42 protein-coding genes, 1 other RNA gene and 1 pseudogene (2 of these 44 running past the window's edge) are annotated in these 57671 nt (G+C 71.8%); 25 read left to right on the plus strand and 19 right to left on the minus strand.

The annotated features are described in order from the left end of the window. From AB0I69_RS27965 to AB0I69_RS27995, 7 genes are all read right to left on the minus strand, one after another. Nucleotides 1–2293 carry the 5' portion of an amino acid adenylation domain-containing protein gene (locus tag AB0I69_RS27965; RefSeq protein WP_363098458.1) on the minus strand. 926 nt of this gene lie to the left of the window's left edge, so 2293 of the gene's 3219 nt are visible here — the first part of the coding sequence; its start codon is at nucleotides 2291–2293; its stop codon lies beyond the left edge, outside the window. A gap of 120 nt (nucleotides 2294–2413) precedes the next feature. Then, nucleotides 2414–3682, minus strand: a complete 1269-nt coding sequence (locus tag AB0I69_RS27970; RefSeq protein ID WP_363098459.1) for an MFS transporter — start codon at nucleotides 3680–3682, stop codon at nucleotides 2414–2416. A 23-nt stretch (nucleotides 3683–3705) separates the two neighbouring features. Then, on the minus strand, nucleotides 3706–5592 hold the full coding sequence (locus tag AB0I69_RS27975; RefSeq protein ID WP_363098460.1) for an amino acid adenylation domain-containing protein: 1887 nt from the start codon (nucleotides 5590–5592) through the stop codon (nucleotides 3706–3708). Further along, the gene (locus AB0I69_RS27980; RefSeq protein ID WP_363098461.1) at nucleotides 5589–6371 is read right to left on the minus strand and encodes an alpha/beta fold hydrolase; all 783 of its coding nucleotides are present in this window, start codon (nucleotides 6369–6371) and stop codon (nucleotides 5589–5591) included. The genes AB0I69_RS27975 and AB0I69_RS27980 overlap by 4 nt, the downstream gene beginning before the upstream one ends. Beyond that, nucleotides 6368–6589, minus strand: a complete 222-nt coding sequence (locus tag AB0I69_RS27985; protein WP_363098462.1) for an MbtH family protein — start codon at nucleotides 6587–6589, stop codon at nucleotides 6368–6370. The genes AB0I69_RS27980 and AB0I69_RS27985 overlap by 4 nt, the downstream gene beginning before the upstream one ends. A gap of 275 nt (nucleotides 6590–6864) precedes the next feature. Continuing rightward, the gene (locus AB0I69_RS27990) at nucleotides 6865–9201 is read right to left on the minus strand and encodes an acyl-CoA dehydrogenase family protein (protein ID WP_363098463.1); all 2337 of its coding nucleotides are present in this window, start codon (nucleotides 9199–9201) and stop codon (nucleotides 6865–6867) included. Then, complete coding sequence (locus tag AB0I69_RS27995) at nucleotides 9198–12521, minus strand: amino acid adenylation domain-containing protein (RefSeq protein ID WP_363098464.1); 3324 nt, start codon at nucleotides 12519–12521, stop codon at nucleotides 9198–9200. Before AB0I69_RS27995 ends, AB0I69_RS27990 begins: the two co-directional genes overlap by 4 nt. Nucleotides 12522–12834: 313 nt before the next feature. Here AB0I69_RS27995 and AB0I69_RS28000 point away from each other — a divergent pair, with 313 nt between their 5' ends. The 5 genes from AB0I69_RS28000 (at nucleotide 12835) to AB0I69_RS28020 (ending at nucleotide 18144) form a co-directional block, all read left to right on the plus strand. Next, nucleotides 12835–13584, plus strand: a complete 750-nt coding sequence (locus AB0I69_RS28000) for a sulfotransferase family protein (protein ID WP_363098465.1) — start codon at nucleotides 12835–12837, stop codon at nucleotides 13582–13584. After that, nucleotides 13581–14483 (plus strand): alpha/beta fold hydrolase, encoded by a 903-nt coding sequence (locus AB0I69_RS28005; RefSeq protein WP_363098466.1) that lies wholly within the window; start codon nucleotides 13581–13583, stop codon nucleotides 14481–14483. The genes AB0I69_RS28000 and AB0I69_RS28005 overlap by 4 nt, the downstream gene beginning before the upstream one ends. A gap of 40 nt (nucleotides 14484–14523) precedes the next feature. Next, on the plus strand, nucleotides 14524–15390 hold the full coding sequence (locus AB0I69_RS28010; RefSeq protein ID WP_363098467.1) for a class I SAM-dependent methyltransferase: 867 nt from the start codon (nucleotides 14524–14526) through the stop codon (nucleotides 15388–15390). 46 nt (nucleotides 15391–15436) lie between these two features. Next, the gene (locus tag AB0I69_RS28015; RefSeq protein ID WP_363098468.1) at nucleotides 15437–17041 is read left to right on the plus strand and encodes a condensation domain-containing protein; all 1605 of its coding nucleotides are present in this window, start codon (nucleotides 15437–15439) and stop codon (nucleotides 17039–17041) included. 119 nt (nucleotides 17042–17160) lie between these two features. Then, nucleotides 17161–18144, plus strand: a complete 984-nt coding sequence (locus AB0I69_RS28020) for an aldo/keto reductase (RefSeq protein ID WP_363098469.1) — start codon at nucleotides 17161–17163, stop codon at nucleotides 18142–18144. A 70-nt stretch (nucleotides 18145–18214) separates the two neighbouring features. Here the strand turns inward: AB0I69_RS28020 and AB0I69_RS28025 are convergent, their stop codons facing one another. After that, complete coding sequence (locus tag AB0I69_RS28025; RefSeq protein ID WP_363098470.1) at nucleotides 18215–19387, minus strand: argininosuccinate synthase domain-containing protein; 1173 nt, start codon at nucleotides 19385–19387, stop codon at nucleotides 18215–18217. A 235-nt stretch (nucleotides 19388–19622) separates the two neighbouring features. On the opposite strand from AB0I69_RS28025, the gene AB0I69_RS28030 reads away from it, so the two are divergent. From AB0I69_RS28030 to AB0I69_RS28050, 5 genes are all read left to right on the plus strand, one after another. Further along, nucleotides 19623–22736 carry a non-ribosomal peptide synthetase gene (locus AB0I69_RS28030; protein ID WP_363098471.1) on the plus strand — a complete coding sequence of 1038 codons (3114 nt, stop codon included), beginning with the start codon at nucleotides 19623–19625 and terminating at the stop codon, nucleotides 22734–22736. Between the two features lie 62 nt (nucleotides 22737–22798). Continuing rightward, nucleotides 22799–23365, plus strand: coding sequence for an adenylyl-sulfate kinase (cysC, locus tag AB0I69_RS28035; protein WP_363098472.1), 567 nt, complete (start codon nucleotides 22799–22801; stop codon nucleotides 23363–23365). Beyond that, on the plus strand, nucleotides 23362–24309 hold the full coding sequence (gene cysD / locus AB0I69_RS28040; RefSeq protein ID WP_363098473.1) for a sulfate adenylyltransferase subunit CysD: 948 nt from the start codon (nucleotides 23362–23364) through the stop codon (nucleotides 24307–24309). The genes cysC and cysD overlap by 4 nt, the downstream gene beginning before the upstream one ends. A 2-nt stretch (nucleotides 24310–24311) precedes the next feature. Beyond that, nucleotides 24312–25640, plus strand: coding sequence for a GTP-binding protein (locus tag AB0I69_RS28045; protein ID WP_363098474.1), 1329 nt, complete (start codon nucleotides 24312–24314; stop codon nucleotides 25638–25640). A gap of 104 nt (nucleotides 25641–25744) precedes the next feature. Further along, nucleotides 25745–26284, plus strand: coding sequence for a hypothetical protein (locus AB0I69_RS28050; RefSeq protein WP_363098475.1), 540 nt, complete (start codon nucleotides 25745–25747; stop codon nucleotides 26282–26284). Here AB0I69_RS28050 and AB0I69_RS28055 read toward each other — a convergent pair. Continuing rightward, entirely contained in the window at nucleotides 26268–26930 is a 663-nt protein-coding gene (locus AB0I69_RS28055) for a response regulator transcription factor (RefSeq protein ID WP_363098476.1), read from the minus strand. The genes AB0I69_RS28050 and AB0I69_RS28055 overlap by 17 nt on opposite strands. A 173-nt stretch (nucleotides 26931–27103) precedes the next feature. Here AB0I69_RS28055 and AB0I69_RS28060 point away from each other — a divergent pair, with 173 nt between their 5' ends. Together AB0I69_RS28060 and AB0I69_RS28065 are read left to right on the plus strand one after the other, a co-directional pair. After that, nucleotides 27104–27478 carry a hypothetical protein gene (locus AB0I69_RS28060; RefSeq protein WP_363098477.1) on the plus strand — a complete coding sequence of 125 codons (375 nt, stop codon included), beginning with the start codon at nucleotides 27104–27106 and terminating at the stop codon, nucleotides 27476–27478. A gap of 242 nt (nucleotides 27479–27720) precedes the next feature. Continuing rightward, nucleotides 27721–30738, plus strand: a complete 3018-nt coding sequence (locus AB0I69_RS28065; protein ID WP_363098478.1) for a BTAD domain-containing putative transcriptional regulator — start codon at nucleotides 27721–27723, stop codon at nucleotides 30736–30738. Nucleotides 30739–30854: 116 nt separating this feature from the next. On the opposite strand, the gene AB0I69_RS28070 is transcribed toward AB0I69_RS28065, so the two are convergent. Beyond that, nucleotides 30855–31007, minus strand: coding sequence for a hypothetical protein (locus AB0I69_RS28070; RefSeq protein WP_363098479.1), 153 nt, complete (start codon nucleotides 31005–31007; stop codon nucleotides 30855–30857). 155 nt (nucleotides 31008–31162) lie between these two features. Between AB0I69_RS28070 and AB0I69_RS28075 the strand changes: the two genes are divergently transcribed. Further along, complete coding sequence (locus AB0I69_RS28075) at nucleotides 31163–32653, plus strand: FAD/NAD(P)-binding protein (RefSeq protein WP_363098480.1); 1491 nt, start codon at nucleotides 31163–31165, stop codon at nucleotides 32651–32653. A 79-nt stretch (nucleotides 32654–32732) separates the two neighbouring features. Here the strand turns inward: AB0I69_RS28075 and AB0I69_RS28080 are convergent, their stop codons facing one another. Then, nucleotides 32733–32930 (minus strand): hypothetical protein, encoded by a 198-nt coding sequence (locus tag AB0I69_RS28080; protein WP_363098481.1) that lies wholly within the window; start codon nucleotides 32928–32930, stop codon nucleotides 32733–32735. Nucleotides 32931–33071: 141 nt separating this feature from the next. Between AB0I69_RS28080 and AB0I69_RS28085 the strand changes: the two genes are divergently transcribed. After that, nucleotides 33072–33260 carry a hypothetical protein gene (locus AB0I69_RS28085; protein WP_363098482.1) on the plus strand — a complete coding sequence of 63 codons (189 nt, stop codon included), beginning with the start codon at nucleotides 33072–33074 and terminating at the stop codon, nucleotides 33258–33260. 222 nt (nucleotides 33261–33482) lie between these two features. Here AB0I69_RS28085 and AB0I69_RS28090 read toward each other — a convergent pair whose 3' ends face one another. Further along, nucleotides 33483–34022: a hypothetical protein gene (locus AB0I69_RS28090; protein ID WP_363098483.1), complete on the minus strand. Its 540-nt coding sequence runs from the start codon at nucleotides 34020–34022 to the stop codon at nucleotides 33483–33485. A 94-nt stretch (nucleotides 34023–34116) separates the two neighbouring features. Beyond that, the gene (locus tag AB0I69_RS28095) at nucleotides 34117–34932 is read right to left on the minus strand and encodes an SAM-dependent methyltransferase (RefSeq protein ID WP_363098484.1); all 816 of its coding nucleotides are present in this window, start codon (nucleotides 34930–34932) and stop codon (nucleotides 34117–34119) included. A gap of 335 nt (nucleotides 34933–35267) precedes the next feature. Here AB0I69_RS28095 and AB0I69_RS28100 point away from each other — a divergent pair, with 335 nt between their 5' ends. The 8 genes from AB0I69_RS28100 (at nucleotide 35268) to AB0I69_RS28135 (ending at nucleotide 47237) form a co-directional block, all read left to right on the plus strand. Then, nucleotides 35268–35540, plus strand: coding sequence for a type II toxin-antitoxin system prevent-host-death family antitoxin (locus tag AB0I69_RS28100; protein ID WP_362985638.1), 273 nt, complete (start codon nucleotides 35268–35270; stop codon nucleotides 35538–35540). Further along, nucleotides 35537–35800, plus strand: a complete 264-nt coding sequence (locus AB0I69_RS28105) for a Txe/YoeB family addiction module toxin (RefSeq protein WP_359613855.1) — start codon at nucleotides 35537–35539, stop codon at nucleotides 35798–35800. The genes AB0I69_RS28100 and AB0I69_RS28105 overlap by 4 nt, the downstream gene beginning before the upstream one ends. A 302-nt stretch (nucleotides 35801–36102) precedes the next feature. After that, nucleotides 36103–37698 (plus strand): TIGR02677 family protein, encoded by a 1596-nt coding sequence (locus tag AB0I69_RS28110; protein WP_363098485.1) that lies wholly within the window; start codon nucleotides 36103–36105, stop codon nucleotides 37696–37698. Then, complete coding sequence (locus AB0I69_RS28115; protein WP_363098486.1) at nucleotides 37695–38924, plus strand: TIGR02678 family protein; 1230 nt, start codon at nucleotides 37695–37697, stop codon at nucleotides 38922–38924. The genes AB0I69_RS28110 and AB0I69_RS28115 overlap by 4 nt, the downstream gene beginning before the upstream one ends. Beyond that, nucleotides 38921–43084: a TIGR02680 family protein gene (locus tag AB0I69_RS28120; protein ID WP_363098487.1), complete on the plus strand. Its 4164-nt coding sequence runs from the start codon at nucleotides 38921–38923 to the stop codon at nucleotides 43082–43084. The genes AB0I69_RS28115 and AB0I69_RS28120 overlap by 4 nt, the downstream gene beginning before the upstream one ends. Nucleotides 43085–43199: 115 nt before the next feature. Then, a complete protein-coding gene (locus tag AB0I69_RS28125) occupies nucleotides 43200–44456 on the plus strand; it encodes a TIGR02679 family protein (protein WP_363098488.1) in 1257 nt (418 codons plus the stop codon). 580 nt (nucleotides 44457–45036) lie between these two features. Beyond that, the gene (locus AB0I69_RS28130) at nucleotides 45037–45924 is read left to right on the plus strand and encodes a replication-relaxation family protein (protein WP_363098489.1); all 888 of its coding nucleotides are present in this window, start codon (nucleotides 45037–45039) and stop codon (nucleotides 45922–45924) included. 1184 nt (nucleotides 45925–47108) lie between these two features. After that, entirely contained in the window at nucleotides 47109–47237 is a 129-nt protein-coding gene (locus AB0I69_RS28135; RefSeq protein WP_363098490.1) for a DUF6408 family protein, read from the plus strand. A 52-nt stretch (nucleotides 47238–47289) separates the two neighbouring features. Here AB0I69_RS28135 and AB0I69_RS28140 read toward each other — a convergent pair whose 3' ends face one another. The 6 genes and pseudogenes from AB0I69_RS28140 to AB0I69_RS28165 form a co-directional block, all read right to left on the minus strand. After that, entirely contained in the window at nucleotides 47290–49296 is a 2007-nt protein-coding gene (locus AB0I69_RS28140) for a DUF2075 domain-containing protein (RefSeq protein ID WP_363098491.1), read from the minus strand. Nucleotides 49297–49585: 289 nt separating this feature from the next. After that, nucleotides 49586–51496 carry a DUF2075 domain-containing protein gene (locus AB0I69_RS28145; RefSeq protein ID WP_363098492.1) on the minus strand — a complete coding sequence of 637 codons (1911 nt, stop codon included), beginning with the start codon at nucleotides 51494–51496 and terminating at the stop codon, nucleotides 49586–49588. A 713-nt stretch (nucleotides 51497–52209) separates the two neighbouring features. Continuing rightward, nucleotides 52210–52620: RNase P RNA component class A (rnpB, locus tag AB0I69_RS28150), an RNA gene on the minus strand. A gap of 196 nt (nucleotides 52621–52816) precedes the next feature. Beyond that, nucleotides 52817–53599, minus strand: a pseudogene (locus AB0I69_RS28155) (DMT family transporter); the annotation flags it as partial. Nucleotides 53600–53621: 22 nt separating this feature from the next. Continuing rightward, nucleotides 53622–54452, minus strand: a complete 831-nt coding sequence (locus tag AB0I69_RS28160; RefSeq protein WP_363098493.1) for an AraC family transcriptional regulator — start codon at nucleotides 54450–54452, stop codon at nucleotides 53622–53624. 49 nt (nucleotides 54453–54501) lie between these two features. After that, nucleotides 54502–55137 (minus strand): TetR/AcrR family transcriptional regulator, encoded by a 636-nt coding sequence (locus tag AB0I69_RS28165; protein WP_363098494.1) that lies wholly within the window; start codon nucleotides 55135–55137, stop codon nucleotides 54502–54504. A 46-nt stretch (nucleotides 55138–55183) separates the two neighbouring features. Between AB0I69_RS28165 and AB0I69_RS28170 the strand changes: the two genes are divergently transcribed. The 3 genes in view from AB0I69_RS28170 to AB0I69_RS28180 are tightly spaced (at most 33 nt apart) and all read left to right on the plus strand, a layout consistent with a single transcriptional unit that may run on beyond the window. Further along, a complete protein-coding gene (locus AB0I69_RS28170) occupies nucleotides 55184–56788 on the plus strand; it encodes an FAD-dependent monooxygenase (RefSeq protein ID WP_363098495.1) in 1605 nt (534 codons plus the stop codon). Nucleotides 56789–56821: 33 nt separating this feature from the next. Continuing rightward, on the plus strand, nucleotides 56822–57622 hold the full coding sequence (locus tag AB0I69_RS28175; RefSeq protein ID WP_363098496.1) for a MerR family transcriptional regulator: 801 nt from the start codon (nucleotides 56822–56824) through the stop codon (nucleotides 57620–57622). Next, nucleotides 57619–57671, plus strand: partial view of a hypothetical protein gene (locus AB0I69_RS28180; RefSeq protein WP_363098497.1) — the 5' end (the start) only. It continues 586 nt past the right edge of the window; the window shows 53 of its 639 coding nt (coding positions 1–53); it begins with the start codon at nucleotides 57619–57621; its stop codon lies beyond the right edge, outside the window. Before AB0I69_RS28175 ends, AB0I69_RS28180 begins: the two co-directional genes overlap by 4 nt.

The following is a 57671-nucleotide window of genomic DNA, read 5'->3' on the forward strand; positions in this document are numbered from 1 at the left end:
GGTGGTCCTCGGCCACCGTGATCAGCAGGCAGCGGGTGAGGGGGCCGCCGGTCAGGTCGATGCCCGTACGGGACTCGCGCAGGACGAACGCGTCGACCGCCGACGCCGTATCGACCGCTCCGGTGTCGGCCGCCCGCACCGCGCCCCCCACTTCGGCGGCGGACACCCGCCGCACCCCGATCCGGTGAACACCGAGCTGCTGCACCGGCAGCGAACCGTCCGCGAGCACCGTCGAGCCGAACACGGGGTGAGCGGCGAAGGTCGCCTCCAGAGCGGTCGCCAGGCCTTCGGCGTCCAGCGGTCCCCGCAGCTCGAAGCACGCGTTCTCGATGTACAGCTCCGGATTGTCGGTGACCGTCTCGTGCATCCACATGGCGAGCTGCGTGGGGCTCAGCGGCCCCCGTACCGCACCCTTCGCGGCGGCGGGCGCCGCCGGTGCCTCGGCGAACGGCGCCTGTTCGATACGTGCGGCGAGCCCGCCGGCGTCGGCGGTGGTGAGGACGTCCGCCGCGCTGACCCGGCGGCCGGTCAGCTCCCGCAGCCGGGACGCCACGCGGACGGCGCTGAGGGAGGTGCCGCCGATATCGACGAACCCGTCCCCGGCCGCGACCGGAACGGCGCCGAGCACGGCCTGCCAGCTGCCGATCACGAGGTCCAGGACGGTGGCACCGCCACCCAGCGGCGAGGACCCCGCGACGGAACCGGACGGCGGAAGCCCGCCCAGCGGCGAAGACCCCGCAGCCGAACCAGGCAACGGAAGCGCGCCCAACGCCGCGTGATCCGTCTTCCCGTTCTTCGTCAACGGCACCGCCTCCACCAGCACGAACGCCGCCGGCACGGCATACGCGGGCAGCCGTTCGCGCAGCGCGGCCCGTGCCGCCCGCTCGTCCGGAACCTCTCCCGGCCGCGGCCGGAGGTACGCGACGACCGCCGGACCGTGCCCCGGCAGATCCCGCGCGCCCACCACGACCTCCTGCACGTTCATCACCGCGTGGACGGCGGCCTCGACCTCCCCCGGCTCGATGCGGTAGCCGCGGACCTTGAGCTGGCGGTCGGCGCGACCGCCGAAGACGATGTTGCCGTCCGGGAGGGTGCTGACCAGGTCGCCGGTGCGGTAGGCCCGTTCGCCGTCCGGCCAGGTGAAGAACCGTGCCGCGGCCTCGCCGCTCGCGCCGAGGTAGCCGCGGGCCACGCACCCGCCGATCGCGACGAGTTCGCCGTGCCCGTCGGCCGAGGGCGCGCCCGTCCCGTCGATCACGGCGAGCCGGCTGCCTTTGACGGCGGTGCCGATGGGCGTACGGGCCAGCGGGTCCCCGCCGGTCCTCGGCACCGTGAACACCGCGCAGATCACGGTGGTCTCGGCGGTGCCGTAGGCGTTCACGACCGTGAGTCCCGGGCGGTGGCGCATGAGGTCCTGCAGGAGGCCGAGCGGGATCGGTTCGACGCCGACCATGAGGCGGGTCAGTTCGCGGCAGAACACGGGGTCGGCGGCCGTCCGGGCGAGCAGGTCGGGCAGGAAGGACGGCGGGACGTACGCGGTGTGGATCGCGTGCCGGTCGAGGAAGGCGAGGTAGTCGGCCGCGTCCAGCCGGTCCTCCTCCGGTACGACGACGACCGTGCCGCCGTGGGTCAGCACCGGCCAGACCTCCCAGATGGAGGCGTCGAAGTCGGGGCTGGACCAGGCGGCGCCGCGATGGACCGCGGGTACGGGGGCCCGGTCCGCGAAGTCGTCGATCAGTTCCAGCACGCCGTGGTGCTCGACCTGCACGCCCTTCGGGTTCCCGGTGGAGCCGGAGGTGTGGATGACGTACGCGACGTCGGCCGGGCGGGTCGGGAAGTCCGGCAACGGCGAGACATCCGCGAGGTCCAGCGGCGTCGTCGTGTCGTCCGCCCAGCCCCCGGCGAGCTGCTCCGGCGCCACGGTCGGGCGGCCGTCGACGTCCGCACCCGCGACGGACAGGCACAGCGCGGGGCGGCACCCCTGAAGCATCCGGCCGATCCGCCGCGCGGGCTGCGCCGGGTCGATCGGCGCGTAGGCGGCGCCCGCCATGAACGCGGCCAGCGCGGCGGCGATCGCGTCCCGCCCCGGCGGCAGGAGCAGGGCGACCAGGTCCCCCGGGCGCACCCCCCGGGCCCGGAAGTCCTCGGACCACTGCCGGGCGCGGGCCATCAGGTGGGCGTACGTGGTCGTGCCCGCGCGGTCGATCACCGCGGGCCGTCCCGGGTGCCGGCGTGCGGCGTCGGCGACCGTGTTGAGCAGGTCCTGCTGTCCGGTGCTCCGAATGCTGTTCATCTGTGCCAACTCATCTCTCTGGGGTGGGCGATCGGCTTCGGCGGGTGGTGCGGACAGGGCCGGGGGGAAAGCGGACAGCGAAGGCCGACAGCGGCAGCCGATGAAGACCGGCGCGGGAACTCAGCCGACAGCGGCGGCCCGGGCATCCGGTGCGTCCGGCACGCTCTCGCTCACCGCCCTCAGATCCCGCGCCGAACGCACCGCGTACAGCAGCACCGGCGTACAGAACATCCACACGGCACCGACGATCAGCATCGTCGTGGGCGAAGTGACCAGCGCGGCCGGCCCGATCAGCGCCTGCCCGACCGGCAGCAGCCCGATGCTGCCCAGCCACTCGTAGGAGCTGACCCGGCTCATCGCCGCGACCGGCACGTTCTGCTGCATCGCCGTCACCATGAAGACGTTGAACATGGACAGGCCGATGTTGCTGACCAGGGCGGCGGCGCCGATGAGCGGGACGGGGGCGGCGACGGCCAGCGCGAGCAGCTGGAGGCCGTAGAGGCCGAGCGGGATGAACGAGCTTCGCAGGATGTACTGGGGGCGCATGCGCAGCGCGATGATGCCGCCGAGGATCGAGCCGAGGCCCGCGCAGGTGGTGATGACCGCCCAGGCGGGGGCGCCGCCCAGTTCGGCCTTGGAGACCGAGGGGCCGAAGACCTGCCAGGCGGGCAGGACGAGGAGGTGGAATCCGCCGCACCAGGCGACGAGGGTCCACAGCCAGGTGCGGGACCTGAACTCCTGCCATCCCTCGCGCAGTTCGTGGATCATCGAGGGGGCGGGCCCGTCCGCGCCGCGCGGCTTCACCGGGAGGCGCAGGAGGTACAGGGCGACACCGCTGATCCCGTACGTCAGCCCGTCGGCCATCAGGGCCGCTGCGGGAGAGACGAACGAGACGAGGATGCCGCCGATGGCGGGGCCGAGGGTCCAGGCCATGTTCTCGCTGAGGCCCATCATGCCGTTGGCGCGCTGGAGGTCGCCGGGTGCGACGACTTCGGCGAGCAGTCCGGTGGCGGCCGGCTGGAAGAACGCGGCGGCGGTGCCCGCGACCAGCTGGAGCACGATCATGGTGGTGATCGAGGCGTGGCCGGTGAGCAGCAGGGTGCCCAGCAGGAGCTGGGAGCAGAACCTGGTGACGTCGCAGACCAGCATCAGGCTCCGGCGGCCGACCCGGTCGGCGATCACCCCGCCCACCAGCAGGAGGGCGACGGTGGGCACGATGCGCGCGGCGAGCACGATGCCCAGCACCGACGCCGAGCCGGTGAGGTCGAGCACGGCGAAAGCGAGGGCGATGGGCACGATGGCGTCGCCGATGACGGAGGAGGTCTGGCCCACGTACAGCAGGCGGAAGGGGTGCTGCCGCAGCAACGTTGGTTCTCGCGCGGTGGTCACGGTGTCCTTCTGGGAGGGGTTCGTCAGGCCTGTACGGCTGGCGCGTCGGTGCGCTGGGCGGGGTCGCCGGGGTCGAGATCTCGCTTCTCCTCGGCGGCCAGCAACTCGCCCAGGCTCTCCTCGTCCATCCCGGCCACGAGCGCCTCGACGACGGCCTGGGCGAGGCCGGCGACGGTGGGGGCGTCGAGCAGGGCCCGGATCGAGAGGTCCACGGCGAAGGCGCGCCGCAGCCGGGCCATCAGGCGCACGGCCAGCAGGGAGTCGCCGCCGAGGTCGAAGAAGCCGCGGTGCCGTGCGACCGGGCCGCACGCCAGTACCTCGTCGAAGAGTGCGGCGACGGACGTCTCGATCTCGCCCCGCGGCCCGTCCTCGGGCTCGGCCGTCGCCCGGGCGAGGTCGGGTGCGGGCAGCTGCGCGCGGTCGAGCTTGCCGTTGGGGGTGAGCGGGAGTGCCGCGAGGACTGTCGAGGTGGCGGGGACCATGTGCGGGGGCAGGTGCCGGGCGAGGTGGTCGCTCAGGTCCTGCTCGGTGGCGTCCCGGTCGGCGCCGGGGGCGAGGACGAGGTAGGCGGCGAGCCGGGGGTGTCCGGGGTCGGTCTCGTCCAGTACGACGGCCGCGGCGGCGACCTGGGGGTGGTTCGTGAGCGTCCGTTCGATCTCGCCGAGTTCGATCCGGAACCCCCGGAGTTTGACCTGGTGGTCGCGGCGCCCCCGGTACTCCAGCTCGCCGTCGGGCCTGCGGACCGCGAGGTCTCCGGTGCGGTAGAGCCGTCCGCCGCCGCCCGCGGGGTCGGGCAGGAAGCGCTGCGCCGTCAGCTCCGGCCGGTTGAGGTAGCCGTCCGCGACGCCCGCGCCGCCCACGAACAGCTCGCCGGTCTCGCCGTCCGGCACCGGTTCGAGCCGGTCGTCCAGCAGGTGCAGGGTGAGGTCGGCCAGGGGGGCGCCGATGGGGCTGCCGGGGCGGTCGAGGTCGGCGGGGGTGACCGGGCGGTGGGTGACGTGGACGGTGGTCTCGGTGATGCCGTACATGTTGATCAGGCTCGGCGCGTCGGTGCCGTACCGGTCGATCCACGGGCGGAGCGTCGCGATGTGCAGGGCCTCGCCGCCGAACACCACCGTCCGCAGGGACGTCGCGGGGAACCCGGCGGACCCGGCGGCGGCGATGAGGTGGGTGAAGGCGGTCGGGGTCTGGCTGAGGACGGTGACCTGCTCGGTGCGCAGCAGTTCCCACATGGCGTCGGGGTCGCGGGTGACGGCGTACGGGACGACGATCAGCCGGCCGCCGTGCAGCAGCGCGCCCCAGATCTCCCACACGGAGAAGTCGAAGGCCGCCGAGTGGAACATCGTCCACACGTCGTCGGGGCCGAAGGCGAACTTCTCCTCGGTGACGGAGAACAGGCGCAGGACGTTGGCGTGGGTGACCCGTACGCCCTTGGGGCGGCCGGTCGAGCCCGAGGTGTAGATGACGTAGGCGGCGTCCGTCGCGCACACCGGCTCGGGTGCCGCGGCCGGTTCGTGCCCGGCGGCGGGCGGCTCGACCGTGAGGAACGGTATGCCGTGGACGCCGAGCCGTTCGTCGAGTCCCGGGTCGCCGAGGAGGATGCCGCAGCCGGCGTCGCTCAGGGTCAGCCGCAGGCGTTCGTCGGGGTAGCCGGGGTCCATCGGGACGTAGGCGGCGCCGGTGCGCAGGACCGCCAGCATGGCGGCGATCAGGCCGACGCCGCGGTCCGCGCACAGCCCCACGAGCGTGCCCCGGCCGGCGCCGGCCGAGCGCAGTCTGCCGGCCAACTCCGCTGCCGCCAGGTCCAGTTCGGCGTAGGTCAGGGAGCGGGTGCCGTCCGACACCGCCGTGCGCTCCGGCCACCGACTCGCGACCCTCGCGAAGGCCCCGTACACACCTGAAACAGTCATGACGTCAATTCCTTGTGCTCGGTGGGAAGTCGGTACGAGTCCTCGATGGTGCGGCGTACGGTGGCGACGACGTCCCGGGCCGCTTCCTCGTGCAGGTAGAAGTGGCCGCCGGGGAAGATCCGCTGGCGGAAGGCCGCGCGGGTCGTCTTCTGCCAGGCCCGGTTCTCGGCCGTGGTGACGGAGGGGTCCTGGGCGCCGGTCAGCGCGGTGACCGGACAGCTCACGCCGGTCCCGGTCCACGGCCGGTACGTCTCGCCGACCCGCAGGTCCGCCCGGAGCACCGGCAGCAGGAACGCCATCAGCTCCCGGTCCCGCGCGACCGCCTCGTCACAGCCGCCCATCTCTTCGAGCCACGCGATGAGCTGCTCGTCGGTGAGCCGGTACGACGCCGTCGCGCGCGCCGCCATCCCCGGTCCCGGCGATCCCGAGACGAACAGGTGCGCGGGGCTGATCCCGTACCGCTGTTCCAGGCGCCGGGCGACCTCGAAGGCGACGAGGGAGCCCATGCTGTGGCCGAAGAGGACCAGCGGGAGGTCGGGGCGGGCGGTGAGGCGGGGGGCCACCTCGTCCGCCAGTTCCGCGCAGGTGTCCAGCAGGGGTTCCGTGAAGCGGCCGGTGTGGCCGGGGTGGGTCACACCGAGCACCGCGACGCGCGGCCCCAGCTCCCGCTGCCACCCCCGGTAGACCGCCCCCGAACCACCCGCGTGCGGGAATGCCACGACCACGGCCTCCGTCCCGTCCGGCAGCTCCGCGACATCCGGGCACGGGCTCCCGGTCACCGGGCGGTACCCGCGAAGGTACGGGCGCTCAGCGGGCGGGTGTCCGTCCAGATCCGGGCGATGCGGTCGAGACACTCGGCCTCGGTACCGGCCCGGCCGTCCGCCCGCCAGCCGTCGGGGACGGGGCGCCGCGCAGGCCAGATCGAGTACTGGCCCTCGGAGTTGACGACCACCAGATAGGGGGCATCGGGGGCGGGGACGGGGAGGGAAGGGGGCATGGCGGGGCTCCTGAGAGGGGTCGGGGAGGCGGGATCAGCGGGTGCGCGGGGCGAGAGGTGAAGCACGGGTCGGGTCAACTGGCGTACGGGCAGGGGCGGTGGGGTCGGCCGGAGGGGCCAGGTCGGGTCGGGCGGTGTGCGGGCCGGGCGGTGAAGCGCGGGTCGGGCAGCAGGTCCGGGTCGGGCAGGGCGGGTCGGCCCGGGGTCGGGCCGCAGGCCGGGGTCGGGCCGCAGGCCGGGGAGGCGCCGCACGATCTTGATGGGTCGCCCCCGGCTCAGCCCGTGTGCGGGCCCCGCGCGGTGAAGTTCAGGTCCGTCAGCAGGTCCAGGTCGGCAGCCGCGTGTGTCAGCCGCAGCCGGGCCGCCTCGCGCCACAGCCGTTGCGGCGGGCCCATGCGGACCGCCTCCACGCGGGCCAGCCGGTAGTGGCGCTGGACGCCGAGTTCCGCGGTGAGGCCGTGGACCCCACAGACGTGGACGGCGGTCCGGGTGGTGTCCAGGGCGAGTTCGGCGGTGAGGGCGAGCGCGTCGACCGCCGCGCGGGCGCCGGTGCGGCCCTGGTCCGCCAGCGCCGCGGCCCGCCGGACCACCAGGCCGGCCGCGATCAGCCTGGCCTTCAGGTCGGCGAGGGCGAAGGCGACGGCCTGATGGTCGCTGAGCGGCACACCGAACTGCCGCCGCCGCGCGGCATAGGCGCTCGCCTCCGCGTGGGCTCCCGTCGCGACGCCGAGCAGGTAGGCCGCCTGACGGATCCTCCGCCGCGCGAGCAGGCCGTCCGGGACGGGTACGGCGTCCTCCCGCCGTACGGCCACACGGTCGAGACGCAGCCGGGCCGTGCCGTCCGCCGTCCTCTCGAACCGCAGTCCGGGCCGGTCCCGGGGCAGCAGTACGACGGTCTCGGCGGCGCCGGTGAGCAGCGGCTCGCGGGAGCCCGGCGTCGTACCCGCACCCGTACCCGCACCCGCGGGCAACGTCAGCAACAGCACGTCGGCATCCGCGTCATCGACCGCCCAAGTGCCGGAGATCTCCCAGCCGTTGCCGTTCGGCGCCATGGCAGGAGCGTGCCCGGGGTCGGGGGCGCCGGCCGCGGCGGTGATGGTGCCCCCGGCCAGACCGGCCGGCCACTTCTGGAACCCCGGGGCGGCGATACGCAGCAGGTCGGCGGCCAGGGCCACGTCTCGGTAGGGGCCGCCCAACGCATGCCGCCCGAGTTCCTCGCACACCATCGCCGAAGCCCCCAGCCCGAGATCGAACCCGCCCGCCTCCGTCGGCGCGTCGAAGCCGGGGACCCCGAGTTCGACCAGCGCGGGCCAGCCGGGACACCTGGCGCCGGGCAGAGCGGCAGGGCCGTGCACCGCCCGCGCCGTGTCCTGGTCGCGGCCCAGCACCGCCGCCCCGAGCCGGTCACGGACGGCCGCGCGCAGCCGGCGCAGCAGCGGATCGGCGCCGGGCCGGTCGGCCTGGACACCTTGTGCCTCTTGGGCACCCGCCGACGCGATGATCTGGAGCATCACCTCGGAGGTGCCCGCCGACAGAGTCAGGCCCGGCGCCTCCCGGTAAGCCGCTTCGAGAACCGCCGACCGGACGGTGGGCGGTCCACCGGTCAGCCCGTTCGCCCAGCAGGCCACCCGCTGGGCCGTCTCGCTGGTCAGATACTTCGCGGTGGCCGTCGCGACGTCGTCGGGGGTACCGGTGCTCGCGGCGATCCCGTCGATCACGTCCCAGGACAGGAGCCGCCCCGCCTCGACCTCGGCGCCGTACCGGCCGATCTCCGCCAGGTTCTCCTCGGCGGCGGCGCTGTCGCGCAGTTCGGCGAGGGCGCCGGCGTACCAGCGTTCGGCCTTGAGGGAGTAGTCCAGGCCCGTGCGTTCGACGGCGAGCGCTTTGGTGAGCAGCGGCCAGCCGCCGCCGACGGGACCGATCACGTCGGCGGCCGGGACCCGGACGGCGTCCAGTGTGATCCGGTGGAACTGTTCGTCGGCGATGCCGTGGACGACCTCGCGGCGGACGCCCGGCGCGTGCAGGTCGACGAGGAAGAGGGTGATTCCCCGGTAGCGGCCCCCGGGCTCGCCGGTGCGGGCCGCGCACAGCGCGATGTCGGTGATGTCGCTCTTGAGGCTGAACGACTTGGTGCCGGTCAGCTCGAACCCGCCGTCGTACGCGGTCGCGACGGTCTCCAGGGCGGCCAGGTCGGAGCCCGTTCCCGGCTCGGTGTAGAGGACGCTGGCGAAGGCGGTGCCGTCGGCCAGCGCGGGGAGGTGGCGGGATTTCTGCTCGGGGGTGCCGGCCATGAGCAGGAACAGGCCGACGATCTGGACGGAGTTGACGTGCAGGGTGTCGGGGACTCCGGCGCGGACGAGTTCTTCGGCCACCGCCGCGGCGTCGGCGAGGCCCAGGCCGCGGCCGCCGTATTCCTCGGGCCAGTTGACGGCCAGCAGGCCGCGCCGGCCGAGGGCGCGGTACAGCGGGCGCACGTCGGGCTCGCGCACGCCGGGGGCGGCGAGGCGGTCGAGGAGTTCCCGGACCTCGGGTTCGGCGAGGGCCGTCCGGACCTGGGCGCGCGGCGAGGTGCGGTCCGGCGCCGCCGTGCAGGGGAGTTCGTCGACGGTCATCGTGCCGCTCCGCTCTCCGCCTGGAGCAGTCGGGCCGCCTCGGCCTCGGACATCTGCTCGATCCGTGCCATCAGGTCGTCCTCGGCCCCGGCCGAGGCGCGCGAGCCGTCGACGAGCGCGGCGAGTCCCACGACGGTGGGCGCCTGGAAGAACTCCGAGAGCGACACGGCCGCCTGGAACAGCGCGGTGATCCGGGACATCAGCGCGACGGCCTGGAGGCTGTTGCCGCCGAGTTCGAAGAAGTCCTCGTCGACGCCGACGCGTTCACGCCGCAGGAGTCCGGCGAACACCTCGGCGAGGGTGCGTTCGGTGTCGTTCCCGGGTTCCGTGTGCGCGGCCTCGCCGGCCCGGTCCGGCTCCGGTTCGGGCAGGGCCCGGTGGTCGACCTTCCCGCTGATCGTCAGGGGCAGCGCGGGCAGGGTCACGTAGTACGAGGGGGTCATGTAGCGGGGCAGCCGCTGCCCCACTTCGGTGCGCAGCCCGGGGACGTCGACAGTGTCGGGCGCGACGTACGCCACGAGGTGGCGGTCCCCGCGCGGGTCGGTCCAGGGGACGACGGTGACCTGGTCCACGCCGGTGCCGGCAGCCAGCGCGGCCTCGACGTCGCCGAGTTCTATGCGCAGTCCGCGGATCTTGACCTGCTTGTCGATGCGGCCGAGGAAGACCAGGCCGCCGTCGCGGCGGCGGCGGACCAGGTCGCCGGTGCGGTAGAGCCGGCCGTCCGGGGTGGACCCGAACGGGTCGGGTACGAACTTCTCCTCCGTGAGTCCGGGGGCACCGAGGTAGCCGCGGGCCAACCCCTCGCCGCCGATGAGGAGTTCCCCGGCCACGCCGTACGGGACGGGTTCGAGGTGGCGGTCGACGACGTGGGCGACGTGGCCGGCGATGGGCAGGCCGATCGGCGGGGACGACGTCCAGTGACCCTCGCACTCGTGCACGACCATGGTGACGGTGCACTCGGTCGGGCCGTAGCCGTTGAAGAAGCGCCGGCCGGGGTTCCACCGGTTGACGAGTTCGCCGGGGAACGCCTCGCCGCCGACGAACACGATCCGCAGGGCGGGGAAGCGTTCCGGGTTCAGCAGCGCCATGACGGTCGGAGGCAGGTCGGTCACGGTGATGCCGGCGCTCTCGATCAGGTGCTGGAGCGCGTCGACGTCGAGCCGTTGTGCGTCGGTGGCGAGGTGGAGGCGGGCGCCGGTCAGGAGCGCGTTGAACATCTCCCCGACGGACACGTCGAAGTTCGCGGCGGCGTATCCGAGCACCCGGTCCGCCGGGGTGAGTTCGAACAGTTCGCGCGCCGCCTCGACGAAGCCGACCACCGAGTGGTGTTCGACGAGGACGCCCTTGGGGACGCCGGTGGTGCCGGAGGTGTACAGGACGTAGGCGAGGTCGGCCGGGGCCGGGCCCTGAGCCGGGGCGTCGGCAGGCAGGCTCGCGAGGAGGTCCGCCGACCGGTCGAGGAGCAGCGTCCCGGTGCTGTCCGCCGGCAGCCGGTGCGCGAGATCCCCGTGGGTGACGACCAGGTCCGGTCCGGCGTCGTCGAGGATCGCCGTCATCCGGGCGGCCGGGTACGCCGGGTCGACGGGGACGTACGCGGCCCCGGCCTTCAGCACGGCGAGGACGGCGGTGACGAGGTCCGCGGTACGCGGCAGACACAGCACCACCCGGCCGCCCGCGGTCACCCCGCGCTCCCGCAGCAGATGGGCCAGCCGGTTGGCGCGGGCGTCGAGTTCGCCGTACGTCAGTTGCTCGTCCCCGGTGACCAGGGCGGTCGCGTCCGGGGTGGCGCGGGCGTGGCGTTCGAAGGCGGCCGGGATCGAGAGGGGCGGGACGGCGAGGGCGGGGCCGTTCCAGCGGGTGAGGTGTTCGTCGCGGTCTTCGGCGGACATGAGGGGGGCGTGGGAGGCGCGGCACCCGGGGTCGCGGGTGACCGCGGCGAGCAGTTCCCGGTAGGCCGACTGGAACTGGCCGATCGTCTCGGGGTCGAAGAGGTCGGTGCTGAACTCGACGGCGACCTCGACGTTGCCGTCCGCCGCTGTCACCACGCTCCAGCTCAGGTCGAAGCGCGAGGTGCCCGGGTCGATGAGGCGCTCGTCGACGTCGAGGCCCGGCAGGGTGAGCGGGGAGCCGGCGTTCTGGAAGGCGAAGACCACCTGGAAGACCGGGGAGCGGGACGGGTCGCGGCGCGGGCGTACCGCCTCCACCAGTGCGTCGAAGGGGAGTTCGGCGTGGCTGAGCGCGTCCCGGGTGAGGGCGGCGACCCGGTCCAGCAGTTCCCGGAAGGTGGGGTCGCCGGAGAGGTCGGCCCGCAGGGGGAGCATGTTGACGAAGAAGCCGATGAGGTTCTCGGCCTCGACGGTGTCGCGGCCGGCGACCGGGGTCCCGATCACCAGGTCGTCCTGGGCGGTGTACCGGTGCAGCAGCAGGAGGAAGGCCGACAGGTGGACCGCGTACGGCGTGGTCCCGGCCGACCTCGCCAGCTCGTCGACGGCCTCGGCCGTATCCGATGGCAGCGCGGCCGTGCGGCAGGCGCCGCGGTAGGAGATCTCGGCCGGCCGGGCCCGGTCGGCGGGCAGTTCCAGGGTGGGCGCGCCCGCGAGGGTGTCCCGCCAGAAGCCGGTGAGCTGCCGGTGGCGGTCGCCGGTGAGGCGGTCGCGCTGCCATTGCGCGTGGTCGCCGTACTGGACGGGCAACGGCTCGATCCGGTCGGCGGCGGCGGTGTCGCCGGTGCCGACCGCGTAGTAGGCGGCGAGTTCCCGCGCGAACACCCCGCCGGACCAGCCGTCGAAGACGGCGTGGTGGACGACGAGGAGCAGGATCTGCTCGTCGTCGGCCAGCCGCAGCAGTTCGGCCCGCCACAAGGGGGCCTGCGCCAGATCGAACGGAGCCCGCGCCAGCGCCAGCGCGATCCGCTCGGCCTCGGCCTCCGGCTCGTCCGTTCCCCGCAGGTCCCGCACGGGGAGCGCCGCCACGAGGTCGGGGACGACGAACTGGCGTGCCTCGCCCGCCTCTTCACGGAATCCGGTCCTGAGCACCTCGTGCCGCGCGACGACGGAGGCCAGCGCCCGGTGCAGCGCGGGGATGTCGAGCCGGCCGCCGATCCGGTACGCGGTGCCCACGTTGTAGGTGGCCCGGCCGGGCGCCAGTCGGTCGAGGAACCAGAGGGTCTGCTGGCCGTGGGAGAGCGGCGCCGGTCCGGCCGTCCGGCGCGGCACCGGCCGCGCCGCCGAGGTCTGCCGGGCGCCCGCCCGCAGCCGGGTCAGCAGCTCGGCCCTTCGGTCTTCCGGAAGGCGCGCCAGCCTTTCGATCAACTCACTCACCGTGGATCTCCTTAAGCCTGCTGCCCGACGGGCCCCAATTGTTTTCCAGAGTAGTTTCCAGGGTTCCCCCGCACCTTCATCTGCGTGTTGAATCCCCAGTACGCAGAAGGATGAGGAAAGCCCAGTCCGAGGATGTTTTCTCAGCATGAGGATTACCCCCGGGGTAATCATGACGCCTACCCGGAAAGGAGGGCCGCGTAAGTATTTCTGCGGTGTTCCTTTCGGCGTTCCGTCCGTCTAGCATGATCCCGGCGCGGCGAACAGTGGAGGCCGCGCGTCACGGCTATCGGACTTCCGGGGAAGCGGGTCGGAAATGACTGATGACAGCGAAAGTGTCCGGGAGCAACCGCGGATCATCGCTCTGTGGAGTGCCCCGAGATCCCGGTCCACCGCTTTCCTGCGGATGATGATGGAGCGCGACGACCTCGTCGTCCTGCATGAGCCGTTCTCCGTTCTGGCGGGTTTCGGCGAGTTCGAGATAGCCGGGCGCACGGTGCGTACGGAGTTCGAACTCATCGGCGCCATACGGGAGTTGGGCGCGGAGCGGCCGGTATTCTTCAAGGACACCACGGACTTCCACTATCCGGGGGTGCTGGCCGACGAGGAATTCCTGCGCGAGAGCGCGCACACCTTCATCATCCGCGATCCGGCGGAGGTGATCGCGTCCCATTACGCCCTCAATCCCGACCTCGACCGCGCCGACATCGGATTCTCCCGGCTGCACGAGCTGTACACGGCCGTGGAGAAAGCGCAGGGTGAGGCCCCGGTCGTCGTCGATTCCGACAATCTGCTGGATCACCCGGAGGCGACGGTCCGTTCTTATTGCGAGCGCATCGGCCTGCATTTCCGCGCCGACGCGCTGACGTGGCGGTCCGGCGTGCCGTCGGAATGGCGCAAGACGGAACGCTGGCACGTGGACGCGAGCGAGAGCACCGGATTCGTGCGGCGCGAGAAGAACTACGCGGACACGGTGGAGAGCAACGCCTATCTGGCCGAGATCCACGCCGAGCAGTTTCCGTTCTACGCGTACCTTTTCGAGCGCCGGATCGCGGTGGGGGCGTGAGCGGCGCCCGTACCGCACCGCCGGCCGGGGCCGAGGAGCTGTCGCCGACGAAGCGGGCGCTGCTGGAGCTGATGCGCAGCCGCCGGGCCGCCGGCGGGGGTGTGGTCGTGCTCAGGGACGGTGCGCCCGGCGCGGGAGATCCGCTGGTCCTCGTCCACCCCATCGGCGGCGGTGTCTTCTGCTACGCCGAGCTGGGCAGGCGGCTGCCGCCGGGGCGGGCGGTCTGGGCGCTCGCCGCGGACGGTCTGCTCGACGGCGCGGGCCCCGAGCCCACCCTCGCCGAACTGGCCCGGCACTACCGGGAGTTGCTGGCCGCCGAAGGGCTGCGTACGCCCGCGGCCGTGGCGGGCTGGTCGTTCGGCGGGGTCGTCGCCCACGAGATGGCGCGGCAGTGGTCCGCCGGTACGGACCGGCCGGCGCCGCCCGTCGTCCTGATCGACTCGGCGCCATGGCCGGAGGAGGCCGGGGCCTGGACGCCGGCCGAGACTCTGCGGGCCTTCGTGGAGGACCTGCTGGGCTGGAGCGGTACGGAAGGGCACGAGGCGCTGACCCCGGCCACCTGGGAGCTCCCGGCGACGGAGGCGCTGGCCTCGGCCATGCTCCAACTCAGGCTGAACGGACAGGACTTGGGGCTGTCCGCCGCCGATCTGCACATCAAGTACCGGGTGTTCGCACGCGCCACCCGGGTCATGCGGGCCCACCGCCCGGCGCGGCACACCGGCCCGGTCACGATGATCCGCGCCGCGGACTCGCCGGCCCGCCCCGAACCGTGGGCCGCCCTGTGCGACGGGCCCGACCTCGACGTCGTCACCGTGCCCGGCGACCACTTCGGCGTCCTGCGGGACCCGGTGGTGCGGCGGGTCGCCGAGGTCGTCGCCGCGACCCTCGCCTCGATCTGACATCCGAGCCACAGCAACCCGACAACCTGGAGTGAACGCCGTGAGCGTATTGACGACCGATCAGAACACCGCCGCCGAAGCCGCCGAAGCCGCCGAAGCCCTGGGAGCGTCATTCGCCGAAGGCGAGCCCGTCGAGGACGAGTACCGCCACGAAGCCGAGCTGTACGACACCCTGTGGGCCGACCTCAACACCCTCGACCTGCCGTTCCAGCTGGCCCGCACCGAGGAGTTCGGCGGTCCGCTGCTCGAACTGGCCTGCGGCACCGGCCGGGTGCTGCTGCCCTGCGCGGCGCTGGTCGAGCGTGCCGTGGGCGTCGACATCTCGCCGTCCATGCTGGAGCAGGGCCGCGCGAACCTGGCGGCGGCCGGGGTTCCGGAGGGCCGCGTCGAGCTGGTGGAGGGGGACTTCCGCACCTTCCGGCTCGGCGAGAGGTTCGCCCTGGTGCTCGCCGCCGGCCAGCCGATGTACCACCTGGAGACCACCGAGGACTGGCTCAGCGCCCTCACCTCGATACGCGAACACCTGCTGCCCGGCGGCAGGTTCGCCACCGGCGTGCCGATCTTCAGCGACGAGGTGATCGCCGAGTACGACCGGCGCCAGCTGTTCGCCGGCGAGATCCGCCACCCCCGTACCGGACAGCGCATCGCCATGTGGGACTTCAACACCTTCGACACCGGGGCGCAGAAGATCACCCGGCGCCGGGTGAGCGAGGTCCTCGACGAGGAAGGCCTGGTCCTGGAGAGCCGGCACAGCCTGCGGACCAACTTCTACCGCTCCCCGGAGCAGATCCGCGAACTGCTCGGACAGGCCGGCTTCCGGATCGAGCGGGAGCACGGCGGCTTCGACGAGTCCCCCTTCGGGCCCGGCTCCGAGTACTACGTGTGGGTCGCCTCCGCCGCCGAGTGAGCCGCCCGTACCACCCCCTCCACCAGCGCACACAAGGAGACCAGCCATGTCCACGGTGATCGAGAACCGCACGCGGGACCGGATCGAGCAGATCATGCGTACCGCCTGGGCCCAGGTGCTGGGCACCGACGCCTTCGGGCCCGACGACAGCTTCTTCACCCTGGGCGGCGACTCGATCACGGCGATACGGCTGGTGGGCGTCTGCCGCGCGGGCGGCGTCGAGATGAAGGTGGCGCAGGTCTTCCTGCACCCCGTCTTCCGCGACCTGGTCGGTTTCCTCGGCGGCGCGGAGTCCGCCGAGCCCGCGCCGGTCCCGGACCGGCTGTCCACGACGCTCGCCGACCTCGACCCCGCGCTGGTCCCCGCCGGGGTGGTGGACGCCTACCCGCTGTCCGCCGTGCAGTTGGGCATGCTCTACCACTGCGAACTCGACGGGGACTCGGGCCTCTACCACGATCTGACCAGCTGTGAGATCCGGGGCCGCTGGGACCGGGCCGCGCTGGAGGAGTCCCTGGCCGCCCTGTGCGACCGGCACGACGTCCTGCGCACCTCCTTCGACCTCGCCGACTTCCGGGAACCGCTCCAACTGGTGCGGGCGCGGGCCGTCGTACCCGTCGAGGTCGAGGACCTGAGCGCGCTGGACCGGGCCGGGCAGGAGGAGGCGCTGGCCGACTGGTGGGCGCGGGAGACCGGCGTGCCGTTCGACCTGTCGACGGCGCCGCTCCTGCGGGTGCACATCGGCCTGCGCTCACCGGAGTCCTTCCAGCTCTCGCTCTCGGTGCACCACATCCTGGTGGACGGCTGGAGCTACGCCCGGCTCGTCACCGAACTCCTTACCGAGTACGCACGCCGTACGGCCACGGGGCCCGTGCTGCCCGCCCTCTCCGGCGTCAGGTACCGCGACTTCATCACGCACGAACAGCGTGCCGTCGCCTCGGCGGACTCCCGGGACTTCTGGTCCGGGCTGCTCACCGGCGCCGCTCCGCTGCCGCTGCCGGCGCCCGACGGCGCGGCGCGCGGCGAGGCGGAGACGCTGACCGTGCGGGCGATACCGGCGGACCTGACCGCCGGTGTGCGCCGGGTCGCGGACGAGCTGAGGGTGCCGGTGAAGAGCGTCCATCTCGCCGCGTATCTGCACGCGTTGAGCGTGCTGTCGGGGTCGGACGACGTGGTCGGCGGGATGTGCGGGAGCAGCCGTCCCGAGCGGGAGGGTGCCGAGCTGGTCCTCGGGGTGTTCATCAACGTCCTGCCGGTGCGGCTCGCCGTGCGCGGCGGGACCTGGGCCGAGCTGGTCACGGCGGCCTTCGACGCCGAGCGCGCGCATCTGCCGCACCGCGCGTACCCGCTCGCCCGGATCCAGCGGGACCTGGGGCGGGCGCCGTTCGAGACGATGTTCAACTTCACGGATCTGCACGCGTTCGACGCCATCGGTGCGCTGCCGGGCATCGAGGCGGACGGCTGGCGCTTCGCCGACCGCACCAACTTCCCCGTCGTGCTGGAGGTGAACCGGCGCCCGCTCCAGGACGAGGTGTTCGACCTCCAGGTCAGGGTCGCCCCGGAGGCGACGGCGGCTACGACGGGACGGCGGCTGGCGGAGCTGTTCCTGAACGCGCTGGCGCTGCTGACGGCGGATCACACGGCGGCGTACTGACGGCGTATCGCACGGCGGCGTACTGACGGCGTATCGCACGGCGGCGTACTGACGACGTATCGCACGGCGGCGGTCCGGCCGGGCCGCCGCCCCTTTCCTTTTCATGAGATGGAGTGGTCATGGAGTACCGACGGTTCGGGCGGCTCGGCTGGCAGGTCGGCGAGGTCGGCTACGGCATGTGGGGCATCGCCGGCGGCGAGGGCGGATGGACCGGCGCCGACGACACGGTGGGTGACGCGGCGCTGCGGGAGAGCGTCCGGCTCGGCTGCAACTTCTTCGACACGGCCTGGATCTACGGCCGCGGGCACAGTGAGGAGCTGCTGGGCAGGCTGGTGGCCGACGTGCCGGGGACCCGCCTCCACACGGCGACGAAAATCCCCCCGAAGAACCGCGTGTGGCCGTCGAACCGGGAATCGAGACTTGAGGACGTATTTCCCGCCGACCACATCATGGAATACGCGCACAAGAGCCTCGAAGGGCTGGGAAGGGAAAAGATCGATCTGCTTCAGCTGCACGTCTGGGAGGATTCCTGGGCTGACGACGAACGCTGGCAGGAACCCGTTCGTGCGCTCAAGGACCAGGGGCTGGTGGAGGGTTTCGGGATCAGCGTAAACCGCTGGGAGCCGGAGAATGTGGTCAAGGCGATGGAGACCGGCCTCGTCGATTCCGTGCAGGTGATCTACAACATTTTCGACCAGGCGCCCGAGGATGAACTCTTCGACGCCTGCCTGGAAAAAGACATCGCGGTTGTCGCCCGCGTCCCGTTCGACGAGGGCACGCTCACGGGGACGCTGACCGAGGACACGACCTGGCCGGACGGCGACTGGCGCGCCTCGTACTTCGTCCCGGAGAACCTGAAGGCGAGTGTGGCGCGCGCCGAGGCACTGAAGGAGGTGCTGCCGCCGGGGGTCACGCTCCCCGAGCTGGCACTGCGCTTCATCCTGCGGCACCCGGCGGTGAGCACCGTCATCCCCGGGATGCGCAACGTCGGACACGTACGGTCCAACCTCGGGGTGAGTGGCCGAGAGCCCCTGTCCGACGCGCTGATGGCAACCTTGCGCGGGCACCGCTGGGACCGGGTGCCGACCGCCTGGTCCCAGTGAGCGGTGGACCGATCGTGGTGTGCGGGGGTGGAGAGAAGGTGGCCCTTCTCTCCACCCCCGCACGGCACGATCAGCTCGCGGCCTCCAGCTGCCAGTGGTGACCGCCCTGGGTGAAGCGGGTCTGCCGGGCGGTGCCCCGGTTGCCGGGGAGGCCGGTCAGCGTGTGGACGGTCACCGTGCCGCGGTACAGCTCGGCCTCCACCGTGCCGCTGACTTCGGCGGCGAGCACGTCCGCGGCCTCGGCGGCGGCGCGGCCCGCGGCTTCGTAATAGCGGCCCTCGTACACGGCGGTCGCGAGCGCGCCGGACAGCTCGCGCATCAGCAGGGTGCCGGGCTTGTCCAGGCACGCCTGCCGCAGCGCCGCGAGGCAGTGGCCGAGCACGTCGAGGCCGGGCGCCTCGTAGACGCCGCGGCACTTGGTGCCGTTGACCCGGTTCTCCACGGTGCTGCGCAGGGAGATGCCGTGCCGTCCGCCGCTCGCGTTCGCCCGCAACACGGCCTCCAGTGCCGTGACCGGCACGCCGTCGATCTCCACCGGCCTGCCGCGCTCGAAGCGGATCCGGACCGTCTCCGGTTTGTCGGCGGCCTCCGCGGGCCAGACCGTCATCAGCGGCGACACGGCGGTCGGCGGGGTGGCCAGCGACTCCAGCAGGTCGCTCTCGTGCGAGAAGCCGGCCAGATTGCCCTCGACGGAGTACGTCGCCCAGCCGGCCAGCTGCTCGGGGAAGCCGACCGAGGCCAGGTACGCGGCCATGCTCCCGCGGTCGGGGAAGCGCTCGCGCATCCAGGGCGCCGTCCAGGGCGTGAAGACCTCCAGGCCGGGTGCCAGGGCCGCGGTGTAGCGGGCGAACCGAGCCTGGTCGTTGCCGCCGCCGACGCAGCCGTGCGCGAGGATCTCGCATCCGTCCTCGCGCAGCACCCCGGCGAGCCCGGCGACCAGCACGGCGCGCGAGGCCCCCGTGGTGTTCCAGTAGCCGCCGTCGTACGACGCCTCGTGCGCCACGAGCCGCAGCGCCGTCTCCGCCATCTCCGCCCGCAGGTCGACGGTCCGGACGGTGAGCCCGAGCCGGCCGAGCGCCTCGTACAGCGCGGCGCCCGGGGCCGGGCCCGTCTGGCCGATGTCGGCGACGTAGGCGATCGTCTCCACGCCCTTCGCGGCCAGCCAGGCCGCGACGGCCACACTGGACAGCCCGCCGGAGACGAGCATTCCGACTTTCCGGTCCCGCAGTTCCTCGATATCCATCGTCCATCCCTCTGCATCGATACCGGACACACGAAATTCAGCGCGACAGTACTGCCGTTTCTTTCCGGCTGTCAATTGCCGGGGAAGAACCCGTCGGATTCCGTCCGGGTAATCCTTTCCCGTACACCGGAGTAATCACCTGAATATGCGTGACGGGAATTGACGCGCCCTATGCTCGCCTCGGTGGGACTGCCCCGCCGGCCACTTCCGGCAGTAGGACGTTCAGGGAGCGTGCATGCAGTCAAGAGCGGTGAATAAACAGTTGGCGGGTGAATTCGCGGGCCGGTACGTCCGGTATCCGAAGGACCGGAATGTGCTCCAGCTCTTCGAGTCCTGGGTCGAGGCGGCCCCGGAGGCCACCGCGGTCACCTTCGGTACGGACACGCTCAGCTACCGCGGTCTCGACCGGCGCGCCGCCGCCCTCGCCGCGCGGCTGCGCGAACTCGGCGTCACCCGGGGCGACTTCGTACCGCTCGCGGTCGAGGGCGGTCTTGAGCTGCCCGTCGCCATGATCGCCGCGATGAAGCTGGGCGCGCCCTTCGTCCCCGTCGACGACCAGGCGCCCGCCGACCGGCTGCGCGGGATGCTCGCCACGCTCGACGCGAAGCTGGTGGTCTGCTCGCCCGGCCTCGCGGACCGCCCGTTCGGGGTCCCGGTCCTCCCGGTGGACGCCCTCGCCCTGCCGGAGGACGTCCCGGCGCCGGACACGGACCCCTCGGACCTCGACGACCCGGTCTACGGCTTCTACACCTCGGGCTCGACCGGTCTGCCCAAGTGCGCCGTCAACATCCACCGGGGGCTGCTGAACCGCTTCCAGCACATGACCGCGCACCTCAGCGACCGGTCCGACGAGGTCGTCCTCCAGAACAGCCGCCACCAGTTCGACTCCTCCCTGTGGCAGCTGCTCTGGCCGCTCACGACCGGCAGCCAGGTGGTCATCCCGAAGCGGTCGGGCATCCTCGACCTCACCGCGACGATCGACGTCGTCCACCGGCACGGCGTGACGATGACGGACTTCGTCCCCTCGGTCTTCGCCACCCTGGTCGAACTGCTCACGTCCGAACCCGGCCAGGCGGCGCGGCTGCGCAGTCTGCGCACGGTGCTCATCGGTGGCGAGGAGATGACCGCGGCGGCCGTGCACACCTTCCGGGCACTGGTCCCGGGGGTGACCGTGGTGAACACCTACGGCCCGACCGAGGCCTCGATCGGCTCGGTCTTCCACGAGGTGTCCGACGCCGACCGCGACCCGATGCCCATCGGCCGGCCCATCGACAACACGTACGCCGTGGTCCTGGACGAGGAGCTGCGGCCCGTCACGCCCGGCGAGATCGGCGAGATCTGCGTCGGCGGTGAATGCCTGGGCCTCGGCTACCTCAAGGACCCCGAGCGCACGGACGCCGCGTTCATCACGAACCCCTTCCCCGAGATCCCCGGCACCCGCCTCTACCGGACCGGTGACCTGGGCTTCCACCGGCCCGACGGGGTGCTCCAGTTCAGCGGCCGGCGCGACCACCAGGTCAAGATCGGCGGAGTCCGCATCGAACTCACCGAGGTCGAGGCCGCCGTCCTGACCCATCCGCTGGTGAGGGACGCCAAGGCGGTGGTGGACGAGAACCAGGGGAATCCGCTGCTGACGGCGTTCGTGGTGCTGCGGGAGGCGGGGGCGGGGGACGACGGCCTCCGGGAGCACGTCGGGCGCGCCCTGCCGCCCGCCCTGGTCCCGCGCCGCTTCGTGGTGCTCGACCACATGCCGCTGACGCCCAACGGCAAGACCGACCGGCGGCAGCTGGCGGCACTGCTCGCACCGGCGCGGCGCGCGGCCGTACCGGAGGCCGGAGGTGAGGTCGCGGACGAGACCGGCGAGTCGGTGCGCGCGGCGTGGCTGCGGCTGCTGCCCCGCTCCGAAATACGGCCCGACGACGACTTCTTCGCCTGCGGCGGCGACTCCCTCAGCGCGCAGCGGCTGGCCGTCCGGCTGACGGAGATCACCGGTACGAAGTGGTCGGCCCGCGACGTGTTCCTCCACCCGACGCTGGGGGCCCAGCTCGCCCGGATCGCCGGACGGGGGATGCCGACCACTGCTCCGGCGCCGGCGCTGGAGGCCGCGTCGTTCATCGAACGGGCCGGTAAGGACACGGAGTTGCCGGCCGGGATCAGCGCCGACCTGGAGCGGCTGGGGGCGGCGAAGGCGGCGGCACAAGCGAAGCCGAACGCGGCGCCACCCCAGCACATCCTGCTCACCGGCGCGACCGGCTTCATCGGCGCCCAGCTCCTGCACAACCTCCTGTCCTCCACCCCGGCGACAGTCCACTGTCTCGTCCGCGCCAAGGACGCCCCGTCCGCGCGCCGGCGGCTCACCGCCCAGCTCGCCGGGTACCGGCTGTGGGACGAAGCCTGGCCGGAGCGGATCGTCGCGGTGCCCGGCGATCTCGGCGAGCCCCGACTCGGGCTCGGCGCGGCGGAGTTCGACCGGCTGGCCGAGGTGACCGACACCGTCGTACATTGCGGCGCGACGGTGAACTTCACCCGGGACTACGCGGCGCACCGGAACGTCAACGTCGGCGGCACCCTGGAGCTGATCCGGCTCGCGGCGCGCTCCCGGCTCAAGCCGTTCCACTTCCTGTCCACCCTGAGCGTCCTGCCCCAGGGGCGGCCTCTGGAAGAGCCCGCAGCGGCGGACCTGCCGCCGGCCGACGGCTACAGCCGCTCGAAGTGGGTGGGCGAACTCCTGCTCCAGCGGGCGGCCGAGCGCGGACTGCCGCTGACCGTCCACCGGTTCGGCGACGTGATGCCGCACTCCCGGCACGGCGTCCCCAGCCCCTGGGGCCTGCCCGACCTCCTGGTCCGGGCCTGCGCGCGGACCGGCCTGAGGTTCCGCAGCCCGGCGGTCATGGACTATCTCCCCGTCGACTACGCCGGCGCCCTCGTGACGGCCGCCGTCCTGCGCCACGCGTACGGCTACTTCCACCCCATGCGCCCGCAGCCGACCCGGCTGGACGAACTGCTCCTGGCCTTCCGCCACGAACTGGGTCTCACCGAGGTGTCGTACGAGACGTTCTGGAACGCGGTCGAGAAGTCGGCGGCCGTCGACGGCGACCGTGACGCCGCCGCCCTGCTGGCCCTGCTCCCCGAACCGTCCGGCGACGCGGCCCACGACGGGAAACGGATCGCCGCACTCCTGCGGTACGAGCCGCTCCCGGCCACCCGCCGCAACGCGGACCGCCTCGCCGCCACCGCGGGCCTCGGCCGCCCCCCGGTCGGCCCCGAGACCTTCGCCCGCTACGCCGGCCACTACCGCACCACCCGGCAGGACGGCGCGGCCCTGCCGGTCATTGAACTGGTGGGCTGAACTCCCTGAACCCACGGTCGCCCCGAACGGCCCGCCCCACACCCGAAACGGAGAACCAGCGCATGCCGAAAACAGCCCCCCGCCCACCGACCACGCCCCGGCAGGAAGGAGCCACCGTCTGGCTGACCGGCCTCCCCAGCTCGGGCAAGACCACCGTCGCCACCGCACTGGAGAAACACCTCGCCGGCCGCCGCGTCCAGATCCTGGACGGTGACGAACTGCGCCCGGTCCTCTCCCCCGGCCTCGGCTTCTCCCGGCAGGACCGCCACGCCAACGTGCAGCGCGTCGGCCTGGTCGCCGACCTGCTCTCCCGGCACGGCGTCCTCACCCTGGTCCCGGTCATCGCGCCGTACGCGGACGCCCGGACGGCGGTGCGTGAGCGCCATGAGCGCAGCGGCACCCCCTATGTGGAGGTCCATGTCGCCGCGCCGGTGGAGGTCTGCGCCGGACGGGACGTCAAGGGCCTGTACGCCGGGCAGCGCGCCGGCGAGGTACGCGGCCTTACGGGGGTCGACGACCCGTACGAGGTGCCCGAGGCGCCCGACCTCGTGCTGGACACCCACCGGCAGAGCGTCGACGAGTCCGTCGCCGCGCTGTGCGGCCTGCTCACGGAGAGGGGTCTGATATGACGACGACCGTCGCGGCGCGGCAGCGGGCCGGGGAGGCCGACGCGGTGGAGCCGCTGTCCCATCTGGACGTCCTGGAGGCGGAGTCGGCGCACATCCTGCGCGAGGTGGCCGGGGAGTTCCGGCGGCCGGTGCTGCTGTTCTCCGGCGGCAAGGACTCCATCGTCATGCTGCACCTGGCCCGCAAGGCGTTCTGGCCCGCCCGGCCGCCGCTCACGCTGCTGCACGTGGACACCGGCCACAACTTCCCCGAGGTGCTGGAGTACCGGGACCGTGCGGTGGCCGCGTCGGGTCTCGGACTGGTCGTCGCGTCGGTGGAGGAGTACCTGGCGTCAGGGCGGCTGCGCGAGCGCGCGGACGGCGTCCGCAACCAGCTCCAGACCGTGCCCCTGCTGGACGCCATCGCCGCGGGCGGGTTCGACGCCGTGTTCGGCGGGGCCCGCCGCGACGAGGAGAAGGCCCGCGCCAAGGAGCGGGTGTTCAGCCTGCGGGACGAGTTCGGCCAGTGGGACCCGCGCCGGCAGCGCCCGGAGCTGTGGCAGCTGTACAACGGCCGGCAGGCACCGGGCGAGCACCACCGGGTGTTCCCGCTGTCGAACTGGACCGAGTTGGACATCTGGCAGTACATCGAGCGGGAGGGCGTGGAGCTGCCGGGCATCTACTTCGCCCATGAGCGGGAGGTGTTCCGCCGGGACGGGATGTGGCTGACGGCGGGCGCGTGGGGCGGCGACCCGGCACCGGGCGAGCGGGCCGAACGGCGGCTGGTGCGCTACCGGACGGTGGGCGACATGTCGTGCACCGGCGCGGTGGAGTCGGCCGCCCGGACGGTCGCCGAGGTGGTCGCCGAGGTGGCGCTCAGCCGGATCACCGAACGAGGAGCGACCCGCGCCGACGACCGTGCGTCCGAGGCTGCCATGGAAGACCGCAAACGCGAGGGGTATTTCTAGCCATGACCGTGCCCCAGATCATGACCGTGAACCAGACCCTGCCCGTCCAGCCGGCCGAGCTGCTCCGCTTCGCCACCGCAGGTTCCGTGGACGACGGCAAGTCCACCCTGGTGGGGCGGCTGCTCCACGACTCGAAGTCGGTCTTCACCGACCAGCTGGAGGCCGTCGAGCGCGCCTCCCGGCAGTCCGGACGGCCGCTCACCGACCTCGCGCTGCTGACCGACGGCCTGCGGGCCGAACGGGAACAGGGCATCACCATCGACGTGGCCCACCGCTACTTCGCCACCCCGAAGCGGCGCTTCATCCTCGCCGACACCCCCGGGCATGTGCAGTACACCCGGAACATGGTCACCGGCGCGTCGACGGCGGACCTCGCCGTGGTCCTCGTGGACGGCCGCCACGGAGTGGTGGAGCAGACCCGCCGCCACACCGCCATCGCCGCGCTGCTGCGGGTGCCGCACATCGTGCTGGCCGTCAACAAGATGGACCTGGTGGGCTGTTCGGAGGAGGTCTTCGCCTCCGTCGCGCGGACGTTCGCCGCGTACGCCGCAGGCCTCGGCGCGGCGCGCGTGACGTCGATCCCGGTGTCCGCGCTGTCGGGCGACAACGTCGTACGGCCGTCCACCCGCATGGACTGGTACGCGGGCCCGACCCTGCTGGAGCAGCTGGAGACCGCGCAGGTCGGCTCGGCGGAGCCCGCGCCCGAGGTCCGGCTGCCGGTGCAGTACGTGATCCGTCCGCAGTCCGCCGAGTACGCCGACTACCGGGGCTACGCCGGGCAGCTGGCCTCCGGGGTGTTGCGGGTCGGCGACGCGGTGACCGTCTTCCCCTCGGGTACGACCACGACGGTGGCCGCTATCGACGTGCTCGGCCGGAGCTGCGAGACGGCACGGGCCCCGCAGTCGGTGACGGTCCGGCTGGCGGACGCCGTCGACGTCTCCCGCGGCGACGTCATCGGTGCCGGGCCCGCGCCCGTGGTGACCCGGGAGGTCGAGGCGGTCCTCTGCCATCTCGCCGAACGGCCGCTGCGGGCGGGCGACCGGGTCCTGCTCAAGCAGGCCACTCGTACCGTGCGGGCGATCGTCACGGACATCGACGACCTGATCGACATCGGCACGCTGGAGCGGCTCCCCGCGCCGGACGGGCTGCGGCTCAACGAGATCGGCCGGGCGCGGCTGCGGACCACCGAGCCGGTGGCGCTGGACCCGTACGCGGACAACCGGCGTACGGGTTCGTTCATCCTGATCGATCCGGTGGACGGGGGCACGCTCACGGCGGGAATAGTGCAGGGCCCCGACCACGCCGGACAGACCTGGCCGGGTCGGACGTAGCAGGAGCCGGGCACCGGCCGAGTGCGCCGCCCCACCCCGCCGGCGCGCCCCGTCCGCCGGTCGCACCGCATCGCATCGCCGCATTCCCACCCCTGGAGGAACCCATGGAACGAGCACTTGTCCACGACGTGGCGCTGGAGTTCGACCTGGAGCGGATCTCGGTCACCGGTCCGGCCGGCGGGCAGGCGCGCGTCTTCCGCGCCCTCGCGGACGCGGGCGTCACGACCGACATGGTGTTCCAGCGGCTGCTGGACGCCTCCGGGCTCATGGAGCTGTCGTTCACCGTGGCGGGCGCGCAGGCCGACCGGGCGCTCGCGGCACTGCGCGGCCTCGGCCCGCACCCCGGCGTCCCACACCTCACCGGCTCGCGCCCCGGCGTCCCCTCCGTCCGGCGGGACGCGCCGGCCGCGAAGGTCTCGCTGCTGGGTACGGGCCTGCGCTGCGACGCGCGGGTGGCCGCCTCGTTCTACGAGGCGGTGTCCCGCGTCGACGGCGACTACTGGCTGGCGTCGCCTTCGGCCACCGGGATCTGCGCGGTCGTACGGGAGTCGGACGCCGTCAGGTGCGCACGGGCGGTGCGCGCGCAGTTCGGGCTGCTGCCCGGGGAGGCCGTGGCGGCCGGCCTGCTCACGTCGGACGCATGAGACCGGCGCGGTAGGCGAACGAGACGAGCTGGGCGCGGTCCTTCAGCTCCAGCTTGTTGCGCAGCCGGTAGACATGGGTGCGCACGGTTGCTATGCCGATCGAGAGCTGCCGGGCGACCTGGTCGGTGGACCGGCCCTCCGCGAACAGCAGCAGTACTTCGCGCTCCTTGGGCGTCAGGGTGCCGACGAACGGCTGGAGCCGTTCCTCCGGCTCGTGCTCGCGGCGGCAGTACCAGTCGATGAGCCGCTTGGTGACCTGCGGCGCGAGCATCGCCTGGCCGCGGGCCGCCGCGTACACGGCGGCGGTGAACTCCTCGCCGCTGCTGTCCGGGGAAAGGATGCCGCTGGCCCCGGCATGCAGGGTCTCGGCGATGGTCTCGCTGCTGTCGTCCATGGTGAAGACGATGGAGCGGACCGGGTCGGCGAGGGTCTCCTCCCGTACCCGTCTGATCATCTCCAGGCCGGGGATGCCGCGCAGGGTGAGTCCGGTGATGACCACGTCCGGGCGGCGCTGGCGGACCAGGGTGACCGCGTGCATCCCGCTGTCGGTGGTCCCGACGACCTCGATGTCCGGCTTCGCCGACAGCAGCGCGCGGATACCGTCCCGCATGACCGGCATCTGATCGCAGATCAGCACACTCGTCACCCTTTGCTCCCCTCGTGGTCGGCGGCGTGGCCGTCAGCCGCCAACCGCATTTCTAGGCCCGGGGGGTACTGGAGGGTTCCCGTTCCGGTCCCGGGCCGGGAACAGGCCGGGAACGGGCCGGGAGCGGCGGGCGCGATTCTCCTCGCGTCTGTCGCACTCCGGAGGAGGAACCCGTGAACCAGCCCACACACGCGGACGACGAGGCGGGCGGCCGCGCGCCGCGCCGGCCGCTGGGAGAGGTGTCCGCCATAGAGGCGCTGGCCGCTTTCTCCGGACGCGGTGAGCTCGCGGCCCGCGACCACGCGGACGAGCGCCCGCAGGGGCCGGAGTTCAGGGTCGAGACCATGACGAGCAACGGTATGCACCAGGTGGTCGGCATCACCCACTCCCGGGACACGCCGCCCGCGGAGCCGGAGCAGGCTACGCTGCGGTCGGCGGTGATGGCGCTGCTGGATCTGGCGGGGCACGAGTCGGGGCCGGCGCGTACGACGGTCGTGCTCACCGCGCGAGGCCCTCACATCGTGGGGTGCGAACTCCACGGCCCCTGACGGCGGATGTGCCCCCGGGCAGCTTTTTCGTGCATGTACAGAACAAACTCTCCTCTGCGGGGAGTGGACCCGGCGGCCATCGCGAACGACCCTTCAGACAGCCCTGTTGCCGATCAATCGCCTGGTGGGAGGCCCTGTCCGAGCCCGCCCACAGGCCGCGCGGTCCAGTACCGCCCGCTGCCGAACCGACTTATGATCACCGAACAGTTGTCAAAATCGTGTGGGTTTCGAGCGGGGGGCTCATGTCGTCGGGTGATGAGACACGGCTGCGTTTCAACGTCCTGGGCCCGCTGGAGGCCTGGGAGAACGGGACCCGCCTGCGGCTCGGCGGCTCGATCCAGGAACGGGTCCTCGTCTCGCTGCTGCTGGAGGCCGGCAAGGTGCTGCCGGTGTCCCGCCTGGTGGCCGCGACCTGGTCCGAGGACCCCCCGACCACCGCCTTCCACCAGGTCCGCAAGGCCGTAGCCGACCTGCGCCGCAGGATCGTGGGCGGCAGCGACACCCTCGTCACCGACGGCCCCGGCTACCGGGCGGTGGTCGGCGAGACGCAGCTCGACCTGAGCGAGTTCGACGCCCGGGTACGCCAGGCGAAGGCCGCGACCGCCGAGGGACGGCTCGCCGAAGCCGTACACGGCTATCGCGGCGCACTCGCCCTCTGGCGCGGCCCGGTCCTCTCCGGTTCGGGCGGGCCGGTGATCGAGGCCGCCGCGACCGCGCTGGAGGAACGCCGGCTGGCCGCCGCCGAGCAGTTCTTCGAGCTGCGCCTGCGCCTGGGCGAGATCTCCGAACTCGTCCCGGACCTGCGCGAGTTGATCACCCAGCACCCGCTGCGCGAGCCCCTGCGCGGCCAGCTGATGCTCGCCCTGTACCGCTCGGGCCGCCAAGCCGAGGCGCTGGAGGAGTACGGCCGGGTACGCGAACTCCTCGTCGAGGAACTGGGCATCGACCCGGGCCCGCAACTTGCCAAGGTGTACGAGGGCATCCTGCGCGAGAGCCCCGAACTCGCCGCACCGCACCCCCAGCCCCCGGCCGCCCCCGCCCCGCCCCCGCCGGCCGAGGCACCGTGCACCCTGCCCTACGACCTGGCGGACTTCACCGGCCGCGAACGGGAGTCGCAGTCCCTGCTGCAGTTCGCGAAGGAGGCGGACGCGCACGGCACCGGGGTCGTGGGGATCGACGGCATGGGCGGCTGCGGCAAGACCTCCCTGGCCGTGCGCACCGCCCACCGGCTGGCCGCCGCCTACCCGGACGGACAGCTCCACATCGACCTGCGCGGCTACGCCCCCGGTGAGCAGCCCGTCGGCGCCGGGACCGCGCTCGACGTCCTGCTGCGCGCGCTCGGTGTGCCTGCCGGCCAGATCCCGGAGGAGACGGCCGGCCGTACCGCGCTGTGGCGGTCGGTGCTCGCCGGCAAGAAACTGCTGCTGCTGCTCGACAACGCGGCCGACGCGGCGACCGTACGGCCGCTGCTGCCCACCTCCCCCGGCTGTCTGGTGCTGATCACCAGTCGGGCCCGGCTGGTCGACCTGGACGGGATGGAGTGGATATCGATCGATGTCATGGCCCCCGAGGAGAGCGCCACGCTGGTCGCCGAGACGATCGGCGCGCATCGCGTCGTCGCGGAACCGGAGGCCGCCGAGGAACTCGCCCGGCTCTGCGGCCACCTCCCGCTCGCCCTGCGCATAGCGACGGCCCGGCTGCGCAACCGCCCGCGCTGGACGGTGCGTTACCTGGCCGACCGGCTGCGCGACGAGACCCGCCGGCTGGACGAGCTGAGCCTGGGCGAGCGCAGTGTCGCCGCCACCCTCAGGCTGTCGTACCAGACGTTGAACGAGGAGTGCCGCACCGCGTTCCGCATCCTGGCGCTGCACCCCGGCGGGGACATCGACGTGCACTCGGCGGCGGCACTGTTGGACATGGCGGGCACCTGGGAGGCGGAGGAGATCCTGGAACTGCTGCTGGACGTCCATCTGCTCCAGCAGCCGGAGATCGGCCTGTACACCTTCCACGACCTGGTGCGCAGCTTCGCCCACAGTCTCTGGGGACCGGACGCGACCGAGGAGTCGGCGGCGGTCGAACGGCTGCTGGACTACTACATGACGGCCACCGAGAAGGCCTGCGGACTGCTGTTCCCCGGCCGCGCCGCCCGCCCCACGGGTCTGCGCGCATCCGCCCTGCCCGCACCGGACCTCCACGACACCGCGCAGGCCCAGGCCTGGTTCACCCGCGAGCACACCGCCCTGGTGTCGGCCGTGTCGCTGGCCGAGCGCAGCGGCTACGACCGCCACACCGTGTGCCTGGCCCGCAATGTCGCCTTCCTCGTCAACGGGCGCGGCTATCTGGACGAGTTCGCCGAGCTGAGCAACACCGCGGTCACCGCGGCCCGCCGCCTCGGCGACCTCGAACTCCTCGGGGTCAGCCTGTCCAACCTGGGCGTCGCATGCTGGAAACTCGGCCGCCTGGAGTACGGCATCGAGGTCGCCCAGGAGGGCCGCGACGTCGCCGTACTCCTGGGCGACCGGCACACCGAGGCCCACAGCGAGAGCACCCTCGGCCTCTACAAGAGCCTGCTCGGGCAGTTCCCGCAGGCGCTGTCCCACCTGGAGAACGCCGTCGCCCTCGAACGGGAACTGGGCTCGGCACGCGCGGAGGCCGAGAGCCTCACCATCCTCAGCGCGCTGTACGAACAGTGGGGCCGCTACCCCCAGGCGGCCGACTCGGCCCGCCGGGCCATCGACCTCATCCGGCAACTGAGCCAGCACGAGAGCGAGTTGGTCGCCCTCACCGACCTGGCCCTCGCCCACACCGGCATGGGCGAGTACACCGCCGCCGACGCCTGCCTGGCCCAGGCGCGCGCCCTGTGCGACGCGAGCATGGAGCCCGGCCAGGTCGCGATGACCCTGGCCCTCTCCGCCGACGTCGCCGACCGCCTCGGCCGCGGCGCCCAGGCCAGCGAGTACGCCGGCACGGCCCTGTCCCGCATCCGGTCGAGCTCCTCGCCGCTGCGACAGGCCAAGGTGAAGAACCTCGTCGGCCGGTTCCTGCTCCGGCGGCGCGAGCACACCGAGGCGCTGGCTCTGCACGAGCACGCCCACAAACTGGCGTCGGCGGTGGGGTACCGCTCGGAGGAGGCTTACGCGCTGCTGGGGATGGCCGAGGCGACGGAGCCTCTGCGTACGGCGGCGTCGGCCGGGCATCGGCGGGCCGCCGAGGAGTTGTTCGCCGCGATGGGGGTGCCGGAGGAGCGGCGGCGGGGGTGAGGCTTGGGTGCCGCCGGGGCTGAGTCCGGTCGGCCCTCGCATTTGGTGGACGCCGCGGGGCCCCAGGGGGGTCCGGTTCCGGTGCTTCGGCATCCTGGCGACCAGAACCTCCGAGGTCACTCGTGGACGCTGGTCGGCCCCTTGTCCTCGGCGGACAGCCGGTACTGCCCCTGCGAGCCCGCCACGTGGCCCGACCCCGCAGCCGCGCCGGCGCCGAACGCCATGACCGCCGCCGCGATCCCTGTCAGTACGGCCAGCTTGAGTTTCATGTTCCCGCCCCTTGTGGTGATGTCCGGTCTCGACGTCACACATCGTGGGACGCCCCTTTCCCGGCGGGGTCCCGCCCCGTTCCCGGCCGCCGGGCACCCAACGGGAACACCCGCTGCGAGGATCGCCCGGAAGAACACCCGAACGGGAGGTGGACGTGCTCCGCACCTGCTACCACGCACCACTGAGACCGGCCGTGGTCGGCGCCGGCGCCTCAGGAACACTCATCGCGATCCACCTGCTGGAAACAGCAGTCCGCCAGGGAACCCCCCTGGACCTCACCTTGATCGACCCGGACGACGGGACGGGCCGGGGCGTCGCGTACGGCGCCCGGGATCCGCGTCACCTGCTCAATGTGCCGGCGGGGAGCATGAGTTGCTTTCCGGAGGATCCGGGCCATTTTGTGCGCTGGCTCGCCGGGGGCAGGGGCGCCGTAGCTGCCGGAGGCCGGCGTGGCACGGCCGGCAGAGGCGAGACCGCGGTAACCGCTGAAGGTGCGACCGCCGCCACCGCCGCCTCCTTCGCCCCCCGGAGCCTGTACGGCGACTACCTCGCCGACACCCTCAAAGCTTCAGCCGCTCGCGCCGGCGCCCTCCTGACACTCCGCCGCACCCACGCCCGCGCGACGGACTGTTCCTGGGCCGAAGGCCACGCCCGCCTCCGCCTGTCGGACGGCAGCGACGTGACCGCCGACCACGTGGTCCTGGCCACCGGATCCCCGCAGGGCAACTCCTCCTGGGCACCGGCGGCCCTACGGACGTCGCCGCGTTTCACGGCGGCCCCCTGGACCCCCGGCGCCCTGGAGCAACTCCGCGCGCTCGACGGGGACGTACTCCTCGTGGGCACCGGCCTCACCGCGATGGACATCGCCCTCTCCCTGGCCCGCCCCGGCCGCGTGATCCACGCCCTGTCCCGCAACGGACGCCTGCCCCAAGCCCACACGGCACCCCCGCTGCCACCGGTGGCACCGGTGGCACCCGACGAACGATGGACCGGCCTGCCGTTGCGCCGACTGCGCGCCGAAGTGCACGCCCACATCCGACGGGTGACCGCCACCCACGGCGACTGGCGACCGGCCCTGGACGGCCTGCGCCCGCTGACGAACTCGCTGTGGGCCACGCTTCCGGAGCCGGACCGGGCCGAATTCCTGCGCGGTTCCCTGTCGTTGTGGAACACCCACCGCCACCGCATGGCCCCCGAGACGGCGGAAGCGGTGTCCCGAATCCGGCGATCGGGACAGTTGAGCCTCCTCAAGGGCGAGGTCCTGGCCACCTCGCCCTCCCCCGGCGGCCTGACCGTCACCCTGGACGGCGCGCGTTCCCTCCGGTTGGCGGCCGTGGTGGACTGCACAGGCCCCGCCCTGCGCCTGCCGGACGGCCAGGACCCGTTGCTGGACAACATGCTGTCCTCGGGCCTGATCACCCGCGGCCCGCTGGGCCTGGGCCTGGCATGCACCACCGAGGGCCGGCTCATCTCCCTGAACGACCCCACTGGTTCCCTTCGTTCCCTGTGGACCCTGGGCCCGACCCGCCGGGGCGAACTGTGGGAGACCACGGCGATCCCGGAGATACGCCAGCAGGCGGCTGCGCTGGCGAGGACTTTGATGTCGAGGGCGACGGTGGGTGACCCCGGATGGGCCGCCAGGTAGGACGGACGTCACCTGGCAGGGACCTCCCTCACGGGGCGGCGATGATTACCCGGCGGAGCTTGGCGATCATGTCGGACAGCTACGGGTCGGCCTTGGCGGTGGACCAGGGCGCGTGTGTCGTAGCGCGGATGCCCGGTCCTCCTGCCTCGCCGGCGTCTCCTTCCGCACGGGAGATCCGACGGACCAGGGGAACCCGGACGAGCACGTTCACCTCGGTCCGTTCACCGCCATGGGCGCCGGCCGCCCCTACGCCGGTCGGCACGGGGGTCGGGATCATGGCCTTCCAACTGTCCCAGATCAGTCGACGGACTGATCAGCGACATGAGCTCCCACCTGGCGAAGTTCCTGACGGCACGTACGCAGCTCGCTGACTGATGCTCAGGCGGACCGACGAGACGGCCGCGACTCCCGGCCGCGCTTGGACGTACGACGACGTGTACGGCCCCCGGCACACCGTCACCTGCCCGTCCTGGTGCACGACGGACACGCCGACGACATGGACGGCACGCGCGACCCAGCCGACGTCCACCACGCCCTGTACGGGGCTGTGGCCTACGCCGAATACACCGCGGGTACCGACACCACGGCCAACGCCGAGGCTGCGTGATCCTGCCGAGCCACAACCACCTCCGATGCCGGCGACTCCAGCGCCATGGTGCGGCGGCTGTCACGAACGACCGGTTCAGCAAAGTCGCAGGTAACGGCAGACGAGTCGGGCTGTACGCCGGGGACTGTCACCGCAGCGCCGTGACCTGCACAAACGTGCAGGGAGTACGCTTGTGTGTCTGCCTTGATGGCTACGTAGGACGCGCCCCGAGGCCGTACGAGGTCACCAGGTGTGAGCCACGTCCACCACGAGATGGTTGGCCGTCTGGAAGACCCGGAACGGCAGCCGGGCGCGGACGCCCAGTCCGGCCTGGGTGTATCCCTCGGAGCCACCCGTGACCTTGAACTCCCGGAAGGTCCGGTACCCGGTGACATTGACGGACGGAAGCGGCGGGTAGGGCTGACCGGTCGCCGGGTCGTAGCGCGGGGAGAACAGCGAGATCTCCAGAATGGCTCCGCCCTTGATCGGAACCACGACGTCGCTCGGGTCCTGGTGCAGCACGTCGACGTAGCGGACCGTGTAGCCGATCGAGTCGGCCGCCGTGCCCTCGGCGTCGAAGACCAGCCGGTCGAAGCACTCGTGCTGTCCGGTCCGCACGTCGGTCAGTCGCCTGGAGGCGACGGAGTCACCGGTCTTGTCCAGGCTTCCCCACGTCACGGCACAGTCCACGGCCGTCGGCGCGGCCACCGCCGGAACCGTGCCGGCCAACAGGCCGCCGCCCGCCAGCATTGTTGCGGCCAGTGCAGTACCTATCCGTCGCATGACTACCCCCGGTAGCTCGCGTAGGTGTGTGTCTGTTCAGACCGGTGGCTTTCCGGAAGGTTGTGCGCCTCCTGCTGTTCTTCCTGTCCTGTCGTTACGGCTTACGCGCAAGTCCACCGTGCTCGGCGATGACCTCCGGGATGCCCGAACCGGGCTCCGGACGCCACTCCGTCACCGAGACGACGCCGGGCTCGACAAGCTCCAGGCCGTCGAAGAACGCGGTGATCTCATCGATGGCGCGCAGGTTGTACGGAACGGCGCCGCTGTTGTTGTAGGCGTCCTGGGCCTGCTCGAAGACAGGGTCGATGCCGCGCGACCCGTCGTTGATGGAGAGGAAACTGCCCGAGGGAAGGGCTTCCATCAGCCGGGTGACGATGGAACGGGCCTGATCGTAGTCGGCGACATGCCCAAGGATGTTGCTGAGGATGAGCGCGGTAGGACGACCGAAGTCCAGTGTCCTGGCGGCGACTTCGAGAATGCGGCCCGGGTCCGTCACGTCGGCGTCGATGTAGGCGGTCGCACCCTCCGCGGTGGAGTACAGCAGGGCGCGGGCGTGGGCGAGCACCATCGGATCGTTGTCGACGTAGACGATCCGCGCCTCGGGAGCGAGCCCCTGCGCGACCTGGTGGGTGTTCTGCGCGGTCGGGAGGCCGGTACCGACGTCCAGGAACTGCCGGATGCCCGCCTCGGAAACGAGATACGCGATGTTGCGACGCAGGAAGCCACGACTGGAGCGAGCGATGGTGACGATCCCGGGAAACACCTCGGTGTACGCGTCACCGGCCGCCTCGTCGACGGGGTAGTTGTCCTTGCCTCCGAGCCAGTAGTTCCAGATACGGGCGGAGTGCGGCACCGAAGTGTCGATCTTCTGCTGCTCAGCCGGCTCGGACGCCGGCACAGGGTCGCTCATGAGTCGTGTACGTCCTTCAACCGGGGCGGGGATCAACAGGGATCATTCGCGGCACATCCTACGACTCAACTCCCTTCTCCAGCACACCAGTTCATGTCCTCTAGTCCATGTCTTCCGACGGGTGTTCCGACCATGGGACGTGCCGAGTCGGGCTGTACATCGGGGATGGCTTGGATACCCGAGGGAGCACCCCCTGAGCTGCGCGGACGTTTCGCGGGACCAGAAGCCGCGCACATCACGTGCACACTGACCCGGAATCCACCTCTCCAACAGGTACGAATTCTCGTACCAGTCCGGTACGATATTAGGTACCGCTCCGCGAGAGGACGTACGCCATGAGTCTTACCGCCAGCGAGGCGCGCAAGGATCTTTTCCCCCTGATCAAGAAGGTCAACGACGACCACGCGCCGGTGCGGATTCACTCCAAGAACGGCGACGCGATCCTCATGTCGGCAGAGGACTACGACGCCTGGCAGGAGACCATCTACCTCCTGCGCTCACCGGCCAACGCCCGCCGCCTCATGGAAGCCGTCGCCCGCGACCGTGCGGGCCAGACAGGGGTCACCAAAACCCTGGAGGAACTCCAGGAACTGGCCGGTGACGAGTGAGGGACGTCAACTTCGACCCGGCCGCCTGGGACGACTTCCAGCACTGGCTTGCGACCGACCGCAAGATGGTGCGCCGCATCGTCCGCCTCATCGGCGAGATCCAGCGCGACCCCTTCAACGGCATCGGCAAGCCCGAACCGCTGAAGGGGGACCTCTCCGGCTACTGGTCGCGCCGCATCGACGACGAACACCGCCTCGTCTACCGAGCCGACGACAAGCAAGTCAAGATCCTCAAGGCTCGTTACCACTACACCGACTAGCCTGGCTCAGCCGAGTCGGCGAGCGCTTCTCGCCTCCACCCTGCAGCGGCACGCAGTTGCAGCCTCCTGCCGGCGACGCGGCGCTTTTTGTGATGCCCACAGTGAGAGCGACGGCTCACACAAGCCCTGGGTTCGGCAGGCCTACCGTGGCCAGGACACCCCATCACAGGCGACGGCTACAACATGGCCCACAAAGTACGGCCGACTACGCAAGCGGCGAGAGCCCGCCCCGGCGTGACCCTGCGCGAAGATCAGGCCACGATTGCCACAGCGAGGTGTCCGTCGGGGAGAATGCCTGAACGATGACGTCGACGCCTTCCGGAACGGCACGGGCCGGGTATACGCCCTTCGCTCACCTCACCGTGCCCAACGCCGCCCTCTACCGCCGGGTGATGGGAACGTTCCTGGCCGCCAAGGAGCGCTTCGCCGTTCACCTGCGGCCTGAGGACGTGGTCGCGGCGCTGCCGCCGGAACACCGGCCCGCCGACGTGGACACGGTGGTCAAGGCACTGGACAGCCTTGTCGACTGGGGCAATCTGCGGGCGGATCCGGACACTTCCCGGGTCACCGCGGTCGAGGACTTCTACCGCAAACGCTTCATCTACCAACTCACCCAGGCCGGCGAGGCAGCCGAACAGGCGCTGTCCGCGTACGACGAGGCACTGGGGCGGAGCGGTGCGCTGCAGGCGGTGGCCCTGCACGACATCGTCACCCAGCTGCGGGCTCTGCTGGTGATCGCCGCCGAGCAGGAGGAAGGCGAGCCGGACCCGGCCAAGGCGCATCTGGCGCTGTCCGCTCTGACGAGCCGGTTCGAGGCGTTGGCGGAGAACGCGCGGGCGTTCATGGGTTCCCTGCAGCGCACGATCGACCTGCACGGTGTGGAGGTCGATGTGTTCCTCGCCTACAAGGACCGACTGATCCAGTACCTGGAACGGTTCATCCAGGACCTGATCACCCTGGGCGGGCGGATCGCCCTGCTCATCGGCGAGTTGGAGGAGCAGGGGCGGGTCGGCGTGCTGTTGCGGCTGGCGGCGGTACGGGAGGCGGCCGACGCCGCCCCGGGCGAGGCCGAGAGCGCCGAGGCGCGCGCATACGAGCGGTGGGTGGGCAGGTGGTCGGGGCTGGCCGCCTGGTTCGTGTCGGCGGAGGGCCGTGAGTCGCAGGCCCGCCTGCTGCGCGGCCGCGCTCTGGGCGCCATCCCTCAACTGTTGGCAGTCGTACGGCAGTTGAACGAGCGGCGGGCCGGGCGCTCGGACCGCTCGGCGGACTTCCGCACCCTGGCCCGCTGGTTCGCCGAGGCGCCCGACGACGCGGCGCGGCACCGGCTGTGGCGTGCGGCGTTCGGGTTGTATCCCGCGCGTCACCTCACCGTCGACGCCGATACCCTCGACCGGCGCGCCGCCCGCCCGGTGGCCGCCTCCACCCCGTGGGCCGAGGCCGAGCCGCTGCGGATCAGCCCGCAACTGCGCCGCACCGGTAGCTACGAGCGGCGCGGCAGGACCCGCCGGGTGCAGGACCGGTCGGAGCAGCGCAAGCGCCTCGCCGAGATCGCCGCCCAGCAGGCGCAGGAGATCGCGGCCGCCCGCGCCGGCCTCGCGACGGACGGCACCACGAGGCTGTCCGCGCTCGGCGAGCTCGATCCGCTCGCCTTCGGCCTGTTGCTTCAGCTGCTCGGCGATGCCCTGGCCACCTGGCGCCCCGGCATGACGGCCACCGTCGCGACCAGTAACGACGGGACGATGGAGGTCCGGCTCACCGCTTTGACCGACGGTACGAGGGCGAAGATCCGCACCCCTGGCGGTACCTTCCGTGGCCCCGACCACCTGGTCGAGATCACCGATCTCACCCGAACCGGTCAGGTGCGCGCCGCCGGCCCTTCTGGCGGGGAGGGGTCATGACCACGCCCCTGGGCGAGGTGCTGGACGGCCGACGCACCGCCGAGTTCCACAAGGCCGCCCGCGCGCTGCTGAAGGAGCCGCTGCTGCTCGCGCACGGCCCGCACGCGGAGGAGTTCCGGCTGGTGCGCCGGCACGCCGGTGACCTGCGCGACTGGTTCGACCGCAACACCGGCTGGCCGCTTCGGGTGGACGCGGACGCGGCGCGGCTGGCCAGGGCACCCGGCACCCTGGCCGACCCCACCCATCCGGCCCGCGAGGTCTCCCACGCCCGCGCGCCGTTCACCCGCCGCCGCTATGTGCTGCTGTGCCTGGCGCTGGCAGCACTGGAGCGCGGCGAGGCGCAGATCGCGCTCGGCCGCCTCGCCGAGCAGGTGGTCCTGGACGCAGCTGATCCCCATCTGGCCGCCGCCGGGATCGAGTTCACGCTGGAGCGGCGCGAGGAGCGGCTGGATCTGGCGTCGGTGGTACGGCTGCTCATGCACTACGGCGTGCTGCGGCGGGTGGCCGGGGACGAGGAGGCCTACGTCAGCGGGGCGGGCGATGTGCTCTACGACGTCCAGCGTCGCGTCCTGGCCGGACTGCTCGCCGCCCGCCGCGGCCCGTCGATGATCACCGCCGACGGTTTCGAGGACCGCCTGACCGAGCTGACCTCCGAGAGCGCGCTGGACAGCGACGAACTGCGGTTCCGCGCCATCCGCCAACGGTTGACCCGGCGCCTGCTTGACGACCCGGTGCTGTACTACGCCGAGTTGGCCGACGAAGAGCTCGCCTATCTCACCCGTCAGCGCGCCTTCATCACCGCCCGGATCGCCGAACTGACCGGTCTGGTCGCGGAGGTGCGTGCCGAGGGCATCGCCATGGTCGACCCCCTGGACGACCTGACCGACGTACGGATGCCCGAGCAGGGCACCCAGGGACACGTCACCCTGCTGCTCGCCGAGCACCTCGCGACCGCCGACGGCGCGGTCAGCCGCGGCGAACTGGAGCGCCGGGTACGTGAGTTGACCACCGAACACGGCGGCTTCTGGTCCAAGAGCGCCAAACAGCCGGGCGCGGAAGCGGAGTTGGTCGACCATGCCCTGGCCAAGCTGACCTCGCTCGGCCTGGTCACCGTCGCGCAAGGCGGCGTCGCCCCGCTGCCGGCGCTGGCCCGGTACGCGGTCGGCGAGACCGTCGTACGGGATCCGGGAGTCCCCGCCCCTCGTACCTCTCAGCGAAAGGCATGACCGCCGTGACCGCCCTGCCCACCCCCGCGCCCGGCCGGTGGCGTCCGCTGCGGATCGGCCTGGTCGATCTCTTCTACTACGACACCGAGGAGTTCTGGTTCCGGGACGGACGGCTGCTGTTGCGTGGCAACAACGGCACCGGCAAGTCCAAGGTCCTCGCCCTCACCCTGCCCTTCCTCCTGGACGGCGACCTGTCCGCGCGCCGCGTGGAGCCCGACGCCGACCCCGGCAAGCGCATGGAGTGGAACCTGCTGCTGGGCGGGCAGCATCCGTACCCCGAGCGGCTCGGCTACACCTGGATCGAGTTCGGCCGCCACGACGAGGCCACCGGACAGGACCGCTTCCTCACCCTGGCCTGCGGGTTGAAAGCGGTGGCGGGGCGCGGCATCGCCCGTCACTGGTACGCCGTCACCGACCAGCGGATCGGACCGGAGCTCAGTCTGCTCGACGCCACCGGCACCGCGCTGTCGCGCGACCGGCTCGCGGAGGCTCTCGCCGGGCGCGGCATGGTGTACGACACGGCTACGGCGTACCGCAGGGCGGTGGACGAGGCGCTGTTCGGTCTGGGTGAGCGGCGGTATGCGGCCCTGGTGGACCTGCTCGTCCAGTTGCGCCAGCCGCAGCTGTCGAAGCGGCCCAATGAGACGGCTCTCTCGCGTGCGCTGACCGAGGCGCTGCCGCCCATGGACCAGGCGGTGATCGCCGATGTGGCCGAGGCGTTCCGGTCCTTGGACGAGGAGAAGGAGGAGCTGCGGGCGGCCACCGAGGCCGAGCGTGCCGCCTCCGCCTTCCTGGACCACTACCGCCGTTACGCCCGCGTCGCCACCCGCCGCCGTGCCCGGCTCCCCCGCCACGAGCACGCCCGCTACGAACAGCTGAACCGCGACCTCTCGCAGGCCCAGACCGAGCGGTCGCAGGCCGAGGAGGACAGGGAGCGGATCGCTGTGCGGCTCGCGCAGCTGGAGGAGAGTGCCGCGCGGCTGAAGGCGCAGGAGGCCGCGCTGCGTGAGGGCCCCGAGATGCGCAGCGCCCGGGAGTTGGAGCAGGCGGCCGCCGACGCCCGCCGCACTGCCGGGGAGCTTTCCCGCACCGAGGTGGACCGGGAGCAGGCCGCCCAGGCGCACACCCGCGCCCTGGGCCGCCTGGAGAGTGCGGGCAGACGGTTCGCGGCGGCCGAGGAGCAGGTCGCGGACACGCTCGCGCGCGAGCGGGAGGCGGCCTCGGTCGCCCGCCTCGACGGTGGCCTGCGCATCGAGGGCGCTCCGGAGGCCGAACTGCGGCGGGCGGCCGAGGAGTCGGTGGCGCGCAGGCGGCGCACGGTCGACCACGTGGAGGAGATGGCGTCGCGCGCCGAGGAGGCCGCCGCCGAGCGGCGCGCCGCCGCCCGTCGGCTGGACGAGGCGCAGACCGAGGCCGGCCACACCGCCGAGCGGCAGGCCCAGGCAGAGGCCGCCGCAGTCCGGGCGGGCCGGGAGCTGGTCGCCGCCGTACGCGAACACCTCGACGTGTGCGAGGAGTTGACCCCGCAGGACCCGGTGGGTCTGCTGGACGGTCTGCAGGACTGGGTCACGCATCTGCGAGGTCCCTCTCCCGCGCGGGTACACGCCGCCGACGCCCATCGTGCGCGGGCCGCGTACCTGGCCGACCGGGCGGCGGCTCTCGGCCAACGGCTGACGGAGCTGAACACCCGGCGCGCCGAGAGCGAGCGGGAGCTGGCCGACCTGGAGGCGGGCGGCCAGCGCGGTCCCACGGCACCGCACACACGTGCACCCGGCGTGCGTGAACAGACGCCAGGGGCGCCCCTGTGGCGGTTGGTGGACTTCCACGATCACGTCACCGCCGGTGAACGCGCGGGTCTGGAGGCGGCGTTGGAGGCCTCCGGGATCCTGGACGCCTGGGTGTGCCCGGACGGCACCGTCCTACACACGGACCTGCACGACGTCCTGCTGTCACCTGGGGCCCCGCTCACCGGGCCGGTGCTCGGCGACGTGCTACGCCCGGCCGTCGACCACGGCGATCCGCGCGCCGTGGCGGTGGGCGAGCAGACAGTGGCACGCCTTCTGGCCGCCGTGGGGCTCGGCTCCGGCGGCGACACGTGGGTGGCGGCGGACGGCCGTTTCCGTGTCGGAGCGCTGACCGGCAGCTGGTCGAAGCAGGCCGCCGTGTACGTGGGCGAGGGCGCCCGCGAGGAGGCGCGCCGGGCCCGGATCGCCACTCTTCGCAGCGAACTGGACGCCCTGGCAGGCCAGTTGAACGAGATGGAGGCCGAGCGGGCAACGGTGGCCCGACGCCGCCGCACGCTGGATGCCGAACTGGCCGCCGTTCCCGACGATGCCGCGCTGCGTCACGCGCACGCGCTGGCCGCGGCCGCCGCAGACGCCGCCCACCGGGCCCGCGCCCGCCAGGACGAACGCTCCGCGGAACTGGCCGCGGCGGCCGGGCGAGAGGCCGAGGCCGTCACCGAACTCACCGACACGGCAGCCGCCGTGAACCTGCCCGCCGACCGTCCGCAGCTGCTCGCCGTCCGCCAGGCACTGGCCGACTACACCGCCGTCCTGGCGGCCCTGTGGCCAGCCCTGCGCGAGCGCGCCGATGCCGGACGCGCGGTGGCCGACGAGCGAGCGGAAACCGAAGGGGCAGGCGCGCGGGTGGCCGAACTGGCCCTGCGCGCCGAGGAGTCGGCCCGTCTGGCGGCCGCCGCCGACGAACGGCACACCACCTTGCGTTCCACCGTCGGTGCCGCCGTCGCGGAGCTGGAGCGGCGCCTGGCCACCACCGCAGAGGCCCTGGTCACGTGCGACCGCGACCAGCGCCGCTCCCGCGAAGAGCACACCGCTGCCGACCGGCGCGTCGGCCATGCGGAGGGCCGTATCGAGCAGTTGGAGAAGGACGTGGACGAGGCCGCCGCCTCCCGCGCCGAAGCCATCGCCGCGCTCCAGCGGTTCGCGGCCACCGGACTGCTGGCCGTGGCGCTGCCCGAGTCGACCCTGCCCCCGCTGGACGGCGGACCGTGGGCGGCCACCCCGGCCGTCGCGCTCGCCCGCGCCATCGAGGCGCAGCTGTCGGGCCCGTCCGGCACCGACGACTCAGACGGCGCCTGGGAACGCGTCCAGAAACGGCTCAGCGAGGAGTACAAGAAACTCCAGGACGCCCTCTCCCGCAGCGGCCACACCGCCACCGCCCGCATGGTCGAGGACGGCATGGTCGTCGACATCGTCTACCAGGGCCGCCGACGCACCGTGCCCGACCTGGCCGCGGCCCTCTCCGCCGAGGTGACCGAACTGGCACACATCCTGTCCGCGCACGAACGCGAGATCCTCGAAACCCACCTGCTCACCGAGGTCGCAGGCACCCTCCAAGAGCTGATCGCCGCCGCCGAGCGGCAGGTGCGGGCCATGAACGCCGAACTGCTGGAGCGGCCCACATCCACCGGCATGAAACTGCGTCTGGTGTGGCGCTCCTCGCGCAAGGCGCCGACCGGACTGGCCCAGGCACGGGAGCGCCTGCGCCAGTCCGCGGACGCCTGGGCACCGGAGGACCGGGCTGCGGTCGGGGAGTTCCTGCAGGCCGAGATCGCCCGCCGGCAGTCCGACGACACGGCGGGCAGCTGGCTCGAGGTGCTCACCGCGGCGCTGGACTACCGGTCCTGGCACGAGTTCGGCATCGAGCGCCACCAGCATGGCGCCTGGGTTCCGGCCACCGGCCCCGCCTCCGGCGGCGAACGCGTCCTGGCCGTGTCCGTACCGCTGTTCGCCGCCGCCTCCTCGCACTACGCCACGGCCGCCCCCGACGCCCCGCGCCTGGTCACCCTGGACGAGGCGTTCGCGGGCGTGGACGACGACTCGCGGGCCAAGTGCCTGGGCCTGCTGCACGCCTTCGACCTGGACGTGGTGATGACCAGCGAACGCGAGTGGGCCTGCTACCCCCAGGTCCCCGGCATCGCCATCGCCCAGCTCTCCCGCGTCGACGAGATCGCCGCGGTCCTGGTGACCCGCTGGGAATGGGACGGCACCGATCGCGTACGGGGCAATGAACCGGACCACCGCCTGGCGACCCTCCCGGCTCAGACGACTTCCCCGGCTGCGGCTGCTGCGGTCGGCGCGGCGACACCCGTACCCGCCGAGGACACCGACTCCGGTCAGGACTCGCTGTGGGCATGAGCGGGCCCGGGCAGCCCGGGCCCCTCCCCACTCAGGCGGCTCCCCCGGCCGCCACGGTCGGCGCGGCAGCACCCGTGCCCACCGACGCCGACCCTGACCGGGACCCGCTGTGGGCATGAACAGGCCCGGGCTACCCGGCTCCCCCGACGAACCAGGCCCGCGCATCGACCTCGACCGCCTCGGCCGGCTGCTCGGCGACCCCGGCCTGGCCTGGCTGGTCGAGCGCGTCCGGCGCCGCATGGAGCGGGACGAGCCCCTCACCGGCCCGCTCACCCTGACCGGCCCCACCAGCGCCGAACGCGCCGCCTCCGAACGCCTGTTGGGCCGCGCCCCACGCGCCGGACGCTCACTGACCGTGCGCCTCGACGCGGTGGATGCCGTGCTGCGCCGCTCCGGCATCAGCCCCGACGGTCTCGCCGGCGCCGTGACCGCCCTCACCGGCCCCGTCGCCCGGCTCGCCGACGTACGCGAACAGGAGGCGAACGCCTGGCAGGAGGCATACGCCCCACTGGCCGCGCTGCGCCCCGAACTGGCCGAGTGGATCCACCAGTTGCGCAAGGACGGTCTCGTACGCCGCCTCGCCCGCACCCCGCAAGCGGCGAAGGTCCTGCTCACCGACGCCGCGACGGCCCTGCGGAGGCTGCCCGCCGACCCGGCGGTGTCCCTGCCCGCCTTCGCCGCCACCGCTCTCGGCGACGCTCACGCGCTCGACGACGGAACCCCGCTCGCCACGATCGTCCTCTCCGGCATCCGTGCCCTGACCGGCTTCCCCGACGGCAACGGAGCCGAATGGCGCCGTGAGGCCTGGGCCTCGGCCGGCCTGCTCAGAGACGCCCTCTCCTCCACCGTCCTCACCCTGGGCCTGCGCGGCACCCCGGCCCTCGACTGGATGACCGACGCGGGCGAACCGGCCGTCCTGACACTGCGCCAGCTCACCCACAACCCGCCGAGGACGGCGCCCAGTGTCGTATACGTCTGCGAGAACCCGACCGTCCTGGCCACCGCCGCAGACACCCACGGCCCCACCTGCCCACCCCTGGTCTGCCTCCAGGGCCAGCCCTCGGCCGCCGCCCTCACTCTGCTACGCCACCTCCACACCCACGGATCCACGCTCCGCTACCACGGCGACTTCGACTGGGGCGGCCTGCGGATCGCCGGTGCCCTGCTGCGCCGCATCCCCTGGCAGCCCTGGCACTACACCGCCGCCGACTACCGCACCGCGGCCGCCGCCACACCGTTGGCCCCACCCCTCATCGGCACACCGACCGACGCGGCGTGGGATCCCGCACTGGCCGTGGCGCTGAGCGAACTCGGGGTGCGCATCGAGGAGGAGACCGTGCTGGACATCCTTCTGGCCGACCTCACGGCTTGAGCTCGTCGTGCCGGGGGCACGTGGGGACATCGCTCGCCGACAGCGAGGTCATTCCGGCCGACCGTGGGCTCCTGAACCTTGTGTCAACGCGACATCCTCGTTCAAGCAACGGCTCTGGAGATCCCCTTTTCGTCCGCGTTCCACTCCCCAGGCCCTGGCAGTTCTGCTGGGTGTACGCCGTTCTTGCGGCGCCCTGGCGCGGAGGCTGCCGCCGACGCGCAACGTGAACAACGGCGCCCCCGATCCCCCGCAGGCACGCACCCGCCCGTTCGCCCGCCGTCCCCTGTTTTCCTTTGTTCGGGGGCGAGCGCGGGGGTGTGCAGAGGGGGATGTCGGGTTGCCGACCACGCCAACAAGTCCCTGGTGAACTGCGGATACGTCACCCTGGCGCGCAACGGAGTGGACAGGTGTCGGCGGGGATATCGACGCGGTTGTCAGCCCGGTCGGCGGCGGTGTTGTCGCATCGTGACCGTGGTCGGGCCGTCCTGGTCGCAGGTGTGGTCGGAGTTGGCCGCTGTCATGGCCGGTACGCGCGGCGCCGTACCGAACGGTGCCGCCCTGTACTGGGAGGGGGCCGGCGATGACGGACGTGGATGTGGGCAGTGGGGATCGGCTGGCGTTGGCGGTGCTGGTGCAGTACCGGATGGCCACCACCGAGCAGATGCACCGGGTGATCGCCCCGGGAGTGCGCAGCGAGCAGACCCGGCGCAGGCTGGCCAAGTTGCGCGAGGAGGGGCTGATCGATCGCATCACCCTGCCCAGGGCGGGGCGGCTACGGGTGTGGTTTCCCACCTCTTACGGTGTGCAGGTCGCATGCGAGTGGCCGGAGTTACGCGGGCGGCGGCCACCGAAAACAGTGTCTGATCCGACCGCCGCACGGCTGCGGGTCGGGCACACGCTGACGGTGACCGAGACCGCACTGGTCTTCCTGGAGCACGCCCGCCGCCGCGACGAACTGTGCCGACCGATGGACTGGATCCCCGAGGTCTACCACTCCATCGGGGGCGGCGAGGCCGTCATCCCCGACGCGCTCATGTACTACCGGCGCGGCCGTGAGGGCAGCGCCGGGCCGATGCTGCGGGCCTTCGTCGAGGTCGACCGGGCCACCATGGGCCCCGAACGCCTGGCCTCGAAACTCACCTCCTACGCCCGCCTCCACCGCTATGTCCCCACTCCCCCGGGACAGCGCCGACCGAGCATCGGACAGATGCCAGCACAGGAGGAATGGCGACAGCGCTACCCGCTCTTCCCCCGCGTCCTGTTCGTCCTGGACGGCACCGGCCCCGCCGGCGTCACCACCCGCATCAACGCCCTGCACACGGCCGCCAAAGACCCGGCGCTGGCCCTCTTCCTGCACACCGTCCCCGTCCTGGCCGCGGCGCTGGCAGACCTGCACACCAACGGACCCTCCGAGCCCGTGTGGCACCCCGTCCAGGACCCCGACCACACGGTCGCCTGGAGCTCGTAACCGCATGCGTAGACGGCCTTTGGCAGCCGCTGCGCATCACCCAATACACCTGTACAGCCACTGCGCAGAGCCCGACCGTGGGCCCGACCACGACCACGAACCGCGACCACGGCCCTGACCACAGCGTCGCGCAACCAACTGCAGACCGACCGCGCACGAGTTGCGCAGCACACCCGGACGGCTGCGCAGGCAGAGCACGCAGACGAATCGGAACCTGCGCACCGGCCGCCTACCTGCCGTGGTCGGGGTCATGGTCGCCCCAGGCCATAGCGCCGACCACACGTCTGCCACACCTGACGTGCCACCAAGTTCGTGGGTATTGCGCATCGTTGTACGAGCGATGCGCACCCGGCTCCACGACCGGCCAGGGACCTGCGCAGTCCGGGGTGAGGACACTGTCTGCGCACCACTTGCGCGGGCTTGCGCACCTGGGTCGTGCAGACCCGCACGACGCGCTGCGCAGGCGCCCTGTCCAGATGCGCACGGGATACGGATCCCGCTGCGCGGGCGTCAGCAGCTTCTGCAACTCCTCGTGTCGGGTTGCGTCGTAGCCTCACGGCCCGTTCGCGGATACACGCGGTGCCGCCAGGCGGACACATGCCATCGCTCACGCGATACGTACTGGCCGCGCATCTGGCGAACCTCGCGAGGTGATAGCCGTGCGGATGCGGGGCTTCCCTCGGGTGAGCACTACCTCGCGGTATTGACAGTCGTACCGGTGGTCGCAGTGGCGGCAGCAAACGCGGAGCGGCAGACGAGTCGGGCTGTACGCCGGGAGTGTCACCGCGGCGCTATGACCTGGGGAAACATGTAAGGAGGGTTCTTGTGTGGCTACCTTGACGGCTACGTAAGACGACAGAACCTCACCCTTCCCCTCAGGTGAAAATGCGCAAACTCCACACAGCCGATGTCATCGCGATCGACGCCTTCCCGTCCGGTGCCAAGGCGTCTGGCGCGTGGGCGGAGACACCACGGCGTCCAAAATCGATCTGCGCCAACTGGCCTGTGCACTAACCTGGTTACCGCTGCGCACCTTCCCGGAGGGTACGTCGGCGGTGTTTCAGGTGCCGGTCCTCGGCGATGAGCGGCGAGTGGTCTCCATCACGTGTCTCACGTGGTGTGACTGCGGATGCCCGGTAGGGCGATCCCTGCCATTCCCAGCTCACGCTCAGGAGTGGAAACCGATGAACCCCGTTGAGTACAAGCTTGCACGTCGTGACCGGATTCGTCAGATTCTGGTCGACGTCACGGTAGGAGTCATCACCAATCTGCTGGTGATGGCACTGACCGTGGTAGCGCGCCTGGTCTTCTGACCGGCAGGTGGCGGGCCCGGGAGCCCGCCACTCCACCTACCGGTCCACCGTTTCAGAAAAGACGCATCTCTCCGGGCGGAGTGACCTTCTTCTGACGCTTCCTGCGGCGGCGCCCTCCTCGACCGGGACGGGGCAGATGCGGCTGTCGCGCCTGCTCCGGCAGGTTCTCCCAGGTGGGTCGCAGACCGTGGATCTCGACATCGCCGACGAGCCCCTTCAGGTACGCCCGGGTCTCCTCGTCCGTGGAGTAGAGCACGGTCGCCCGGCTCGCCCGGGTCATCAGCACGTGGTAGGCGTGCCGGACGAGTCGGGCGAACTCGTGGTCGTCCACACTCTTCGGCTTCACCTTGGGATCGAACGACCCGGGAACGGCTACCCGCTTGACGCCCGCCTCCTTGTCCACCTTCTCCTTGCCCCGGCGGAACACCCAACGGTCGCCCCGGCGCACCATGTCCTCGCCCATGATCACGCCGCACCAGTCCCACTCCAGGCCCTGCGCGGTGTACACACAGCCGATCTGGCCGAGACCGTTCTCGTGCACGGACCAGATCTTGGAAGGCGGGACGGTCTTGTTCTCGCAGAAGGAGTCACTGTCCGCGTTCCACGGCCGGTGCCAGTCACCGATCCGGACGTCGGGCTCAAGTCGCTTCTCCTTGCCCAACGGTTTCGTCCAGGGCCAGCAGTATCCGGCGACCATGCGCGCGGATGCTCCAGCCCCAGCCTCGGAACGGATGATCCGCTCGAGTTCCCCCGGGCTGTCCACGACCTCGACATGCATCAGTCCGTCCGGGGTCCACAGCTCCGGCTCCGCGTCGGACACTCCCAGGGCGCCGCGCACCCAGCGGATGTAGGCGTCGCTGCCGCCGCACCGGAACTGTTCCCGCAGGCTGCTACGGACCAGGTGGGCGTCGTAGCGCCGTGCCGCGTCCTCCACGAGAGCGGCGGTGCCGACCTCCTGCGGGCGCACGGACTGCCCCTCGTCGAGGAAGAACACCGTCAACCGGGAGGCGTCGAGGAGCTCGTCCACCTGAGGCTTGGTGCCCCAGTCCTCGGGTTTCCAGAAGCGGTTGGTGGAGCGGTCGCGCAGGCGGTGGGCCTCGTCGCAGATCAGCACGTCCAGCGGTGGGTCGGGCGGGGTGACGAAGTTGCTGAAGTAGGTGAAGGTCTCCTTGAACTCCCGGTCGCCGAAGCCGACATGCTCCTGCAGGGCGCCGTTGAAGGCCCTGCTACCGCTCGCGTACTTGACCGTGCGGCCGTCCGCCTCCAGTTCGGCCTTGAGCTGGAGGCCGATGGCGCTCTTGCCCGTGCCGGCACCGCCCGTGACGAGGAACACCACCCGTCGCTCGTCGGGGAGGAGCGCGGGCCGCCGGGGATCGGGAAGCACCTTGGCAGCCGTGTCGAGGATCTGGTCCGCGACCTTCTTCTGACGGCCGCGCAGGGTGAAGACCGTGTCCTCGCCGCTGGAGCGGATCATGGCGTCGAGCAACGGGGTGTTGCGCAGGCCCATGCTGCGCAAAAGGATCTCGGCCGCCGAGTCGGCACCGTCCACGGCGAAGCTGCTCCGCAGGTCCGACAGCAGTTGGGCGCGGCGGTCGCTGGTGTAGACACGGGCGTAGGAACCGGTCGGCGCGTCCACGCCGACCAGCGGGAGCACTGCGGCGTCGGTGGCGTTGTGCAGATAGGCGAAGCCGCCGCACTCGTAGTCCAGTCCGTGCAGCGGTCCTCTTTCACTCGTGAACGCCTCGTAGTACTCGCGCAGTTGCAGCGCCGGATGCTTCTTCTCCCCCATACCGGGGACATGCACCAGCTCCGCGGTGGCTCGCTCCACCCGGGTCACCGTCGACCACCGCTTCAGCTCGACGAGTTGGACGGACAGCCCGTTCTCTTCGGGGTGATGGCCCACGAGGACGACGTCGATGAGTCGCGGGTCCCCTGCGCGGTCGGTCTCATCGAGCGTGGCCGCGCACTCGACGACCATCTCGACGTTCCCGCGGTCGGCGGCGACCAGATCCTCGGCGAGATGCACCAGGCTTTCTGCCCAGGCGGAACGTTCGGTCAACGAAGCGTCAGTGCTGAGGAAGTGCTTCCATCTCGCGGCGAGGTGAGGCACCATACGGCGTCTTGAGTTCAGGTTCAGCAGATCCCGCGCTGCCAGTTTCAGCAGGAGCATGGACACGAGGTGGATCCCCCAGGGCACGAGTGACTCGTGCGGATGGGGGCATGTCCACGTGGGGAAGCCCGTCGGGCCGCAATAACGCCTGTGATCTTAGGGAAGTGACGTCCCCTCCCGACACATATGCCACGTCGGTCGGCTGGAAGCACGGACATCATGGCCGGATATCACGTACTCACCGCCGCGAGAGGGGTTCCCCGATCGCGGCAGGCCGTGGCTCCGGTCGGCTGGACACCAGTTCCCGCAGCTTCTCCCGGGTCTCCGGATCGGTCGAGTACACCATCGTGCCGACCATCCCCCGCGTGAGCAGCACCTTGTACGTGTTCCGGATGAGACGGTCCACGTCGGTGTTCGGTGTGGACTTCTTGAAGACCGGGTCCTTGGAGGCGGTGCGGTCGGTGATCCAGCGGTCGCCTCGCCAGACCAGGTCCGGGCCGATGATGACGCCGGACCAGTCGTACTCGAACCCCTGGGCGGTGTAGACGCAGCCGATCTGCCCGAAGCCCGCAGGGTCGGTGGCCCACAGTGCGGACGGGGGCGCGCCGGAGACCGACCGGTCCCCGCGCAGGTTCCAAGGCCTGGCCCAGCCACCGATGACGACGTCGGGAGGCAGTGGATCGCCGGGCTTGGGTTCGGGGGACCACCGCCAGCAGTAGCCCGCGGACATCCGGGCGCCGTAATTCTCGGCGCGGCGGGCGTCGAGGAACGCCTCCAGTTCTTCTGGGCTGTCGGCGACCAGCAACTGCATGCGGTCGTCGGGCTCCCATACGACCGGCCCGCCGGGCTCAAGGCCGAGGAGCCGGACCACCCAGCGCAGGTAGGCGTCGCTGCCTCCGCAGCGGAACTGGCTGTCCAGGGGAACGACATGGCAGTCGATGCCCCGTCTGGACGCGGCCTCACGGATTTCGTCCACGGTGCCCATCTCACCGGGACGCACCACTTGGTGCTCGTCGAGGAAGAAGACCGGTACGTGGGCGACATCGATCAGTTCGTCGATCTGTGCCCTGCCGGTCCGCAGTGCCGCGCGGGTGTAGCGGTTAGCGGAGGTCTCCCGGATGCGGTGAGCCTCGTCACAGATCAGAGCACCCAGGCTGTTCTTCTCCGTGGTCATGAAGCTGTTGAAGTACTTGAAGAGATCCTGGACTTCCCGTTTCCGGGAGCCGGCCACCTTGCGCATCGTCTTGGTGAACGATTGCGAGCCGGTCGCGTGGACCGCGGCCACGCCCCTCCGGTAGAGCTCGCCGAGCAGTTGGAGCGCGATCACGCTCTTCCCGGTACCGGGGCCGCCGGTGACGATGACGACTTCCTTGTGGTCGGCGCGCTTCGCCCGCTCCACCGCGTTGAGCACCAGGCGGTAGGCGACCTGCTGCTCGTCGAGAAGGACGAACTGCTGTCGCTCCCGCACCTCCTGGGCGGCCACGGACATCAACTGCTTCGACGGCACGGTGGCCCCCGCGAGCAGTTCGTCCGCCGCACGGGCACCCGGGTGCTCGTCGCTCAGCTTCGACCGGAGGTGTTCCAGGAACGCACCGCGACGCTCGCCGGTGAAAAGCAGAGCCTGCCCGTCGCGCTCGATCTCCCGCAGCCCCGTCACCCCGAACTCGGTGGCGTTATGCAGGAAGGCCACTCCATGGATCCGCTCGCCGTGCTCGGCCAACGCACCGTTGAAGTTGACCAGGTAGTCGCAGTACCGCCGCGCCTGCTCGATTGGGTTGAGCACGGGGTGCGCGTACGCGTCGACATGGCACAGGGCGGGGTCGTCCTCGTACGGAGCCGCCTGGCTCCACTGCTTCAACTCCACCACCACGTAGGACGGCTCCTGCGTGACCGGGTGCAGGCCAGCGAGGACGACGTCGGCACGCTTACTGTTCAGCGGGAGCGCGTACTCCAGCATGACCTCGACGTCACCCAGGCCGGCGTCGTTGAGCGCGGCAGCCAGGACGGGGATGCTGCGCTCCCAGGAACGCACCTCCGAGGTCCCAGGCCGATAGCCGTGCATGTGGACGAACTGCTCGGTGAGGTGCAGGAACAGCGAACCGTCGAGTGCCATGACGGCGACCGTTTTCGCGGACGCGCGGAACAGCAAGGACTTCCCCCAGGCAGCACGAAGAGACTCGTGCGGGTGGGGGCATGTCCTTCGAGACTCCACAGGGGTGGAGCGGAAGCCCGTCGGGCCGCGCTGACGATGTGTTTGAGGGTACCTGGCGGTACTCCCAGTCGTACGGGTGGTCGCCAGTGGCGGCAGCGGACGCCGTGCCCGGTTTCCCGATGTCCGGATACCGGAGTGCCAGGCCTCCGTCCTCTGGTGCCCACACGGTCAGCCTTGGTGTCGTCCGCGTCATCCCAGCGGCTACGGCCGGGGTCGGGGCTTACAGGCCGCAAGCAAACCTGGCCAACGAACGGCGACCAGGCCCCTGCCGTCCCCTTACACCGCCCGACCTGGGCATGGGACCGCTACTTCACGTGGTCGAACCATCGTGTGGCGCCCGCCTCATCCTGCCTGCTCAGCGGGCCCTCCGGACGATAGGAGGAGAGCCCATCTCAGGGGATCAAGAACCCTCTGCAGGCATCAGGCAGCCCTCCGACTCGAGCAATTCCCCGGAATCACTGCAGCCCAGCGATCAGGACGAGTGCCCAAAGTGGCCGCGCGGGTGGTTACCTTCGTGGCTACCTTGGTGGCTACGTTCACAGCCACGTGTACCGGTTTGAAACGGTACGGACCGGGGCCTGACGAAGCCCTTCGACTTACGAAAAAAGGCCCCTGCCCAGCAATTCTCCTGGTCATAGGGCCCTGGGCGGCAGACGAGTCAGGCTGTACGCCGGGTTCTGTCACCCGGTCACCTCGCGGTGGCCGGGGAGACGGCCATCCATCTAGGACCGGTGTTGCCACCGGCCTCGTGCGGTCTACCCGCGGACTCGGGCGGGCAGCCCTCGGACGTCCGCGCAGAGCGCGCTTTTTACGGCGGCGCTCCTTTTGACCTTGCTCCGGGTGGGGTTTACCTAGCCGCCTGAGTCGCCTCAGGCGCTGGTGGTCTCTTACACCACCGTTTCACCCTTACCCGGTGCCGAAGCACCGGGCGGTCTGTTTTCTGTGGCACTGTCCCGCGGGTCACCCCGGGTGGCCGTTAGCCATCACCCTGCCCTGTGGAGCCCGGACGTTCCTCGGGAAGTCCCCCTAGGGGTACTCCACGCGGCCGTCCGCCCGGCTCGTCTGCCGTGTCGACCATGCTACCGGGCGGGCGCCGCCCCGCGGACCGGCGACCGGCTCCCCCGGCTCCCCCGGCTCCCCCGGTCCCCGCGATCCCCCGGGTCCGCCCCGTTCTCCCCGTCCCCCCGGTCCCGCCGTCGCCAGGACCGAGCCCGCCAGGATCAGGGTGAAGGCCACCGCGATGCCGACCGTCAGGCTCTCCCCCAGGAACAGCGCGCCCGCCGCCACCGCCACCGCCGGGTTGACGTACGTGATCACCGTCGAGCGGGTGGGGCCGACCTCCTTGATCAGTTCCAGGAAGGCCACGAAGGCCACCGCCGTGCAGATCACTCCCAGGCCGGCGAGGGAGGCCAGCACCTGTGGGGACGGGACCGAGGACGGCCACGTCACCGCCGCCGCCGGGGCGTAGACCAGCGCCGCCAGCGCCAGGCACGGTGCCGTCAGTTGCAGGGTGGGGACGTCCTTCAGGTGGCGGGCGGCTATCAGCGGGGCCGTCGCGTAGCCCAGTACCGTCAGCAGCACCTCCGCCAGTGAGCGCGCGTCGCCGCCCGTCAGGTGCGGGACGGTGAGGACCGTCACCCCGGCCAGGCCCAGGGCGAGGCCCGCCAGGCGGCGGACGCCCAGCCGCTCCGTCTCGCCGAAGAGGCGTGCCGCGAGCACGCCCACGATCGGCACACCGGCGATCAGCAGGCCCGCCGTCGAGCTGGACAGGTGCCGTTCGGCGTCCGTCAGCGTGAACCACGGGCCGATGATCTCTATGCACGCGAAGGCCAGCATCGGGCGCCAGTGCGTCCGGACCGTGCGGGCCAGGCCGCCCTGTCGTAGGGCGAAGGGCAGCAGGAGTACGGCGCCCAGGGCACAGCGCGTGAAGACCACCATGGAGGGGGACAACGGGGCGTCCACCGCCACCTTGATCATCAGGTAGGGGATGCCCCAGACCACTCCCATCAGGGAGAACAGGAACCAGCCGCGTGCAGTCATACGGCGAGTCTGCGGTGCTCCCTCATCGGGAGTCTTGAACGCTGTTGCGGTACGCCGCCGGCGTCACCCCGAGCACCCGCCGGAACCAGCGCGTCAGATGCGCCTGGTCCGCGAAGCCCACCAGGGCCGCCACCTCGGCGGGACGTCCGCCCGCCTCCAGCAGGCCGCGGGCCCGGGTCACCCGGTGCTGGGCGAGCCAGGCGTACGGCGGTATCCCCATCGTCGTACGGAAGACGCGCAGGAGCTGGTAGCGGGACAGGCCGAAGTCCGCGGCCAGGGAGGTCAAGGAGGGCGGGGCCGTCAGCTCGTCCGCCAGGCGGTCCCGTACCGCGTGGGCGATCAGGGTCGCGCCGGGGATCGTGTCGGTGGTGGGGCGGGACGACGAGTGGCGGCGGGCCAGGGCCGTGAGCAGCCACGGCAGACGGGACTCCGCCTCCAACGGGTCGGGGCAGGCGCTGAGTTGGGTGTGGGCCAACCGCAGTGCTACGGCCAGTTCGGCGTCGTCGAGGAGCGGCTCGCGGAAGTGCGGAAGGGCGGCGCCGAGGATGCCGTCCGTGAGGAGAGCCGGGTCGGCGTAGAGGGCCCGGTAGGCGTAGCCGTCGGTGGTGCTGCCCGGGCCGCCCGTGTGCATTTCGCCGGGGGCGAGTACGACGATGGAGCCCGGGGTCGCGCGGACGCGGCCGCCGCGGTAGTCGATGAGTTCCGAGCCTCCGACACAGACCCCGATCGTGAACTCGGCGTGCGCGTGCGGGGCGTAGACGTGCCGGTCGAAGCGGGCCGTGAGGAGGTCGAGGGGTGGGCCGCAGCGGCCCAGCCTCGCCCTCGTCCACAGCGCCTGCTCACGTGCGCTCACCGGCCGCACCCCCTTTCCTCCACAGGGTGCAACGCTCCGGGGCCGTATGTCATGCCGGGGTGAGCGCCCGTTCCAGCGCGTCGAAGGCCGCGCGCAGCCGTGCCCGGTGGCCCGCCACGAGTCCTTCCGCGCCCTCGCCCGCGAAGACGCGGCGCGCGGTGGCGACGTAGACCGCCCGGTACGCGGCGACGGTCAGGGCCGCGGTGAGGGCGGGGTCGGGGGTGTCCGGGGCGGTCTCGGTGAGGGCGTCGGCGAGGGCGTTCTCGATCTCCTCCAGTGCTTCGCGGCCCCGGGCGCGCAGGGCGGGCGAGTCGGCCACGACCTCCCAGAAGTCCGGGAATCCGCTGTCGGGGCCGGCCAACGGGTGGCGCCGGTCGAGGAGTTCGAGGGCGAGGCGGCGGAGCGCGGCGAGCGGGGTCTCGCCGGGGGCGCGGTGGCGTACCGCACCGGCGAACATCTCGACCGCCTCCGGGATGCGGTCGAGGAACAGGTCCTCCTTGCGCGGGAAGTAGTTGAAGACGGTCATCGTGGACACCTCGGCGGCCCGCGCGACCTCCGCCACCGACACCTGGTCGAAGCCGCGCTCCCTGAACAGCGCCGAGGCGACGTTCGAGATCCGCTGCCGCGTCGCCCGCTTCTTGCGCTCCCGCAGGGGGAGCTCGACCGCGTCCTCGCTCTCACTCATGGGAATAGTGTAGCGAACATAATTTTTTAGTGACTACAATCTACCCATGAACGCTGACACGAACGCTGACACGGACACCGATACGGACACCGATACGGACTATGACGTCGTGATCGCCGGAGCCGGTCCCATCGGGCTGTTGCTCGCCTGCGAGCTGCGGCTCGGCGGAGCGCGGGTGCTGGTCGCGGAGCGGCTGGCCGAGGTGGACGAGACGATCAAGGCGGGCGGCATCAACACCCTTACCGCCGTGGCCCTTTACCGGCGGGGGCTGCTGCCCGCGCTGGTCGAGGTGCAGGAAGAGACGATGAGCGGGATGAAGGAGTTCCTGCGGGCGCGGGCCGCCAAGGACGGCAAGGATGCCGCCCCGCCGCCGAAGTCCGCCGGGCACTTCGCCGGGATCACACTGCGCGCCGACCTGGTCGACGGGTCGGACCCCGCCTTCGCGGACCTCGGTCCGGCCGGTGACGTCGGACGGTTCGTCCCGCAGGCCCCGCTGGAGCGGCTGTTCGGCCGGCGCGCCGAGGAACTCGGCGTCGAGGTGCGCAGGCAGGTCGAGTTGACCGGTTTCGACGCCGACGAGGAAGGGGTGACCGTACGTCTCGCTCCCGTGGACGGCTCCGCGCCGCAGGCCGTGCGCGCCCGCTGGCTGGTGGGCTGCGACGGGGGCCGCAGCCTCGTGCGCAAACTCGCCGGGATCGAGTTCCCGGGCACCGCACCGGAGATCACCGGCTACCAGGCGATCGCCGACATGACCGGCACCGAGGGGCTGCGCAGCGGCTGGCACGCCACCGACATGGGGATGTACACGTACGGTCCGATGCCGGGACGGATGGTCAGCATCGAGTTCGACGGGCCGCCCGCCGACCGTCAATCCCCGGTCACCGTCGAGGAGTTGCAGGCCAGTGTGCGTCGGGTGACCGGCGTCGACGTCACCGTGCACAAGCTGCACTCGGCGACCCGGTTCACCGACAACTGCCGTCAGGCGGCGACCTATCGCTCGGGCCGGGTGCTGCTCGCGGGCGACGCGGCGCATGTGCACTCGCCGTTCGGCGGGCAGGGCCTGAACCTCGGTGTCGGGGACGCGATGAACCTCGGCTGGAAGCTCGCCCTGGTGGTGCGCGGCCGGGCGGCGGAGACACTGCTCGACTCGTACACGGCGGAGCGGCATCCGCTCGGCGCCTGGGTGCTCCAGTGGACGCGCGCCCAGATCGCGGCGATGCGCCCCGGGTCGCACGCCCGTGCCCTGCGCGAGGTGATCACCGACCTCGCGGGGACGACCGACGGCGCGACGTACTTCGTCCGGCGGATCTCCGGCGTCTGGCAGCACTACGACCTGCCCGGCGACCACCCCCTCACCGGCCGCAGCGCCCCCGACCTCGCACTCGCCGACGGCACGCGTCTCGCCGACCACCTCCACACCGGCCGCGCCCTCCTCCTCGACCTCGCCGACGACCCGAAACTCCGGGCCCGCGCGGACGGCTACGAGGACCTGGTGGACGTCCTCACCGCCACCTGCCCCCAACGGCCGGACCTCGCCGCCCTGTTGGTGCGTCCGGACGGGACCACGGCATGGGCGGCGGACACGGACGGCACCGAGCAGGATCCGACGGACGCACTGCGCCTGTGGTTCGGCGCGCCCCTCGGTGCTTGACCCTGCCGCAACGTCAGCGTTTGTACTGGTCCCATGCGGATCGGAGAACTCGCCGCGGCCGTCGGCGTCACCACGCGGACCGTCCGGCACTACCACCACCTGGGCCTGCTCCCGGAGCCGGAGCGGCGCACCAACGGCTATCGCGACTACGGCCTGCGGCATGCCGTCGCCCTCGCCCGCATCCGGCGGCTCACCGAGCTGGGCCTGGGGCTGGCCGAGGTACGGGACGTGCTCGCGGAGGACGCGGAACGGGACCTCGTCGAGGTGCTCACCGAACTCGACGAGGACCTGGCCCGGCAGGAGTCCGCGATCCGGGAGCGCCGGGCCCGGCTGCGCGCCCTGCTGGACGCGGGAGAACTCCCCGCGGAGGGACCCGTGTCCCCCGAACTGACCGCGGTCTTCGCGGAGTTGACACACATCTCGACACACATCTCGACGCACACATCGACCCATACACCGGACTCCCCCATGGCCGCCAAGGACCGCGAGATGCTCGCGCTGTTCGACACCGTGGCGGCTCCGGAGGAGCGGGCCCGGATGATCGACGTGGTGGGCAGCGCCTTCGCGACACCGGACGCGGCGGCCCGGGCCCACGAGGCGTACGCGCTGCTCGACGCCCTCGCCGACACCGGGCACCCCGTCGACGTCGCCGACCCGCGCGTCGACGAGGCGGCCCGCGCCCTCGCCGCCTGCATCCCCGCCGGGCTGCTCCCCGCGGCGGACCCGGTCGACGACGACAACGGGTTTCTGCGCGCCTTCTACGCCGACTTCCCGCCGGCGCAGGCGGAGGCGATCCGGCGGGCACTGCGGATCGCCATCCGGGGGCAGGCATGAGAACCGCGGCCGTACTCGTCCGGCACGAGCTGCGCCTGCTGGTGAGCCT

It is taken from the genome of Streptomyces sp. NPDC050508, from assembly GCF_040655155.1.
Lineage (GTDB): Bacteria > Actinomycetota > Actinomycetes > Streptomycetales > Streptomycetaceae > Streptomyces.

Bases quoted from the DNA above. Each gene is read 5' to 3' on its own strand.
- AB0I69_RS28025 (WP_363098470.1), bottom strand. From the start codon at position 19,387: ATGGATATCGAGGAACTGCGGGACCGGAAAGTCGGAATGCTCGTCTCC.
- AB0I69_RS28020 (WP_363098469.1), top strand. From the start codon at position 17,161: ATGGAGTACCGACGGTTCGGGCGGCTCGGCTGGCAGGTCGGCGAGGTC.
- AB0I69_RS28080 (WP_363098481.1), bottom strand. From the start codon at position 32,930: ATGATCCCGACCCCCGTGCCGACCGGCGTAGGGGCGGCCGGCGCCCAT.
- AB0I69_RS28135 (WP_363098490.1), top strand. From the start codon at position 47,109: ATGAACCCCGTTGAGTACAAGCTTGCACGTCGTGACCGGATTCGTCAG.
- AB0I69_RS28030 (WP_363098471.1), top strand. From the start codon at position 19,623: ATGCAGTCAAGAGCGGTGAATAAACAGTTGGCGGGTGAATTCGCGGGC.
- AB0I69_RS28175 (WP_363098496.1), top strand. From the start codon at position 56,822: ATGCGGATCGGAGAACTCGCCGCGGCCGTCGGCGTCACCACGCGGACC.
- cysC (WP_363098472.1), top strand. From the start codon at position 22,799: ATGCCGAAAACAGCCCCCCGCCCACCGACCACGCCCCGGCAGGAAGGA.
- AB0I69_RS28165 (WP_363098494.1), bottom strand. From the start codon at position 55,137: ATGAGTGAGAGCGAGGACGCGGTCGAGCTCCCCCTGCGGGAGCGCAAG.
- AB0I69_RS28120 (WP_363098487.1), top strand. From the start codon at position 38,921: ATGACCGCCGTGACCGCCCTGCCCACCCCCGCGCCCGGCCGGTGGCGT.
- AB0I69_RS28015 (WP_363098468.1), top strand. From the start codon at position 15,437: ATGTCCACGGTGATCGAGAACCGCACGCGGGACCGGATCGAGCAGATC.
- AB0I69_RS28115 (WP_363098486.1), top strand. From the start codon at position 37,695: ATGACCACGCCCCTGGGCGAGGTGCTGGACGGCCGACGCACCGCCGAG.
- AB0I69_RS28130 (WP_363098489.1), top strand. From the start codon at position 45,037: ATGACGGACGTGGATGTGGGCAGTGGGGATCGGCTGGCGTTGGCGGTG.
- AB0I69_RS27985 (WP_363098462.1), bottom strand. From the start codon at position 6,589: ATGCCCCCTTCCCTCCCCGTCCCCGCCCCCGATGCCCCCTATCTGGTG.
- cysD (WP_363098473.1), top strand. From the start codon at position 23,362: ATGACGACGACCGTCGCGGCGCGGCAGCGGGCCGGGGAGGCCGACGCG.
- AB0I69_RS28170 (WP_363098495.1), top strand. From the start codon at position 55,184: ATGAACGCTGACACGAACGCTGACACGGACACCGATACGGACACCGAT.
- AB0I69_RS27990 (WP_363098463.1), bottom strand. From the start codon at position 9,201: ATGACCGTCGACGAACTCCCCTGCACGGCGGCGCCGGACCGCACCTCG.
- AB0I69_RS28095 (WP_363098484.1), bottom strand. From the start codon at position 34,932: ATGAGCGACCCTGTGCCGGCGTCCGAGCCGGCTGAGCAGCAGAAGATC.
- AB0I69_RS28050 (WP_363098475.1), top strand. From the start codon at position 25,745: ATGGAACGAGCACTTGTCCACGACGTGGCGCTGGAGTTCGACCTGGAG.
- AB0I69_RS28110 (WP_363098485.1), top strand. From the start codon at position 36,103: ATGACGTCGACGCCTTCCGGAACGGCACGGGCCGGGTATACGCCCTTC.
- AB0I69_RS28070 (WP_363098479.1), bottom strand. From the start codon at position 31,007: ATGAAACTCAAGCTGGCCGTACTGACAGGGATCGCGGCGGCGGTCATG.
- AB0I69_RS28065 (WP_363098478.1), top strand. From the start codon at position 27,721: ATGTCGTCGGGTGATGAGACACGGCTGCGTTTCAACGTCCTGGGCCCG.
- AB0I69_RS28125 (WP_363098488.1), top strand. From the start codon at position 43,200: ATGAACAGGCCCGGGCTACCCGGCTCCCCCGACGAACCAGGCCCGCGC.
- AB0I69_RS27975 (WP_363098460.1), bottom strand. From the start codon at position 5,592: ATGACTGTTTCAGGTGTGTACGGGGCCTTCGCGAGGGTCGCGAGTCGG.
- AB0I69_RS28100 (WP_362985638.1), top strand. From the start codon at position 35,268: ATGAGTCTTACCGCCAGCGAGGCGCGCAAGGATCTTTTCCCCCTGATC.
- AB0I69_RS28045 (WP_363098474.1), top strand. From the start codon at position 24,312: ATGACCGTGCCCCAGATCATGACCGTGAACCAGACCCTGCCCGTCCAG.
- AB0I69_RS28090 (WP_363098483.1), bottom strand. From the start codon at position 34,022: ATGCGACGGATAGGTACTGCACTGGCCGCAACAATGCTGGCGGGCGGC.
- AB0I69_RS28000 (WP_363098465.1), top strand. From the start codon at position 12,835: ATGACTGATGACAGCGAAAGTGTCCGGGAGCAACCGCGGATCATCGCT.